Origin of the sequence: Vibrio sp. D401a (assembly GCF_030248515.1) — a bacterium.
GTDB lineage: Bacteria > Pseudomonadota > Gammaproteobacteria > Enterobacterales > Vibrionaceae > Vibrio > Vibrio rotiferianus.
In genome coordinates this window covers 57,672-115,342 of sequence record NZ_JAHGAI010000006.1, presented here as the reverse complement: position 1 = coordinate 115,342, position 57,671 = coordinate 57,672, and the positions used below count along the sequence as shown (strand labels likewise).

At 46.0% G+C, this 57,671-nt stretch carries 55 protein-coding genes (1 of these 55 only partly in view); 35 read left to right on the top strand and 20 right to left on the bottom strand.

Going from position 1 to position 57,671, the window contains the following annotated elements:
* Positions 1–121: 121 nt before the first annotated feature.
* From KIV41_RS03630 to KIV41_RS03620, 3 genes are all read left to right on the top strand, one after another.
* A complete protein-coding gene (locus KIV41_RS03630) occupies positions 122–2,113 on the top strand; it encodes a peptidase U32 family protein (RefSeq protein WP_285335699.1) in 1,992 nt (663 codons plus the stop codon).
* 42 nt (positions 2,114–2,155) lie between these two features.
* A complete protein-coding gene (locus KIV41_RS03625) occupies positions 2,156–2,542 on the top strand; it encodes a hypothetical protein (RefSeq protein ID WP_045390563.1) in 387 nt (128 codons plus the stop codon).
* A gap of 119 nt (positions 2,543–2,661) precedes the next feature.
* Entirely contained in the window at positions 2,662–2,907 is a 246-nt protein-coding gene (locus tag KIV41_RS03620) for a DUF3297 family protein (protein ID WP_010453814.1), read from the top strand.
* A gap of 68 nt (positions 2,908–2,975) precedes the next feature.
* Here KIV41_RS03620 and amrA read toward each other — a convergent pair whose 3' ends face one another.
* Positions 2,976–3,581 (bottom strand): AmmeMemoRadiSam system protein A, encoded by a 606-nt coding sequence (gene amrA, locus KIV41_RS03615; RefSeq protein ID WP_045390559.1) that lies wholly within the window; start codon positions 3,579–3,581, stop codon positions 2,976–2,978.
* On the bottom strand, positions 3,550–4,344 hold the full coding sequence (gene amrB / locus KIV41_RS03610) for an AmmeMemoRadiSam system protein B (RefSeq protein WP_285335698.1): 795 nt from the start codon (positions 4,342–4,344) through the stop codon (positions 3,550–3,552). Before amrB ends, amrA begins: the two co-directional genes overlap by 32 nt.
* Before the next feature lie 86 nt (positions 4,345–4,430).
* On the opposite strand from amrB, the gene amrS reads away from it, so the two are divergent.
* The 6 genes from amrS to KIV41_RS03580 all read left to right on the top strand — a co-directional run bounded on the left by amrS (position 4,431) and on the right by KIV41_RS03580 (position 11,198).
* On the top strand, positions 4,431–5,522 hold the full coding sequence (gene amrS / locus KIV41_RS03605; protein WP_285335697.1) for an AmmeMemoRadiSam system radical SAM enzyme: 1,092 nt from the start codon (positions 4,431–4,433) through the stop codon (positions 5,520–5,522).
* 102 nt (positions 5,523–5,624) lie between these two features.
* Positions 5,625–6,347: an ABC transporter ATP-binding protein gene (locus tag KIV41_RS03600; protein WP_285335696.1), complete on the top strand. Its 723-nt coding sequence runs from the start codon at positions 5,625–5,627 to the stop codon at positions 6,345–6,347.
* A complete protein-coding gene (locus KIV41_RS03595) occupies positions 6,334–8,844 on the top strand; it encodes an ABC transporter permease (RefSeq protein ID WP_285335694.1) in 2,511 nt (836 codons plus the stop codon). The genes KIV41_RS03600 and KIV41_RS03595 overlap by 14 nt, the downstream gene beginning before the upstream one ends.
* Entirely contained in the window at positions 8,844–9,968 is a 1,125-nt protein-coding gene (locus KIV41_RS03590; protein ID WP_285335693.1) for a lipocalin-like domain-containing protein, read from the top strand. The genes KIV41_RS03595 and KIV41_RS03590 overlap by 1 nt, the downstream gene beginning before the upstream one ends.
* 73 nt (positions 9,969–10,041) lie before the next feature.
* The gene (locus KIV41_RS03585; protein WP_285335692.1) at positions 10,042–10,857 is read left to right on the top strand and encodes a DUF4037 domain-containing protein; all 816 of its coding nucleotides are present in this window, start codon (positions 10,042–10,044) and stop codon (positions 10,855–10,857) included.
* 74 nt (positions 10,858–10,931) lie between these two features.
* Positions 10,932–11,198 carry a DUF2999 family protein gene (locus KIV41_RS03580; protein ID WP_010453805.1) on the top strand — a complete coding sequence of 89 codons (267 nt, stop codon included), beginning with the start codon at positions 10,932–10,934 and terminating at the stop codon, positions 11,196–11,198.
* Positions 11,199–11,292: 94 nt separating this feature from the next.
* Here KIV41_RS03580 and KIV41_RS03575 read toward each other — a convergent pair whose 3' ends face one another.
* Positions 11,293–11,880, bottom strand: coding sequence for a GNAT family N-acetyltransferase (locus tag KIV41_RS03575; RefSeq protein WP_285335690.1), 588 nt, complete (start codon positions 11,878–11,880; stop codon positions 11,293–11,295).
* Positions 11,881–11,971: 91 nt separating this feature from the next.
* On the bottom strand, positions 11,972–12,841 hold the full coding sequence (locus KIV41_RS03570) for an AraC family transcriptional regulator (protein WP_285335689.1): 870 nt from the start codon (positions 12,839–12,841) through the stop codon (positions 11,972–11,974).
* A gap of 184 nt (positions 12,842–13,025) precedes the next feature.
* Between KIV41_RS03570 and KIV41_RS03565 the strand changes: the two genes are divergently transcribed.
* Entirely contained in the window at positions 13,026–13,925 is a 900-nt protein-coding gene (locus KIV41_RS03565; protein ID WP_010453802.1) for a GyrI-like domain-containing protein, read from the top strand.
* Between the two features lie 56 nt (positions 13,926–13,981).
* On the opposite strand, the gene KIV41_RS03560 is transcribed toward KIV41_RS03565, so the two are convergent.
* Positions 13,982–14,404, bottom strand: a complete 423-nt coding sequence (locus KIV41_RS03560) for an organic hydroperoxide resistance protein (RefSeq protein ID WP_005374640.1) — start codon at positions 14,402–14,404, stop codon at positions 13,982–13,984.
* A 137-nt stretch (positions 14,405–14,541) separates the two neighbouring features.
* Between KIV41_RS03560 and KIV41_RS03555 the strand changes: the two genes are divergently transcribed.
* The 3 genes from KIV41_RS03555 (at position 14,542) to ahpF (ending at position 17,767) form a co-directional block, all read left to right on the top strand.
* On the top strand, positions 14,542–15,000 hold the full coding sequence (locus tag KIV41_RS03555; protein WP_252043244.1) for a MarR family winged helix-turn-helix transcriptional regulator: 459 nt from the start codon (positions 14,542–14,544) through the stop codon (positions 14,998–15,000).
* A gap of 305 nt (positions 15,001–15,305) precedes the next feature.
* Positions 15,306–15,863 (top strand): alkyl hydroperoxide reductase subunit C, encoded by a 558-nt coding sequence (gene ahpC, locus KIV41_RS03550; protein WP_005374632.1) that lies wholly within the window; start codon positions 15,306–15,308, stop codon positions 15,861–15,863.
* Positions 15,864–16,198: 335 nt separating this feature from the next.
* Entirely contained in the window at positions 16,199–17,767 is a 1,569-nt protein-coding gene (gene ahpF, locus KIV41_RS03545) for an alkyl hydroperoxide reductase subunit F (protein ID WP_252043245.1), read from the top strand.
* Between the two features lie 928 nt (positions 17,768–18,695).
* Here the strand turns inward: ahpF and KIV41_RS03540 are convergent.
* A complete protein-coding gene (locus KIV41_RS03540) occupies positions 18,696–19,235 on the bottom strand; it encodes a CAP domain-containing protein (RefSeq protein ID WP_285335688.1) in 540 nt (179 codons plus the stop codon).
* Between the two features lie 476 nt (positions 19,236–19,711).
* Here KIV41_RS03540 and KIV41_RS03535 point away from each other — a divergent pair, with 476 nt between their 5' ends.
* Positions 19,712–20,407: a VC0807 family protein gene (locus tag KIV41_RS03535; RefSeq protein ID WP_010453787.1), complete on the top strand. Its 696-nt coding sequence runs from the start codon at positions 19,712–19,714 to the stop codon at positions 20,405–20,407.
* 97 nt (positions 20,408–20,504) lie between these two features.
* Here the strand turns inward: KIV41_RS03535 and KIV41_RS03530 are convergent, their stop codons facing one another.
* A complete protein-coding gene (locus KIV41_RS03530; RefSeq protein WP_285335687.1) occupies positions 20,505–22,538 on the bottom strand; it encodes a TonB-dependent siderophore receptor in 2,034 nt (677 codons plus the stop codon).
* Between the two features lie 439 nt (positions 22,539–22,977).
* Between KIV41_RS03530 and KIV41_RS03525 the strand changes: the two genes are divergently transcribed.
* Complete coding sequence (locus KIV41_RS03525) at positions 22,978–24,063, top strand: methyl-accepting chemotaxis protein (RefSeq protein WP_285335686.1); 1,086 nt, start codon at positions 22,978–22,980, stop codon at positions 24,061–24,063.
* Between the two features lie 105 nt (positions 24,064–24,168).
* Here KIV41_RS03525 and KIV41_RS03520 read toward each other — a convergent pair whose 3' ends face one another.
* Both KIV41_RS03520 and KIV41_RS03515 read right to left on the bottom strand, forming a co-directional pair.
* Complete coding sequence (locus tag KIV41_RS03520) at positions 24,169–25,179, bottom strand: zinc-dependent alcohol dehydrogenase family protein (protein WP_285335685.1); 1,011 nt, start codon at positions 25,177–25,179, stop codon at positions 24,169–24,171.
* 95 nt (positions 25,180–25,274) lie between these two features.
* The gene (locus KIV41_RS03515; RefSeq protein ID WP_285335684.1) at positions 25,275–25,874 is read right to left on the bottom strand and encodes a LysE family translocator; all 600 of its coding nucleotides are present in this window, start codon (positions 25,872–25,874) and stop codon (positions 25,275–25,277) included.
* A 121-nt stretch (positions 25,875–25,995) separates the two neighbouring features.
* Between KIV41_RS03515 and KIV41_RS03510 the strand changes: the two genes are divergently transcribed.
* Complete coding sequence (locus KIV41_RS03510) at positions 25,996–26,475, top strand: Lrp/AsnC family transcriptional regulator (RefSeq protein ID WP_069687944.1); 480 nt, start codon at positions 25,996–25,998, stop codon at positions 26,473–26,475.
* Between the two features lie 44 nt (positions 26,476–26,519).
* Here the strand turns inward: KIV41_RS03510 and KIV41_RS03505 are convergent, their stop codons facing one another.
* Positions 26,520–27,335: a helix-turn-helix transcriptional regulator gene (locus tag KIV41_RS03505; RefSeq protein WP_269984954.1), complete on the bottom strand. Its 816-nt coding sequence runs from the start codon at positions 27,333–27,335 to the stop codon at positions 26,520–26,522.
* An 84-nt stretch (positions 27,336–27,419) separates the two neighbouring features.
* On the opposite strand from KIV41_RS03505, the gene KIV41_RS03500 reads away from it, so the two are divergent.
* From KIV41_RS03500 to ompV, 5 genes are all read left to right on the top strand, one after another.
* The gene (locus KIV41_RS03500; protein WP_005429049.1) at positions 27,420–27,662 is read left to right on the top strand and encodes a hypothetical protein; all 243 of its coding nucleotides are present in this window, start codon (positions 27,420–27,422) and stop codon (positions 27,660–27,662) included.
* Positions 27,663–27,716: 54 nt separating this feature from the next.
* Entirely contained in the window at positions 27,717–28,409 is a 693-nt protein-coding gene (locus tag KIV41_RS03495) for an MOSC domain-containing protein (RefSeq protein WP_285335683.1), read from the top strand.
* A gap of 200 nt (positions 28,410–28,609) precedes the next feature.
* Entirely contained in the window at positions 28,610–29,116 is a 507-nt protein-coding gene (locus KIV41_RS03490) for a GNAT family N-acetyltransferase (protein ID WP_285335732.1), read from the top strand.
* A 119-nt stretch (positions 29,117–29,235) separates the two neighbouring features.
* The gene (locus KIV41_RS03485) at positions 29,236–29,445 is read left to right on the top strand and encodes a hypothetical protein (RefSeq protein ID WP_050904149.1); all 210 of its coding nucleotides are present in this window, start codon (positions 29,236–29,238) and stop codon (positions 29,443–29,445) included.
* Between the two features lie 200 nt (positions 29,446–29,645).
* Positions 29,646–30,422 (top strand): outer membrane protein OmpV, encoded by a 777-nt coding sequence (ompV, locus tag KIV41_RS03480; RefSeq protein ID WP_009695852.1) that lies wholly within the window; start codon positions 29,646–29,648, stop codon positions 30,420–30,422.
* Between the two features lie 78 nt (positions 30,423–30,500).
* On the opposite strand, the gene KIV41_RS03475 is transcribed toward ompV, so the two are convergent.
* The 7 genes from KIV41_RS03475 to KIV41_RS03445 form a co-directional block, all read right to left on the bottom strand.
* Entirely contained in the window at positions 30,501–31,739 is a 1,239-nt protein-coding gene (locus KIV41_RS03475) for a DEAD/DEAH box helicase (protein ID WP_285335681.1), read from the bottom strand.
* 488 nt (positions 31,740–32,227) lie between these two features.
* Positions 32,228–32,788, bottom strand: a complete 561-nt coding sequence (sigZ, locus tag KIV41_RS03470; protein ID WP_122069030.1) for an RNA polymerase sigma factor SigZ — start codon at positions 32,786–32,788, stop codon at positions 32,228–32,230.
* 76 nt (positions 32,789–32,864) lie between these two features.
* Positions 32,865–33,263, bottom strand: a complete 399-nt coding sequence (locus KIV41_RS03465; RefSeq protein ID WP_285335680.1) for a rhodanese-like domain-containing protein — start codon at positions 33,261–33,263, stop codon at positions 32,865–32,867.
* A 24-nt stretch (positions 33,264–33,287) separates the two neighbouring features.
* Positions 33,288–34,463: a MalY/PatB family protein gene (locus KIV41_RS03460; RefSeq protein ID WP_285335679.1), complete on the bottom strand. Its 1,176-nt coding sequence runs from the start codon at positions 34,461–34,463 to the stop codon at positions 33,288–33,290.
* A 190-nt stretch (positions 34,464–34,653) separates the two neighbouring features.
* Positions 34,654–35,841 (bottom strand): mannonate dehydratase, encoded by a 1,188-nt coding sequence (uxuA, locus tag KIV41_RS03455; protein WP_039987703.1) that lies wholly within the window; start codon positions 35,839–35,841, stop codon positions 34,654–34,656.
* A gap of 129 nt (positions 35,842–35,970) precedes the next feature.
* The gene (locus tag KIV41_RS03450; protein ID WP_009706637.1) at positions 35,971–36,762 is read right to left on the bottom strand and encodes an FCD domain-containing protein; all 792 of its coding nucleotides are present in this window, start codon (positions 36,760–36,762) and stop codon (positions 35,971–35,973) included.
* 107 nt (positions 36,763–36,869) lie between these two features.
* Entirely contained in the window at positions 36,870–37,853 is a 984-nt protein-coding gene (locus KIV41_RS03445; RefSeq protein WP_045385795.1) for a TRAP transporter substrate-binding protein, read from the bottom strand.
* A gap of 322 nt (positions 37,854–38,175) precedes the next feature.
* On the opposite strand from KIV41_RS03445, the gene KIV41_RS03440 reads away from it, so the two are divergent.
* From KIV41_RS03440 to KIV41_RS03410, 7 genes are all read left to right on the top strand, one after another.
* Positions 38,176–38,688 (top strand): TRAP transporter small permease, encoded by a 513-nt coding sequence (locus tag KIV41_RS03440; RefSeq protein WP_042605111.1) that lies wholly within the window; start codon positions 38,176–38,178, stop codon positions 38,686–38,688.
* Between the two features lie 14 nt (positions 38,689–38,702).
* The gene (locus tag KIV41_RS03435) at positions 38,703–40,004 is read left to right on the top strand and encodes a TRAP transporter large permease (protein ID WP_285335676.1); all 1,302 of its coding nucleotides are present in this window, start codon (positions 38,703–38,705) and stop codon (positions 40,002–40,004) included.
* Positions 40,005–40,085: 81 nt separating this feature from the next.
* Complete coding sequence (locus KIV41_RS03430) at positions 40,086–41,549, top strand: fructuronate reductase (RefSeq protein ID WP_285335675.1); 1,464 nt, start codon at positions 40,086–40,088, stop codon at positions 41,547–41,549.
* A gap of 12 nt (positions 41,550–41,561) precedes the next feature.
* The gene (gene uxaC / locus KIV41_RS03425) at positions 41,562–42,974 is read left to right on the top strand and encodes a glucuronate isomerase (protein WP_047476748.1); all 1,413 of its coding nucleotides are present in this window, start codon (positions 41,562–41,564) and stop codon (positions 42,972–42,974) included.
* Positions 42,975–42,977: 3 nt separating this feature from the next.
* Complete coding sequence (locus KIV41_RS03420; RefSeq protein ID WP_285335673.1) at positions 42,978–43,955, top strand: sugar kinase; 978 nt, start codon at positions 42,978–42,980, stop codon at positions 43,953–43,955.
* A 9-nt stretch (positions 43,956–43,964) separates the two neighbouring features.
* The gene (locus KIV41_RS03415; RefSeq protein WP_005429019.1) at positions 43,965–44,594 is read left to right on the top strand and encodes a bifunctional 4-hydroxy-2-oxoglutarate aldolase/2-dehydro-3-deoxy-phosphogluconate aldolase; all 630 of its coding nucleotides are present in this window, start codon (positions 43,965–43,967) and stop codon (positions 44,592–44,594) included.
* Between the two features lie 332 nt (positions 44,595–44,926).
* On the top strand, positions 44,927–45,451 hold the full coding sequence (locus tag KIV41_RS03410) for a YgjV family protein (RefSeq protein ID WP_212582918.1): 525 nt from the start codon (positions 44,927–44,929) through the stop codon (positions 45,449–45,451).
* Between the two features lie 107 nt (positions 45,452–45,558).
* On the opposite strand, the gene KIV41_RS03405 is transcribed toward KIV41_RS03410, so the two are convergent.
* Together KIV41_RS03405 and KIV41_RS03400 are read right to left on the bottom strand one after the other, a co-directional pair.
* Positions 45,559–46,188, bottom strand: coding sequence for a putative adhesin (locus tag KIV41_RS03405; protein ID WP_005449940.1), 630 nt, complete (start codon positions 46,186–46,188; stop codon positions 45,559–45,561).
* Between the two features lie 636 nt (positions 46,189–46,824).
* Positions 46,825–47,826 carry an arginine deiminase-related protein gene (locus KIV41_RS03400; RefSeq protein WP_285335672.1) on the bottom strand — a complete coding sequence of 334 codons (1,002 nt, stop codon included), beginning with the start codon at positions 47,824–47,826 and terminating at the stop codon, positions 46,825–46,827.
* Positions 47,827–48,231: 405 nt separating this feature from the next.
* On the opposite strand from KIV41_RS03400, the gene KIV41_RS03395 reads away from it, so the two are divergent.
* The gene (locus KIV41_RS03395) at positions 48,232–50,073 is read left to right on the top strand and encodes an ABC transporter ATP-binding protein (protein WP_285335671.1); all 1,842 of its coding nucleotides are present in this window, start codon (positions 48,232–48,234) and stop codon (positions 50,071–50,073) included.
* A gap of 277 nt (positions 50,074–50,350) precedes the next feature.
* Positions 50,351–50,803: a YrhA family protein gene (locus tag KIV41_RS03390; RefSeq protein WP_285335670.1), complete on the top strand. Its 453-nt coding sequence runs from the start codon at positions 50,351–50,353 to the stop codon at positions 50,801–50,803.
* Between the two features lie 197 nt (positions 50,804–51,000).
* Here the strand turns inward: KIV41_RS03390 and pdxH are convergent, their stop codons facing one another.
* Positions 51,001–51,636 (bottom strand): pyridoxamine 5'-phosphate oxidase, encoded by a 636-nt coding sequence (pdxH, locus tag KIV41_RS03385; protein ID WP_010453734.1) that lies wholly within the window; start codon positions 51,634–51,636, stop codon positions 51,001–51,003.
* Between the two features lie 180 nt (positions 51,637–51,816).
* Between pdxH and KIV41_RS03380 the strand changes: the two genes are divergently transcribed.
* The 5 genes from KIV41_RS03380 to KIV41_RS03360 all read left to right on the top strand — a co-directional run.
* Positions 51,817–53,694, top strand: coding sequence for a cache domain-containing protein (locus tag KIV41_RS03380; RefSeq protein ID WP_171357342.1), 1,878 nt, complete (start codon positions 51,817–51,819; stop codon positions 53,692–53,694).
* The gene (locus tag KIV41_RS03375) at positions 53,687–54,910 is read left to right on the top strand and encodes a sigma-54 dependent transcriptional regulator (RefSeq protein WP_171357341.1); all 1,224 of its coding nucleotides are present in this window, start codon (positions 53,687–53,689) and stop codon (positions 54,908–54,910) included. The genes KIV41_RS03380 and KIV41_RS03375 overlap by 8 nt, the downstream gene beginning before the upstream one ends.
* A gap of 99 nt (positions 54,911–55,009) precedes the next feature.
* The gene (locus KIV41_RS03370; RefSeq protein ID WP_045385780.1) at positions 55,010–56,401 is read left to right on the top strand and encodes an HlyD family type I secretion periplasmic adaptor subunit; all 1,392 of its coding nucleotides are present in this window, start codon (positions 55,010–55,012) and stop codon (positions 56,399–56,401) included.
* 93 nt (positions 56,402–56,494) lie between these two features.
* Positions 56,495–57,178, top strand: a complete 684-nt coding sequence (locus KIV41_RS03365; protein WP_171357340.1) for a transglutaminase-like cysteine peptidase — start codon at positions 56,495–56,497, stop codon at positions 57,176–57,178.
* Between the two features lie 5 nt (positions 57,179–57,183).
* A protein-coding gene (locus tag KIV41_RS03360) for a LapD/MoxY N-terminal periplasmic domain-containing protein (RefSeq protein ID WP_285335669.1) crosses the window boundary here: on the top strand, positions 57,184–57,671 show its 5' end (the start). The gene runs 1,426 nt beyond the window's last position; the window shows 488 of its 1,914 coding nt (coding positions 1–488); the start codon lies at positions 57,184–57,186; its stop codon lies off the right edge, out of view.

Genomic DNA, 57,671 nt, shown 5'->3' with positions numbered 1-57,671 from the left:
ACTTCTGACAATCTAGTAATAATAAATTGATTCAGATTAATAAAGCGTTAACTAGCGCTAGATCACACTTTTGAACCCCGTAGAATACGTGCTGAATTTCTAGCTGAATAAGAGTGAAAGAGTGACACGCGATCAATTTGAGTTATTAGCGCCAGGTGGCGACCTGGATTCCATCAAAGCGGCTATTGCTGCAGGTGCCGATGCCATTTACTGCGGACTAGACCGCTTTAATGCGCGCAACCGAGCAACCAACCTCACCTTAGATAACTTGAATGGCGTGTTGCAGCTTGCGCATCAGCACAAATGTAAGATCTTCCTGACTCTCAACGTGTTAATTCTGGAAAGTGAAATCCCTGCTATCGTGCGTTTGCTCAGCCAGTTAAACACCACAGCGATTGATGGCGTGATAGTGCAAGATCTTGGTTTGGCATACATTCTCAAGAACCATTTCCCAGATTTAGACGTACACGCTTCAACCCAACTCAACACGCACAACGAAGGACAAATCCTGTTCCTGAATCAGTTAACGGCAAGCCGTGTGAACATCTCTCGTGAACTGAACATCAATGAGATCAAGCATCTGGCTCAGTTTGGTCGTGAGCATGATGTGATGATGGAAGTGTTTGTGCACGGCTCTTACTGCATCGGTTTCTCTGGCATTTGTTACATCAGTTCTGCGCGTAACGGCGCTTCGGGCAACCGTGGGCGTTGCAGCCAGCCTTGCCGTGAGCAATACGAAACCACCAAAACAGGCAACAGCTACCCACTCAACATGAAGGACAACTCGGCATTTGGCGATTTAGAAGCACTCGCTGATGCAGGCGTGTATTCGTTGAAAGTGGAAGGCCGCATTAAGAAATCCCACTACGTGTACACCGTGGTCGATAACTGGCGTAAACAGATTGATCGTCTGTGTGATGGCGTCGAGCTGTCGAACGACACCACAGAATTGTACACCGTCTTTAACCGCGATTTCTCCAACGCGTTTTTGCAAGGTGATTTCGGTAAAGCGATGTACATCGACAACCCTCGCGATCACGCCGTAAAACACTTCTCAAAGATCTACAAATGCGAATCCGCCGATGATGTGCAAGGCGTGAAGAAGAAACTCTACGACGACAAAACCGCAATTATTGAGAAGGTAGCAGAGAAGACTCAAGATTTTGATGTAACTGCAACGCAAGCCTCTAGCAGCAGCCTAAAAGGCGCGATTGATGTACCGACTTTGCCGACACTGCCTCAACCACAATTGCGCGAAGGCGCACCTAAGCTATCTGTATTGATTTCATCAGCAGAAGATAGCGCACTGTGCGAAGACAGCAATGTCGATGTGTATTTCCAGCTACCAATGGGATTGGCGGGTGAACAGAATGCGATGATTGAGCTGTTCCAAGCAAACCCAAGATTGAAACCTTGGTTCCCTGCGATTTTGATTGGTGACGATTACCAAGCCGCACGTGCATTCTTAGAAGTAGTGAAGCCAGAATTGTCGATCACCAATAACTCTGGCGTGGGCATTTTGGCTCAAGAGCTAGGATTAGGTTGGGTTGCGGGCCCGCAGATGAACACAGTGAACTCCTACTCGTTCAAATGTTTACAAGAAGAGTTCGCCGCAAGCGGTGCGTTTATCTCCAATGAGCTGAACATGAAGCAGATGCGCCACATTAAGCGACCACACAACATGCGCAGCTACTACAGCATTTACCACCCGAACACACTGCTGACCAGTCGCCAGTGTTTGTTCCAACAAACCGAAGGTTGCCGCAAAATTAAGGTTAACAAAGGCTGTTTGAAACGTTGTGACAAACGCACATCCATCATCAACCTAAAAGACAACCCGTACGTGGTGCAAAAGCAAAAAGGCAGTCACAACTCTATCTACAGCGAACATAACGTGTTGAACCTACAATTGCTGCAAGATTTGCCGCAGCTGTTAACTGACGTGTTAATCGACTTGCGCGATATCCAGACAGAAACCAAAGTCACGATGACCAAGCCTGAGTTGATTGATGCCTTTACAGCCCTGCTTAATGAACACAATCAGCAGAATACTAAAGCACTTAATGCTGCGGTTCACCCGACGGCTAACGCTCAATACTTAAAAGGCTTGTAAACGAATCTCATCAGGTTCAACTGCAAAATGTATGGAAGACTTATGCACCCTATGAAGCAAGAAACACTGAGCTACTTTGATGATTTGAACTACAGCGTAGTGACACAATCAGAAGCAGTTTACGAGCTCAAACAAAACCGTACGGGTTTAACCGTTGAGCTTAACTTTTCAGTGCTTGGTAAAGGCGAATTACCCACAGAAAGCGAGCAAAAAACCGATAAGAAGCTGTATTTCATCGATCTTGACGACATTGAAAACATCGGCTTTGAAGCACTCGAACCGTTCGTTGTTGGACTTGGTGAACATTGCTCCATGGTGGTGTATGAGGAAGAGTTCTTTGAGCAAAGCATGAAAGAGATATGGATGTTCCTCTCGAACGACCCGCGCGATCGTGACGTGTTCAACGACAGTAAATTTTATCGGGCTTAAGACCGCATCTTGGGTTGGTAAATGTTAATCGCCTCAAACTACGACTTAGACATCTTGAACACTCGCCTTGCACTGACTACAATGGCGCACTTTTTTTACGGACTTCAAGGTCACACAAAATGACAGATACAGCTAAACCAGCTCTACCAGATCACCTATCTGGCAACCCACGCAGCCCATTCTTTGTAAAAGAGTGCTTCGATCACCAAATCGGTATTCGCTTCAAGGGCCAAGAGCGCACTGACGTTGAAGAGTACTGTGTTAGCGAAGGTTGGGTAAAAATTGCTTCTCCTAAAGCAAAAGACCGCTTCGGTAACCCAATGCTTATCAAGCTTAAAGGCGAAGTTGAAGCGTACTACGTTTAAGCTAGCCAATGATTACAAAGCCTGAGAAATACTCTCAGGCTTTTTTATTTGTTCCCAATAAAACTGCTTTAAGAGAGTGTACTCTCCACATTGAACGGCCCTTCAATACTATCCACCACAAACGTTTTCACTTCCATCTCGTCATCCCAAAACGACTCTGACCAACCAGCTTTGTGTTTTAAATGACGAAGAAAATCAATCGGGTTTGGCAACTGCTCCCATACTTGAGGTAGAAACAGAGCTCGACGCTGCCGACACGATAAAATAAGCCCAACTTTATGTGTCGCTAAATAGCCAAGCAATGCTTGCTCTGATGCAACAACCAATACCTCAGGTAATGACAACACCGACACCTCCACAGAAAGTGACGATAATTGTTTTTTACTTAGAGGGGTAAATCTTGGGTCTTGAAACGCACTCGCTAATGCTTTGTCATGCACATCGAGCGCAAGAGGCTGATGAGCGACAATAGTGCCAATGCAACCTTGCAGCTCTCCATGTACTTTTAAGGTCACAAAACTCGCCCCAGCTTCCCTTAATCTTGGTAGGCACTCACCAAGGCTTGGTGGCGTGGCTGGTTGACCAGCGAATCGGCAACGAATAGCATCACAAGCAATGTTGAACAACTGCGTGAGTTCTGGTTCATTCAGGATCTGAGACGATATAACTGGCATAACCCACCACGCGTTGTTGGTCCCCGTATTCGGTATCACCGGAGTTGATTAACATTGCCCTAGAGAGTTGATAACCTCTCCCTTTAGCCAACAGCAATAGCGCGTTAATCGCCGTTGAACCACAAGCCTGCTCTGGTTTCAGTGTCGCTTGGTAAGCTTCAATTTGCTCACACGTCTGCTGATCGAGCCTCTGGGCTTGCCGGTAAGAGTTGTAATGGCTTAAATCACTGCTCACAACCAGCAAACTTTCTTCATCGAGCCAAACTGGATCAAGTAACTCCGCCATACGAGCTGGCGAAATTCGACTGGTTAATATAGGCAAGATACGAAATGCCCCGAGGTAGGTTTGCAACAACGGTAACTGTACTTCAAGACAGTGCTCTGGGGCATGCGCGTCATCAGACACCACCACATCCTGCTGCTGAGCCAATATTGCACGCCATTCACGGTCGACCTCGATATTACCTAAAGGGGTCGAAAACCAATCTACACTCGGCAACGCACAGCCCAAAAAAGAGAAGTGATGGCTTGGGCCAAGCAAAATCACCCGATGAATTCTATTGGCTTGCGACTTTAAAAACTGGCACACACCTGCTGCTACTTCACCAGAGTAGATATAACCAGCATGAGGCACCACCATAGCTCTAATCACTGGTAGGAAACGACACGCACTCGGCCTCTCCCAACTTTCGATCATTGAGCTTAATTGTTGCGGCGAATGTGGATAAAAGCGACCCGCCACCGCTGGAGGACGAACATGCATACCGAGCCCCTTATCGTGCTCACAAAAGTCGGTGAAGTGCCATACTTAACATTAAGTATAGAAGCAGATTTCGTTGGGAGTTCACCATGCCATCCGTTCCTGCATCCCCTCCTGAATTTTTTCCAACCTTATATTGGCATCGATTGGATGACGGTCGCGTCATTTGTGATTTGTGCCCAAGGCAATGTCGCTTAAGAGAGGGGAAACGAGGGGCATGCTTTGTGCGCCAAGCTCACAACGGTGAAATATCCCTGACCAGCTATGGGCGTTCGAGCGGGTTTTGCATTGACCCTATAGAAAAGAAACCACTTAACCACTTTTTTCCGGGTAGCTCCGTGCTCTCATTTGGTACCGCTGGGTGCAACCTAGGTTGTAAGTTTTGCCAAAATTGGCATATCAGTAAGTCGCGACAAATCGATACACTTGGTGCGCCTGCCATGCCCGAGCAGATAGCTCAAGCAGCCAAGCAACATGGCTGTAAAAGCATCGCATTTACCTACAACGACCCTGTCATTTTTATGGAATACGCTGTAGACACTGCTCAAGCTTGCCATGAACTCGACATATCAAGTGTCGCAGTCACCGCAGGCTATATTTGCGATAGGCCTAGAGTTGAGTTTTTCCGCCATATGGATGCCACCAATGTAGACTTAAAAGCATTTACAGAGCGCTTTTACCATAAGCTCTGTAGCGGCCACCTTGCTCCAGTATTGGACACGCTGCTCTACTTACACCACGAAACGGATGTATGGTTTGAGATCACCACATTGCTAATCCCCGGTGAGAATGACAGCACTGCTGAGCTAGAAGCGATGACTCGGTGGATTTATGACAACTTAGGCAGCGACATTCCAATTCATTTCAGTGCCTTTCATCCAGATTTTAAAATGCTGACTACAGAGAAAACGCCGCTCAGCACAATCCAAAAAGCCCGACAAATCGCACTCAACAACGGCCTTAACTACGTATATGTGGGTAACGTAAGTGACGAAGATGGCGACAGCACGTATTGCCCCAAATGCCATCAGAAAGTCTTAGCTCGGAACTGGTATCAACTCGGAGAGTGCCATCTAACAAATGATGGTCAGTGTGAATACTGCGGTTTTCAGCTTGCGGGCCGATTTGGAGCACTCAGCCACCCATTTGGCAGAAAACGGATTCCCGTCGTGATCCGCTAGTCATAAGTCATACTTTGCGTGGTAAATGAGCTTTATCAACGCTAAGTTAAACCGCAAAGAATGAAAACTCGTAAGCATTAAAAAATGGCATAAGGATATGGCATGAATGGGCCGCTAATAAAACTCCGTCACGCTTCAAAAGACTTCATCGATGGCAAACAAACACATTGCGTTCTCCAAAGTGTCGACTTCACGCTAGCCACAGGCGAAAGCGTAGCTTTGACGGGGGCGAGTGGCAGTGGCAAAAGCACCTTACTCAATGTTATTGCTGGCTTTGAGCCACTTTCAGGTGGCGAATTATGGTTAGATGACGATAACACTGCAGCTTGGAAAGATCCGCAATGGAGCCGCTTTCGTCATCAAAAACTCGGCGTCATCTTTCAACAATTTAATTTGTTAACGCCCCTAAACGTAAAGCAAAATATCGCCTTTCCTCTGCACTTGAACCAACAGAAATGGAACAACTGGTGCGATTATTTGGTCGAGACACTAGGCATCAGCCAACTGCTCGATAGACACGTTTCTGCCCTTTCCGGCGGCCAACAACAACGGGTCGCCATCGCCAGAGCATTAGCTCACAAACCTAAACTTCTACTTGCTGATGAACCCACAGGTAACCTTGACCAAAAAGCCGGTTTAGAAGTGATGAAACTGTTAAGTGAAATCACCACCCAAGGCAACACTGCAGTGCTCTTAGTGACTCACAGCCCCGAATGTGCTGAGTTTATGCAGACTCGCTTACGTCTAAAAAACGGTGCTTTGCAAAACGGTACCTCCACTGTTCCAGAGCAGAATACACGCGAGCGTCGCCATGAAGCAGGTTAAACGCTCGAACGCAGGGCTCACACACACCAAACTCGCACTGAACCTGTTTGCGGCGCATTACCGACAAGCTCCTCTTCAGGCCGCAGCCATTCTAATTGGCATTGTACTGGCGGTGACCCTTTTCGTTGCAGTGCAAGCCATCAACCTCAATGCTAAACGCAGCTACGCCGAATCCACCGAGCAACTCAGTGCTCAAGCGCAGAACCTTATTATTCCACCAGCTGGGCAAAACTATCTGCCCGAATCACTCTACTTCACTCTCAGACAAAACGGTCTCAGTGCAACCTTGCCTGTAATCGAAGGACGAGTGAGAGACGAACAAGGTCGTCGCTGGTCAGTGCAAGGTAGCGAGTTGATTGCCGCCATTTCGTCACGCTATCGCTATTCATCAGACAGACAACAAAACGTGTCTTTGTTCGACAGCGCATTACCGCTGCCTGAGCTTTTAGTTGGGAAGCCGATTGTAATGATGAGCCAATCGCAACATCAGAACTTAGGCGAAGTAGAAACACTGACTCTGGACGACATCCCAACTCAAGTGGTGGTATTGCCTGACGAATGGCAATTAGGCAGCCGAATGTTGATGGACATTGGCTTTGCCCAGCAGCTGCTCAATAAGCAAGGCCAGCTCAGTTACATTGCTGTGTTCCATACTCGCGATAAACTGGGTAGGGACAAGCAAGCTAAATGGCAGAACCTCATCGGCGAGCAAGGGCAATGGGTCACCAATAATCAAAGCACTGATCTTGGTTCTCTGACCGACAGCTTTCACCTCAATCTCACGGCAATGAGCTTACTCGCCTTTTTAGTTGGGCTGTTCATTGCTTACAACGGCGTGAAATACAGCTTGCTCAAACGTAATAGGTTGCTAGTACAAATCCAACAAGCAGGTATTGCACCGAGGCTCGTGTTTACGGCACTGCTCATTGAGCTAACTATATTGGTCACCATTGGCGCTTCAGTTGGTTTTGTATTGGGCATGCAGCTTAGTCATTGGCTGCATCCCACCGTTGCACTGACTTTAGAGCAGCTTTATGGTGCGACCCTCCTTCCCGGGACTTGGCAGTGGCAATGGTGGATGCAAGCTCTGCTGTTAACCTTAGCTGCAACACTACTTGCGTGTTGGCAGCACTTTAAGCAACGAGTACGCCAGCCGCTTTCATCTCATGGCGGATTTTATCAAGCACCTGAAGCCTCTAACGAAAACCAATTATTCGTGATAGGTGCTGCTTTGACGGCTCTCGCGCTCGCAGGATTATGGCTGAGTGAGCATCACCGCTTCACTATGGCGTGGCTCGGCGTGCTTGTGGTGTCGATTCCTTTATATCTACCCAAAACACTCAGCGTCTTAGCCAATTGGTGTGAGAAGCGCACCACTTCCGGTTTGATGCAGTATCTGTTTGCTGAACTGCGCGAGCTGATTTCTCCGCTGTCTCTCGCCATGATGGCGCTGCTACTCGCCGTTACGGCCAATATGGGGATGAATACCTTGGTTGGCAGCTTCGAGTCGACGTTAAAACAGTGGCTAGAACAGAGGCTACATGCCGACATTTACGTTAGCCCCGCACAGGGTGAAATCGCTAATGTAGAGCGTGCTTTGCAACAGTTCGACAAGGTCGAAACCGTCTACAAGCAATACTACGTCGACGATAACCTGCAAGGCTTACCCATTTTACTCGGCACCAAAGACAAAGATACTTTAGAACAAACCATGGTGTTCAAATCGCATTTGGAGAACTTCTGGCAGCGCTTTTACCAAGGTGAATTGGTCGCCATCAGTGAACCTACTGCGGTCAAACTGGGTTTATCTCTGGGAAGCAAACTCACGCTTGATGCCGTTCCAAATAAGAACCTGCTTGTGGGTGCGGTATTCCATGATTACGGCTCACCCAACGGTGAAGTCTTATTATCACCAAAGTTATGGCAAGAGAGCGGATTTACCGACTTGCCGACAAGCCTTGGCACTAAAGTCTCGGGTGACCCACAAGTCGTCTACGAGCAACTGCGCGAGCAATTGAATCTGCATCCAAGTCAGCTCTACGATCAGGCGCAAATCAAATCCATCGCGTTAGATATTTTCTCGCAGACCTTCGCCATTACGCGCGCACTCAACGGCGTGACTTTGATGGTGGCGGTGATTGGTTTGTTCAGTGCTTGTTTCATGTTACTCGACGCGCGCAAAGCCGCCATTGCAAGGCTGTATGCCCTTGGCGTCAGCCGTCGTAAATTAATGACCATGGTGGTTGGACAGATCGTCGCTTTGGTCAGCTTTACTTTGGTTATCGCTCTACCTTTAGGAGCCATGGTGGGATATGTGCTGACAGACATCGTCACCTTACGCGCTTTTGGTTGGAGCTTAAATTATCTGTGGAATTGGAGTGATGCCCTCAGTATTGCGGCGATCACCATCTTGGTGGCGGTGATTGCAACCTTGATTCCGCTGTGGCGATTGGTCAGTAAGCCTGTCGTGTCCAGTTTGCAAAGCGAGGTGTTGTAATGAGTCAATCAGCAAGCAAACTTACTCTACTCATAAGCAGTTTATTCCTGTTCGGTTGTGAAGATGCCCAACAAAAAAATATGGGCACGCAAAATATGGGCACGTTGCTGGGCAATGTAGACACGCAAACCGAAAGTAATCCATTCACGCCTGTTCTGAAGGGCGTTGAACTCACCTTTCCTACCGACCATCAAGCGCACCCGAATTTTCGTCATGAATGGTGGTACTTAACCGCTAACTTAATTGATGAAGAAGGTAATCCTCTCGGAATACAGTGGACTCAATTTCGCTTCGCTGCTGCGCCGCCAACAGGCGAAAATGAAGTGAAGAAAACCGAGTGGCAAACTCAGCAAATCTACATGGCGCATAGCGCGGTTACAACGCAAGACAAACATTATGCTGATGAAAAGTGGTCTCGTGACCAAGCAGCACTGGCGGGCGTCGACGCATCACCATTTCGAGTCTATCTCGATGATTGGCAGTGGACCTCTTCAACCGACGATCTCTTCCCCGCCACGCTAAATGCCAATTCAGAGCAGTTTGGTTACTCACTCAAACTGACCAGCTCCGCACCTTATCAAAAACAAGGTGAACAAGGTTACAGCACCAAAAGTGCCGATGGTCAGGTGGCTTCGTATTACTACAGCCAACCGTTTATTGATGTCACCGGTCAAGTCACGATCGACGGCAAAACCCATCAAGTATCAGGCAAAGGTTGGATAGACCGAGAGTGGAGCTCGCAGTTCTTACTCGACTCACAACAAGGCTGGGATTGGTTCGCACTGAGGTTAAGCGAAGAAACCAGCTTGGTGGTATTCCAACTGCGTGACACCAAAACGGGAAAAGCGAGTTTTTCCAGCGCAAAACTGATGCAGCAAGATGGTTATAGCATAGCCATCCCACAAAAAGACATTCAGTTAGAGGCGGCCAAGCAAACCGAAATCCAAGGCCACAATTATCCAACTGAGTGGCAAGTATCGATTCCTAACCAGCAAATTGAACTTACCGTTTCTGCACTCAACCCGAACGCAAAAATGCCGCTTTCTGTGCCTTATTGGGAAGGTCCAGTGCGTATTGATGGATCTCATTCTGGAACGGGATATATGGAGCTGACGGGGTATTGAGAATTGTGACATCTCACCCATTAGGGGGAATTGATAGCGATTATGTTGTTGCATATTACATGGAGAACCAAACATGAAAGATGCACTGCTAAGCGCTTTAATTACTGAGTTTGCCAAGCTAGAACAGGTAGAAGCCATTGCCCTAGCCGGATCCAATAGTACTCAAACCAACGACTCACTCTCTGATTATGATGTTTATATCTACACAACACGCGATATTTCGGTTGCCACCAGAAAGGCCATCACATCCCAATACTGCAGCCATATGGAGTTAAACAACCAATTCTGGGAAACGGAAGATAATGGACAGTTAAACAACGGAACAGAAATAGAGCTGATATATCGAAATATTGACTGGCTTGCACAAGAACTCCAGCGCGTGGTGATTGATCATCAAGTGAATGTTGGCTATAGCACCTGCTTTTGGGCAAATTTAATCCACTCAAAAATCCTATTTGACCGACATGAGAAGCTTTCGTCTCTTCAAGAAAGATATCGTATTGATTACAGCAAAGCGCTTTCAGCAGCCGTGATCACCAAAAACTTACCGCTTCTTCACCACGCCGCACCTGCCTATCCCAAACAAATTGCCAAAGCCATTAAACGGGATGATTACATCAGTGTCCAACACCGCTTAAGTGCCTATTTAGCCAGCTACTTTGATGTGTTGTTTGCTATCAACTTTATTCCTCACCCTGGCGAAAAGCGTTTAGTTCAGCTCGCTAAGAAATGGTGCAAAGTTCTACCTATTGGTTTTGAGGACTCAATGAAAAACTTAACTTGTTTAGACGGGATGAAATATGACCAGCTCTCATCTGAGCTCGATTTAGCGACTCGAAACTTAATCACGGCGATTAAAGAATCGGGTTTCACGGAAAATATTGGTTGAGAGTAGAGTTCAACCAAGCTCAGCCAAATGATAAACTCGGGTTCTATTTCATTCTGTGATTAAAAGGAAATGCGATGAACCCGATTATTGCGCTGCTGAAAGAGAACAATATCAGCGACGAACAAATCAATGAGATTTTTCAGACTCTGACGCAAAACCCTCTAGCGGCAATGGCAACAATCAGCCAACTAGGTTTGCCACAAGACAAGCTACAAATGCTGATGGCGCAAGTGATGCAAAACCCTGCGCTAATCAAAGAAGCCGTAAACGAGTTGGGATTGGATTTCTCAAAGGTTGAAGAAGCAAAAGAGAAGCTTCAAAGCCAAAATCAAGGCAACTAAGTCTTAGCCATTTAGTGCTGAATATAGAAAAGGCCGTTAACCCGAAGATTTGGGTTAACGGCCTTTTTGTTGGCTACTTATTGTTGGCTAATTATTAGCGATTCAAAGACGTGAACTGTTCTGCGGTCATGCCGTAGTAAAGCTTATCGTCAAAGCCTTGCTCTAGTTTGTAGTAGTCTTTCTGACGGCCTTCTTGAGTAAAACCATTTTTCTCTAACGTCTTGTAAGACCCAACATTAGAAGCGTAGCAATCCGCACTGACTTTATGGGCGTTTAGCTCAATAAAGCCAATTTCGGTCATCATTTGGCAAGCGCGAGTCGCAACGCCTTTGCCCCATGCACAAGTTGGTAACTGATAACCCACTTCGTAGCTGCCAGTTAAGAACATCACTGCGGTCACTGCACACATTCCCATGTACTGACCTTGCTGGTCGCGAATCACGAACGTTGGGCTGCCTGGCCAAATACCGTCTTTGATCGCTTGTGCCGTATTTTCAATAATAGGGCCAAAGAAACCCTCATACAGGCTGTTGTCAGCAGGTGCGAAGAACAGATACTGATTGACCTTATCGTCGTTCAACATCTCGATAATATCTTGTAGATCAGAGCTTTGAATCAGTTGGATAGTCAACGATTCGTTAAATGGGATGGCTTCGCCTTGTTTTAGTTTTTGATATGACATGTGTTACCTCGTTATCTGCTGAAAATAGTAGCTCAGCGGATAAGAGAAAAATTGGATTTTTGCGACAGCTTTCGGGCTGATTAGCAATATATTACGACTCAAAATCACCGTAGATATCGATGGTTAAGTCACGTTTTTTCAAGTACTTGCTCGGCGTTTTTCTTAGCTGCTGTTTGAGGGTACGAATCAAATGCGATTGGTCACTGAAACCAAATTGTTGTGAGAAACTCGCCCAATCAATCGCTTCTTGCTGCTTGTAGAGGGTCAAAATCATCTGCTCTAGACGTGCCATTTGTTGATACTGCTTAACGCTCAACCCCACCACTTGCTTGAAACTGCGCTCAAGCGTTCTGCGAGAACAGGCGCACTGCTTGGCTATCTCATCAATATCCATCGCCAACTCAGGTGAGCGTAGTGCTTGAACGTCCATCACGGACACCGCTTTTTGCGACGCCAAAAACGGTTTGGTACAACAGGGTTCAATATCTAATGCATCTAAATGTTGCTTGATATAGTCCAGCAAACATTGTGGTGAATCTTGCAATCCTAACTCTAACTGCCATAAGCCTTGTTGAAAGCGCTCATCGAACGCTGCGTTGAGCCAATCAAACCATTCGCAGCGGTTAATTGCTACAACGTGGGATGCATCACTAAACCGTGATTCAATGGCATACAAACCCTCAGGACGAAAGGTGATACCAATACGCTTGATGGGAGCCGCATCTTCCAACAACAGCAAATGTTCGTTAGCCGTTAATAAGTGACAACCTTTGCCAGCAAGCTTAGTGTCTCCCGTGTCATAGCTGTAGCCTTGCTCTGGTGGCGTAAAGAGCAAATGAGCACGCGGGTTCGGAATAAGGTGCGGCTTGGGATCAATGACTTCACCCTCTGGCACTTCCAAATACCAAACTTGATGAATGAGCCATTCGTACTCTGGCAGAGACTGTTTCCAAGCAATCATGATTGTCCTAGCGGTTAGTAAAGATAATGAGCGCACCGTTTTTACTTAAACATCTGCTCGTTGAGTGTGACTGATTGACGCTCATCTCGCCACGCATTTCTCACCTCGCGCCCTTGCAAGCCTGTTGTATTGCGGTAGGCTTTGAGCAGAGAAAACAAGCTGAACAGAACAAGGAAAGAGCACGATGCGCGTCGACTACCACCAACGACTGGTTCCTGTGATTCGTTATTTAGAACAACACTTTAATGAACCGCTCAACCTGCCAGAAGTGGCCGCGCTGGCGAACCTTTCCCCTTATCACTTTCATCGTACCTTCAAAGCCGTGCAAGGCGAGACACTAGCGGATTTCATTCGACGCTTGCGCTTAGAAGCGGCTGCGGACGAATTATTCAAATCCAAGCAACCGGTATTAAACATTGCCCTAGAGTACGGATTTTCTAGCTCGCAGAGCTTAGCCAAAGCCTTCAAGCAACATTATGGCGTTACACCTACGGCCTTTCGCGACTGCGAAAACTACCAGCAATTTTCTGAGCTAGCGCGAAACAGCAAGATTGGACACGCACTGCGCAAGAATGGAAACGAACGAACCCGAAGCGATTCATATACTGGCTCTGAACTCACAACATGGAGCAACAATATGGAAACGCAAAACTTTGATAAAGCAAAATTGGCTTACGTTCGCGTAAATGGCCCTTATGGCCAAGGTTATGAAGAACCATCAGGTCGTTTGTATCAATGGGCTGGAATGAAAGGTTTGGCGGGCAATACCTGTATCTTCATTTATCACGACAACCCAGAAATCACGCCAGACGAGAAGTGTCGTACTGATATCTGCTTGATGGTGCCAGAAGATACCGAAGTACCAAAAGGCATTGAGCTACAAGACTTCCCTGGCGGTCAATACGCGGTGATACGTCAGCAAATTACCGAATTCAGCCAATACCCTAAAGCATGGGATGATTTGATGAGCAAAGTGGTTGAATCTGGTATTGAAAACGACTGTCGACCTTGCTTCGAACTTTATCATAGCTACGATCCACAAACGCATCATGCAGACGTCAGCTTCTGTACAGCCATCAAATAAACCAAAAGCCTGCGTCAATGCAGGCTTTCTTGTCTTTGTGCAGTGGTTATAACCGCTTAAATTGCTTCGCCGTTTACCGTTACTGCCACATCAATGTTGCCACGAACCGCGTTTGAGTATGGGCAAACTTGGTGTGCGATGCGCGTTAGCTCTAGCGCTTGCTCTTGTGGCATGTCTAGCTCTACCGCTAGGCTCACTGTTAATGCAAAGCCGCCGTTATCGTTCGGACCAATGCCCACTTCTGCCGTTACAGGTGCACTTTTCAGGTTTACTTTACCTTCACGTGCTACGTGAAGAATCGCGTTAGAAAAACATGCTGAATAGCCCGCTGCGAACAGCTGTTCTGGGTTAGTTGCTGCGCCTGTGCCGCCCATTTCCTTCGGGTATGACAGCTCTAGATCGAGAAGACCATCATCTGTTTTTACTTGACCATTACGACCAGCCAAAGCGGTAGCTTGAGTTTTGTATAGAGTAGTCATGCGAGTTTCCTTTTCAATTTAAGTTGCGCACAATTTAATTGCTCGCAATCTTATATCGAAGTAAAGATCGTTTGCAACTATATTGTGCACAATTTATTTTAATACTCTCTTTCTCTGTGAGCAGGTAGGCAACGCCAATGAGCCAGTGTTACACCGACAACACCATGACCGACGACGATAAACTCTTACTCGAAAACCAAGTTTGCTTCCCGCTCTACAGCGCAGCAAATGCAGTGATCCGAGCTTACCGCCCGTTGCTGGACAAGCTTGATCTGACTTATTCACAATACTTAGTGATGATGGTGCTGTGGGAGAAAGACGGTGCCAGCGTAAAAGAATTGGGGTCACAACTGCATTTGGACTCAGGCACACTCACACCACTGCTTAAACGTTTAGAAGCAAAAGGCTATGTAGAGCGTGGTCGTAGTGAAACCGATGAGCGCGTTCGCGTACTCAACCTAACCGAGCAAGGTCGTGACCTTAAAGAACAAGCCAAGTCGGTGCCAAACGCCATGATGTGTAAAATCACATTAGAGCTGGATGAAATGATCATGCTGAAGAAGTTGTGCGGCAAAGTACTCGACAAGCTGGGCTAACCAAATAGAAGCATCAGCTTCCCCACTTCCTATTAGAAAGAGCCTGCCGAGATGCAGGCTCTTTCGATCTTATTCAGACGATCCACTTAAGGTCATCATCAGTATTCTCTATTACCACTCTGCATTCATCTTCAATAAAACCTATCAAAGCAAACCCTCTTACATCGGATTTCCCTATCAAGTGAAATAGGAAATGGCTATCAATAGGATAGTTACAAGCGATTTTCCTTAAACACACTCCGATGAGAATATACTTTCCGAAAGCAACAACAGCTCAGCTTAAAACATTCAAAGGAAAGTAAATTATGATTAATACTCAAATCAAACCATTTGCAGCTACAGCGTACAAAAACGGCGAATTCGTAGAAGTTACAGAGCAAGACGTTCTAGGTAAATGGGCAGTATTCTTCTTCTACCCAGCAGACTTTACGTTTGTATGTCCAACAGAACTGGGCGACCTAGCAGACCACTACGAAGAGCTACAAAAACGTGGCGTAGAAGTTTACTCAGTATCAACTGACACACACTTCACTCACAAAGCATGGCACGACAGCTCAGACACAATCGGTAAGATTCAGTACTACATGCTTGGCGACCAAACAGGCAACATCACAAACAACTTCGGTGTGATGCGTGAAGGTCAAGGTCTTGCAGACCGTGCAACGTTCCTAATCGACCCAGAAGGTACTATCCAAGCAATGGAAATCACTGCTGAAGGTATCGGTCGTGACGCAGAAGACCTACTACGCAAAGTGAAAGCAGCTCAATACGTAGCAGCGCACCCAGGCGAAGTTTGCCCAGCTAAATGGAAAGAAGGTGAAGAGACACTAGCTCCATCACTAGACCTAGTTGGCAAAATCTAAACCACTGAAATTTAAGTTCTAATCAGTTCCCGATTTCCTTTTTCTGATTAGAACTGAATTAGAGAGCACTTCAGGTTAGATACCTTGACGACCTTCTGCCTGATTTGCTCTCTCCCCCTCAGGTTTTATCTACAGTAACCACTTTTTATTACCTATCTGAATAAGTAGGTGTGCAGTAATTGCGTAGAAAAAATCGTTTAGAACCAGGCATAGATTTTCGATAGCTAGTTCCCCTAACTACAAAATCTATAACGCAGTTATCAACGATTTTAGCTAGCAAGAATGAACAAATACTTGTTTTGATTGGTAACTATTTAATTAAGGTAGTAACAACTATGTTAGACCAAGCGATCCAACAACAACTCAAACAATATCTGGCTAATGTAAAAGAAGAAGTTCGTTTAGTGGTTAGTCTAGATGAAAGCAAAGCATCGAATGACATTTTCTCTCTAGCGAACCAAATCGCAGAGATGAGCGACCTAATCACCGTTGAACGTGACGACAACGCAAGCGCACGTAAACCAGTGATGGCGGTAACTAACCCAGCAAAAGGCACAGCACTACGCTTTGCAGGCTTGCCAATGGGTCACGAATTTACCTCTCTAGTATTGGCACTGCTTCACTCTGGCGGCCACCCAATCAAACTAGAACCAGAAGTGATTGAGCAAATCGCAGCACTAGACAAAGATCTAGACGTAGAAATCTTCATTTCACTGTCGTGTCAAAACTGTCCGGACGTAGTTCAAGCGTTCAACATGATGGCGGCGATCAACCCGAAAGTAAAAGCAACTATGATCGACGGTGGGTTGTTCCAAGATGAAGTGAAACAACGCGACATCATGGCTGTACCAAGCGTATTTGTGAACGGTGAGCTATTCGGTCAAGGTCGTATGTCTCTGACTGAAATCCTAAACAAAGTGGATGACGGCGCAAGCGAGAAAGCGGCGAAAGCACTGAGCGAAAAAGACCCATACGACGTGCTTGTTGTCGGCGGTGGTCCTGGTGGTAGCGCAGCTGCTCTTTATGCTGCTCGTAAAGGTATTCGCACTGGTGTGGTTGCTAAACGCTTTGGTGGTCAGGTTATGGACACCATGGCAATCGAGAACTTCATTTCGGTAAAACGCACTGAAGGTCCAAAACTGGCAACAGACCTAGCAGAACACCTAAAAGAATACGACGTAGACGTCGTGACTGAGCAACAAGCTGAGAAGCTAATGGGCGCAGCACACACAGAAGATGGTTTGATTCACATCCAACTTGAAAGCGGCGCAACGCTGAAGAGTAAGAGTGTCATCCTAAGCCCTGGTGCACGCTGGCGTGAAATGAACGTTCCGGGTGAGCAAGAGTACCGCAACAAAGGCGTCGCGTACTGCCCACACTGTGACGGTCCACTGTTCAAAGGCAAGAAAACTGCGGTTATCGGTGGTGGTAACTCAGGCATCGAAGCAGCTATCGACCTTGCTGGTATCGTAGAACACGTAACGGTTCTTGAATTTGCAGACGTACTTCGCGCAGACCAAGTGCTTATCGACAAAGCGAACTCACTACCAAACGTAGACATCATCACGATGGCGCAAACTACTGAAGTTGTGGGCGACGGTACTCGCGTAACAAGCTTGAAGTACAAAGACCGCAACACAGATGAAATCAAAGAGATTGAACTGTCAGGTATCTTTGTTCAAATCGGTCTGGTACCAAACACAGAATGGCTAAAAGATTCAGAAGTAGCCCTATCTGAGCGCGGCGAAATTGAAGTCGGCAGCCGTGGCGATACTAGTCTAGAAGGTGTGTTCGCAGCCGGTGACGCAACAACCGTTCCTTACAAACAGATCATCATTGCGATGGGTGAAGGTGCAAAAGCAAGCTTAGGCGCATTTGACTACCTAATCCGTAAGCAAGGTTAATCTCCAATTTCTTGAACACAAAGCGCACGGTGCTGTGTTTTCTTCCCCGGAAAACCAATCAGGGCACCGTGACAGCGATGAGTAACAAGAAATAAAATCAAAAAACCTAGAAGCCCAAAGACTTTGCCAGCAGGTATTAACTGCTGGCTTTTTTGGTTTTTGGGGGAAAACACTGAGCTCACAGCAGAAAAGAATTCCCTCCCCCTTGATAACCACATCCAAATGCTTGGCAGACCATGTCGAGAAAAGGGGGAGTTGGAGGGGGTTGCAAGCACATAACCCAGCATTCAACCTCAAACCACCAACCCCACCTAACCTCCCCTTGTATCAAACTCCGAAGCTCTCAATACTCCGACCTCAAAGGGGAGGGACTGGTTCTGCATTCATGGATAATTCAATTCACAATGCCAGCATCACAACGCGCTGAAAATAGATTCTGAATACTCGCTTAGGCTCCTTCAGAATGACGATGGGAAAGCACTGAGCCCACAGCAGCAAAGAATAACCCTCCCCCTTGATAACCACATCCAAATGCTTGGCAAACCATGTCGAGAAAAGGGGGAGTTGGAGGGGTTGCAAGCACCTTACCTAGCATTCAGCATCAAACCAGCAACCCCACCTAACCTCCTCTTGTATCAAACTCCGAAGCTCTCAACACATCGAGCTCAATAGGGAGGAACGGGTCCTGTATTCGCGGATTATTCAATTCACACGGTAAGCATAGCAACGCGCTGGAAGTAGATTCTGAATACTCAATTAGGTTCTTTCAGAATGACTCTGTTCGTTTCACGCTCTCTCTCCGTCATTCCCGCGAACCTAGGTGAGACAGGGAATCTACTCACAATAAATTCGATCGAAAATGATTCGCAAGAACACGAACAAACAAAAGGTGGAAGAAGGTTGCAAGCACCTAACCTAGCGTTAAGCCTCAACGCTGCTTAGCAAACACTTGAGTCCAATAGTAGCGATAGCTTGCTGACTGGTTTTCAACCATGGATGCACCCATTTTGTCGAAGTTGGCATTCATGATATTGAGACAGTGGCCTTCACTTGATAGCCAAGAGTTCATCACGGCATTAATTGAGCTTTGCCCAGCAGCCACGTTCTCACCAAGTCGACTCCAAGCGTAACCCGTCGCGTTGACTCGGCTTGAAAGCGTGCTGCCATCCGACCCTGTGTGGCTCATAAAATCACTGTTTGCCATATCACTGGAGTGCCCATAAGCGGCGCTTTCTAGATCGTAACTCCAAGTCAGTGCGCCAACCGGTGGCATTGTTTTAGAGCCACATTGCTGAGTTTTAGAACGAGCATCGTTTACGGCGGCCAGCATCTGCTCGGAAAAAGTGGTTTCTGTCGGTGGTGTATCTGGGGATTGTGAGCCGCTGTCTGCAGGTGATGACGAGTCTCCATCGCCGCCACATGCGCTGAGAAGTAGCGCCAATGCTGGCACTAAGAACTTTGTTGGCATTGTCTGTCCTTATATTCATAACGAAAGGCAAAATACGCTTTCGATAACCAAGAGCGATAACCTAACAAAAATTCATTTGAGCGCCATATGGTGCAGAGTGTTTTGACCAAATACTCACGTGGCGTTTTCAATAGCCGAATTTGCGCACAGCTCAAACCTATTTCACTTGCACTGAAAAGGAAAAACTTACCTGCTCAAAGAGGTACTTCTTTCCTACCAATAGTTAATTGCAACCTTGTTTACCTAAACTTTGAATATTTATATTTTTCAATTATTTATATTATTTAATCATCACATTTATAATTGTGTATGTTCCCTATCAATCCTTTAACACGATACACTTAAATGAATTAGATTTACGTTCATTTCATAAGTCGTTACACAACTCGGGGCTTTAGGGCTTTACATCTGGCGCTAGGAGTAGAACACTTCCCCCAAAGTAAAATCGAAGCCGACATAGTAGAGTCAGTAAAATTATGAGTAACACCACGGCGAAAAAGTCGAATCCATTAGTCGAGATCCTGTTTAACGTCATCATCCCTTCATTCATTTTGATGAAGTTCAGTGGTGAAGAGCACCTAGGAACAGCCATGGCATTAGTTGTCGCCTTGCTATTCCCGGTGGTTTACGGCGGTATGGATCTAATCCGTAATAAAAAATTCAACTTCATTTCTGCGCTTGGTTTTATCAGCGTGCTTTTGACTGGCGGTATTGGTCTATTAGAACTAGACACTCGTTGGTTGGCGTTGAAAGAGGCCTTGATCCCGGGCTTAATTGGTATTGCAGTATTGGGGTCCACCTTTACGCGCTACCCGTTAATGCAGAAGATGCTATTGAACGACACGGTTTTAAACCTACCGCTGATTAACGAGCGCTTGGAGCAAAATGGTAAAACTCAAGCATTTGAGCGCTGCTTAATGTCTTCTAACTACCTGTTCGCTAGCACATTCGCGTTCTCATCAGCGATGAACTACTTCCTAGCAACTTGGATTGTGACTAGCCCAGCGGGCACAGCGGCATTCAATGAAGAGTTGGGCAAGCTAACCCTTTATAGCTACCCGATGATCGCTATCCCAAGTATGTTGATGATGTTTGGTATTTTCTACTACATCTGGCGCCAAGTTCGCGCAATGACGTCGCTAGAGACCGAGCAGATTTTTCATACAAAGTAATCCTTGCTCAGCAGCCTTCATCAGCAAAAGTCAGATAAAAAGAACCCCGATAATTGAGAGCCAATTATCGGGGTTTTGTTTTGTGGAAGGTTATTGATTAGAAGCTGTAAGCCACTGATGCTTTGAAGTTACGACCTGCTTCGTAGCTGGTGTACTTATCTGAACCCCAAGAAATACCAAAGCCTGTGTGCTCTGCGTATTGCTTGTTGAATAGGTTGTCTACCGCTAGGTTAAGCGACAAGTCTTTTGCAAAATCTGGTACGTAAGCGGCCCACAAGTTGTGCGTTGCGAAACCTGCACGTTCAATCTTGTCGCCATCTTCGTCTTTATAGTCGTTACCCGGAACGAAACGTGAATCCCAACCAAACACAAATTCATTGGTTAGATCGTACTTGAAGCCAGCCTTGATGTTATGGATACGCGTTTTGTTCATTTGGCTCTTCTTGCCATTCTTCAGGTTTGTTTGGTCACCATCAGAGTATGAGTGGTTTGCGTAAAGCGCGAAATCTTCAATGCTGTAAGTAAACACGGTCTCTACACCCCAAACTTCAACATCGTATTGGTTTGCCAAGGTTGTGTTGTTCTTGGTTGGGTGCATTTGGTTGTCTAGGTCATACTGGTAAGCAGTGAAGCCAAGAATCGCATCATCCGCCATCAGCAAACCAGACATATCGTAGTCAAAGCCTGCTTCGTAGTTGTTACCCGTCATCGCTTTGGTATCAGACTGTTTAACATCGCTCGCCGCTTTCATGGTTAGCGTTTCTGGCAGTGAAGCGCCTTTGAATAGACGACCGTAACCAATACGCAGTCTTAGATTCTCAGTCGTTTGGTATTCACCTTGGAATTTAGGCGATAGTTGATCGTATTTACCCGTAAACACACCACCTAGCTTATGCACATCGTAGCGAAGACCAGTGACAAAACGGAAGTCATTAATCTCGAATGCGTCTTGAGCGTAAACACCGTAAGCCGTTACAGTGCCGCCATCCATATCGTAGTTCTTCGTCTCACCTAGTTTCGAACCAGACGTGTAATGACCGAGGCCAGAATCAATCCACTGCTCTGCTTTGTAGCCCTCGAAACCGTAAGTCAGCTCGTGATCACCAACCCAAGAGATGTTGCGGATGTCACCACCGATGGTCGTCACATTGTACTCGCGATCAGGAATAGATAGGTCACCATCTTTGGTGAATTCCCAAGCGCCGTTCACTTTATTCCATTCACCGTACTCTTCAGTTAATGCGTCACGCTCCATGTATTGACGGTTGTAGTACAGGTTGGTTTTTAGGTTCACTAAGTCGCTACCGTTATCGAAACGGTGTACAAACGTCACGGTATCACGGTTAAGTGAGTTATAGTTGTGTTCATCATCAGCGTAAAGCGCACCTGCTTTTTCACCCGATAGCTGACGTTTTCCGCCATCTTGGTAAGTGTCGAAAGTCAGTTTGAACTCGTTAGCATCGTTTGGAACGAAGACGAGCTTCACTAAACCAGATTTCAGTTCACCCTGCTTTGAAGTCACGTCATCTTTACCAGGAACGTAAAGGTCGCCGTCTTCTGAGTAGTTAAGAATACCCATCAACTGAAGTTCATCATTCAGCTTCGCGTAAACCGCAACGTTCGTCGTGAAGCGTTCATAAGCCGTTTGATACCCCGCTTTAACACGAGCACCGATGCTTTCGTCTTCCGCGAGAAGGTCGCTGGGATCTTTTGTTTCGTAGCTGAATGAGCCGTTAATTGCACCAGCACCAGACAATACAGAGTTACCGCCTAGCGTGATTTCAGCTGACTTAAGCATCGCTGGATCGAACGTTTGGTCACCCGAGTGGTGGAATAACTGGCCTTCTTGGCGCGCACCATCAATGGTCACGACAGAGTATTTATCTTCCATACCACGAATGTAAACTTTACGAGAGTAACGTGCGTTACCGTCAACCGTAACACTCGGCATGGTATTCAATACGTCTTTAATATCCGACGCTTGTTTGAGCTCTAACGTTTCAGCGTTAATCTCAGTTTGAACAAGTTGATCAAGGGCAGAACCGACAACAACGATATTTTCATCGGAAGCGTGAGCAGCAAAAGAGGCAATGGCAACGGTGATAGCTGCTGGTAGTGACTTCAGTTTCATAATACTACTTATATTTTATAAACAACAACGTGGTGCGAAGCATAATACACAACATTAATGATAATTAATCTCATTTACATTCTTTACGTTAATGAGTGATTTATTTTTATTCAGGATGAGCAATGTATCGCCATAAAATGGTGCAACAGAAAAGAGCAAGAAAGCACGAGGAAAGAGCATTGTGCGGTCATGATTGCGGTGCTTGACGATACCTGTGGTAACTACATCCAACTGATGCAAGAGCTTTAAAAACAGCTCATGAGCGGATAGAAAGAGCAGAGGTTATCAGGTAAGCATCAAAATCTGAGACCTCTTGTTTGTATAAAGCCCTACCGAAAAAGTGTGATTACACCAAGCAAAGATATGAAAGTGATCGTGTATTCGATATCCAACTCGATTAGCATGGATTTTTTAACATCCTGTCACATTTATAAAAGCTATGTTTGGATTAAAACGAATCAAATCAGAAAATGAGGCGCTAAAGCAAGAGTTAGCAGATCTCAAACAGAAGTACCAAACTGACGTTGCCGCTCTGGAAAATCAGCTCCAAGAGGCTCAACAGCTTGTTCGCTCCGCTCAACAGGAACACCGCAATAGTGATGAGTTGATGTCGAGCAGTTTGAAAGGTGGAGATATGCTCCAAACCATTCGAACAGAGATGGTGGAGAGTGCGCAATCTATGGCGCATGAAAACCAAGAGCTGCAACAACTGGATGAGATGTTTAAGCAAACCCATCAAGCACTTGCTCGCCTTGATAACCGAGCAGTGAAGATCAGCACGCAAGCGTCTCAAAGTATTGAATCTGTACAAATATTAGATAACACCGCCACTTCTATTTCCCACCTTGTATCTACTATTCAAGAGATTTCTGACCAAACCAACTTGCTTGCTCTAAATGCCGCTATTGAAGCCGCACGAGCTGGTGAAGCTGGACGTGGATTTGCTGTGGTCGCCGACGAGGTCAGAGGCCTTGCCGGTAAAGCCAGCGAAGCTAGTGAGCAGATTGATTCTTTGGTGAACCAAGTACTAACGCAAGTGAACGCGATTAAAACCTCGATTGATGAAAACCAAACTTGTGCAGAGGAAGTGTCTGCCTCTTCTGCGCAGATTGGTTCTATTGTCAACGAAGTGGTCGTGAAATCGGAACACATGCAACAGGTGATCCATATTGCTTCCACACGCGCTTTCTTGGATACGGTCAAACTCGACCACGCCATTTGGAAGAACAATATCTATCGTCTCCTACAAAAAGGCGCGTTTGGTGAAACCGTTAATAGCCACTCTGAGTGTCGCTTGGGTCAGTGGTACTACCGTGGCGATGGCAAGGCTTACAGCCACTTAAGAAGCTATGCATTGCTTGAAGAACCACACAAAGGCGTGCATGACGGTGGACGTGAAGCAATGAGCCAAGCCAAATCTGGCAACATGGCAGGCATGGTGACTGCAATTAACGCCATGGAAGACGCGAGCGAACAAGTCGTAGTACAAATCGATCGCCTAATGGATGAAATCATCACGAGTTAAAGGCACCTCAATTGCTCTTGGCTAGAACACAAAAGGGATGGTGAATGCCATCCCTTTTTTATTCTTCAATTTACCCAACAACCTCAAGGAGCTTGAATACTGTTACTACATGGTCAGAATGATTTTGCCTTGCAGCGTGACTGCCTCATCTTCTATCAGCTCAAAAGCATGCTGGAACTGTTCCAACGGAAGGCAGCGATCTACATCGAGTTGTATCTGGTCCTCCATAAAGTGTTCTAGCATCTCGGCAAAGACTTGTTTGCGAACGGTCTTACCAACTGACTCTTCCCAATAGCGCAAAAAGAACGTACTGAAGTCGATATTGTTTTGCTTCATACAAGCGAAGAAAGCTGGCTTATAAGGGGTGAGTGAAAGCGTTCCGTAATTGATGTATGTTCCCGAATTACGCAAAACTTGGATGAGTTCTGTTCCCACTTTGCCGCCAATAGCATCGAACGCGACATTCGGTTGAGGTAACTCTCGGGCATCAATTTGAGATTGCAGATCTTGCTTGCTATTTAGCACTGCAATGGAGTCGTATGGATAACGCTCTGGAGCGGAGCTTATCGCAATCAAAGTAAATCCAAGTGAGTGCGACAACTGAGCGAAGATCTTACCAATCGCAGAATTGCCCGCGTTGATGATCACCACATCCTCTTTGCTCAGCTTGGCAACGTGAGTGGTGATCACCCAAGCCGTCAGGGCATTGATATACAACTGGCAAGCGTAGCCATTCTCAAGCTCTTCCGGCACTGCAAAGACATTCTCCGCAAGCGCATCGGCATAGCTTTGCCAAGCCCCACTCTGTGCCACCAGCACCTTTTGCCCAATGTGAAATTCGGTTTGATGCGGATCGTTTATCTCAACCACTCGCCCAACCGCTTCAAACCCAGGCACTCGCGGCGGTACATGGGTGCGACGATACTGCCCTACTCCCTGAATCGACAATCGGTCACTTGGGTTAATGTTTGTGGCTTCGATTTGCACCCGCACTTTGCCCAAAGCGAGTGGCTCTAGCTCAACATGCTCCAACACCAATGACACACTTGGCGAGCCAAAGCTCAGTTGATTAACGCGAGTGTTTGTCTTATGCGAGTTGGTCTTGGTTAAGCTCATTTGGATACCACGGGACTGCTAGAGGAAGTATGACGCGCCATAGCGAAACGGGTATATAACGTTTTCTCGGCGCGCGCGTCAAATTGGATAAGAGCTTAAACGGGCTGACTCAGCATAAACACTACCACTAAAGCGAGACTGCTGCCCATGCATCGGTTCACCCATACCACCTTTTGTGGTGACTGAATAAAGCGATTCAATACTGTGCCAAAGTACGCCCACGCAAACATCCCCAACACACCAGTTCCCACCATCACACTTATGATGATCACCACTTGAGTCAGGTAATCATTGTTTGGCGAGATAAATTGTGAGAACACCGTCAGCGACGCAACCCAACTTTTCGGATTAAGAATTTGCACCCAAACGCCAGATAAAAAGCCGGACTTTTTCGTATTCGAATCATTGTCGAGTTCCATCGTAGCAATCGACCATGCGAGATACAGCAGGTACGCCGCACCAATCCACTTTAATGCCGTGTACAAATTAGGGTAAAGGGTAAACAAACTGACAAGCCCCACACTTGCACCAACCAACATGATGATCACCCCGACTGCATTGCCCAATACAAACGGCACGGTCGCAGAAAACCCATATCGGCTTGAAATACCTAACAGCGCGACGTTACCTGCTCCCGGCGTTAAAGAAATAGAAACGGCAAACAACAAAAATGCCGCTAGCAATTGAGCACTCATGCACTCTCTCCCAAAAAGTAATCAACGAATATGGGAAACAGTTTAACGATTTGGGTAGAAAGAAAATTGCTATCTGCGCTACGATAAAAGCCAATTTGAGCAGACTATTTCCAGAGTGACCATGAAAAAGAAAGAATCCACCAACTTTGAATTAGATAGTACTGATTTCGCCATCCTTGACCATATTCAGAAAGATGGTCGCATGAGCAATTCTAAGCTTGCCGAGACCGTCAACCTGAGTGAAACACCCTGCTGGCGACGCTGGAAGAAAATGGAAGAGGAAGGTTACATTGAGGGTTACGCTGCAAAGCTGAACCGTAAAAAACTCGGTTTCCAAGTTTCTGGTTTTACTCTGGTTACCCTCGGCAGTCATGAGGTAGAAAACACCACGCCTTTTGAAGACTTTGTCGCAGAAACCGATTGGATCTTAATGTGTCACTGCATTGCAGGCAGCGCGGATTATATGGTGCAAGTGGTGGCTCGAGACTTAGACGAATACTTTGACCGCATCAGTGCTATTCGCCGCGTGAAAGGCATCAGCGCCATTCAATCCAACGTCTCCGTTAAGGAAATTAAGAGTACTTTCCAGTTGCCACTATAGTAGTGTGATGGTGGAGGTTGATATTGTGGACGAGATTACACTCGCTATCCCCGTCGACCATTCACACGGAACTGTTGTGGGGTGACATCAAAATAGGCTTTAAACGCTTTGATGTAAGAAGAGTCATTTTGATACCCCACTTGATCGGCAATGCTTTGGATCGAGAGCTCTTCGTCCAGCAAAGAGAGCGAATAAATCAGCCGAATTTGTTGCCGCCAAAGTTGAAACGAGGTGTTGAATTCTTTGGAGAACAAGCGCGACAACGTTCGCTCGGATGCGCCTACTGTCTCTCCCCACTGTTTGAGTGACCAATCCAATGCTGGCGTGTCGGTCAGCGCTTCGAATATCAGCTTTAAGCGCCTGTCTTCTGGCAGCAGTAACTGAAAGGTCTGCACGTTATCTTTCATGATTTGATCGTGCAGCACGCCTAGCAATCGTGAGACTTCCTCATCACTAACGAACCCTTCGCATTGGCGGCGTATTTCCTGTAACAACTCATTCAGAAACGGAGTAAGTGTGATGGTTCGAACTTGATGCTCGTATTCAATGCCAAACTCAGGGTTCAGGTAGATACCGACAAATGTCGTATGGCTTAGCGCGATGGATTCATGTTGAATACCCGCAGGCACAAACAGCGCAGAGGTATGAGGCACAAGGTGTTGGTAGTGATCGGTTTTGGTTTGTAATAACCCTTTGATCGGGAAGATGACTTGATGCCATGTGTGTTGGTGCATCGCATCAATGTAACCTTTGGGCATGTCGATGGTCTTAACCAAAGCTGGTGAATGAGGATTGGCAGCCATCATCTCATTGGAGGTCATGACACCGGAGTGAGAATCGATTTGGCGGGTTGGCATTATTAACTGTCCTTACATCCCTACTCTGACACAAGTTCACTAGGCTATCATGCTCGGCAAAGTGAATGAAGCCGTGAGGTGCGACGTATGCGATATCAAGTTGAAATATCCAAAGAAAACCAACTCTTATTCAAAGTCGATATTGATAACATCAACCAAGACAAGTGCGAAGCATCGCTTGAAACCGTGTTAACCAAGTTTCCTAAAGCGGAAGGTTATCAACGTCATGTGTTGGTTTCAGATAGCGAAACGCGTTACTTAAAAAGCACAGAAAAGCGCATTGAAGTACTGGCAGCGATTCCGGTATTCAAATCATTGGGTGAGCGATAACGTGATTTTGTCTCACGCCGTTTGGCAAATCAGTTTTAGCGATAAGGAAAGAATATGAAGAAGTTAGGCGTAGTTAACAGCGTATTAGCAGGTAAAACCGTTGCCTTTGCACATGGTGCGAAAAGTGCGATTAACAAACAGGTTCTACCTCAGCGTCAGCACGCAACAGAACTGGGTTTTCCCAACGACGAACAAGGCGATCCGCGCTTTCATGGTGGGATTCAAAAAGCCCTTCATATTTACCCAAGTGAGCACTATTCCGTTTGGCAACAAGAGTTAGGCGACAAAGCGATTTTCCAATCAGCTGGGGCATTCGGCGAGAACTTAAGCTCAAGCGGCGTAACAGAAGCGTCCATTTGCCTGAAAGATAAAATCCGAATCGGCACAACCTTATTGGAAGTGTCACAAGGGCGTATGCCTTGTTGGAAACTCAACGTCCGCTTCGAGCAAAACGACATGGCGAGAAGACTGCAAGATACGCTTCGAACAGGCTGGTACTTCAGAGTGTTGCAAGAAGGCGATATCGGTGCAGGTGACGAGATTATTCTGTGCGAAAGACCTTACCCAGACTGGTCATTGGCTCGCATCATGGGCGCTGTGTTTACTGGTTGCCTAGATAAAACAGAGCTAAGCCAGCTAGCGGAACTTCCATTGGTTGAATCTTGGAGCAAGCTTGTTGAACGCCGCTTAGAAACTGGTGAAGTCGAAGATTGGGAAATGCGTTTGGTTGGTCCGACTGCGGGTTAATTCCCGTTTTGACTCCCCGAGAGAACAAAGCGTATCCCTTCCGATATCCGCCCCACAACCAATTCAGTGGGGCTTTTGCTTTTTAGCCGTTCAAAACAGCAAATCTGTATTTAAGCTGGAACTTAGCAATTAACAAAGGTTAATGAATCCCGTACAAATACTCTTTATGTTGTACCCAAAATAATACAAGGGGAAGCATGATGCTCGAATGGAGAATTAAGAAATTCGCAGCTCTGTCTGTTCAAGAGCTTTACGATTTTTTGCAGCAAAGAGTCAATATTTTCATCGTAGACATGAACACGCCATACAGCGATTTGGATGGTAAAGATAACCATCCCGACACCTACCACGTGATGGGATATGATAACGAACGTCTGGTGGCTTATAGTCGTATTATGCCTCCGAAACTCGGATACCCCGTTGACGTTTTACCCTTGCTGAACTCTGATGCCAATGACGTGTGTATCGGTCGCGTTATCGTCGCAGAAGATTACAGAGGGAAAAACATCGGCAACCAATTGATGCAAGTGAGCTTCGATGCCACAAGGAAGATCTACCCGAACGACAGCATTTTTATATCCGCACAAGCGCACTTGAAAGACTACTACGGCAAGTTCGGCTTCGATGTTGTCACCGATAGCTACTTGGAAGACGGATGCACTATGTTGGGTCTTAGGCACATTCCGAAAGTTATCTGCTCAGCCTAAAAAACCATTCATCATCCTATACGTTCACTTAGAACGCTATTAGGCGTTTTATCTCAAAGCCAAAACCGTCATCACTTTGCTCTGTATCGTATATTGAAACAAAGCAAAGGAGAAAGGCAATGAGCGGACAGTTAGTAAGATTGGTTTTAAGATGGATGCATATATTGTGTGCGCTGTTGGTGGGTGCAGCGCTTTATTCACCGCTGAAGGCAAATGAAATGTTCATGACGTTAACGTTATTCGTACTTGTTCCCATTGTTGCTATCACAGGCGTTATGATGTGGAAGCAAGGGAAAGTCATGAAGTACCTTCACCGCAAACCCAGTTAAACCATCTCAGCGGCGATAGAGATGATCTATACCAATGTCTCAACCATGCCTTCACAGCAGGCATGGTTCTACTTCCTAGCGTTTTTTAGGCGAAACCATACATTTCTGAAAGTCATCATTACACTTCCATACGCTCTGCTGATAGAGGGTTACAATTTTATTTTGTACAGTGTTCAAAACCAAACAACTGGGACAGAACAATGAACAAAACAATTATTGCATTATTAACGTTGACGGCTGCAGGCACGGCAACAGCGGGTGATACTTACATTCGTAACGGTAACATCTACAACAACGAAGGTGGCTGGATGGTCGAAGCTGGTGTAGTACAAGCGAGCGATCTTTTCAAAGACCAAAAACACAACACTGCGCCAGTTCTAAACGGTGGCTACCATGGTGAAGACTTCAACGCTGATTTAGGCGGTATTAACTACCGTTTCCTAGGTGACAACGATGAACTACTTAACATGAGTGCTTACGTGGTAGGTAGCGGTGTACCTCGTGATAGCGATGTAGCGAAAAGCCTAAAAGGTACGAAACGACGTGATATTGCGATCGATCTAGGTTTGAACGCAGATTTCAGACTTGATCCAAACAACGTGATCTCAACTTACCTACAACATGATGTATCAGGCGCTTACAAAGGCTTCCAAGGTGGTGCTACTTACTTCCATATCATGAATATCGGTAATGTTGATTTCGTACCATTTGCGAGCGTGTCTTACCAAAGCAAAGATTACGTTGATTACTACTTCGGTGTAACAGACAAAGAAGCACGTGCAAACCGCAAAGCATACAAAGGCGATGCAACCGTAAACTACGGTTTAGGTTACAAACTGGTAGTGCCAATCACTGAGCACTGGCAAATCAGCCAAGTATCACAATACACTCGTCTAGGTAGTGGCATCAGCGATTCTTCTATCGTAGACAGTGCAAACCAATGGGCAGTAGGCGCGACAGTTTCTTACAACTTCTAAGCACTACCCCTATTTAGACACACACTCCATTTAATTAAAAAGCCACCATTACGATGGCTTTTTTTTATTTGGTTTTGCTCATTTAGCTTTAGGCGCTTGACGTTTCGGCTTACCTTGAAACTGCTTAATGCTCTTTTTGGCATTGGTTCGGCGATTGGCTTTTTTATCACGTGGGGCGCGCTTGCTTTCGCCTGTTGATGGCTTATCCGTTACAGGGAAACCTTCAAGGTCTTGCGTTGGCAATTCACGTTGCGTCAAGTTACGAATCGCGGTAAGCGCTTCGGCTTCGCCATGGCAGACCAGTGACATTGCAACACCTTGCTCGCCTGCACGGGCTGTACGCCCAACTCGGTGAACGTAAGTCTCTGCGTGCATTGGCAACTCAAAGTTAATCACTACTGGTAGTTGCTCGATGTGAATACCGCGCGCCAATAGATCAGTAGCGATCAACACCTGTGTTTGCCCAGATTTAAACTGCGCCAGCGCGTCTTCTCGCTCTGCTTGGCTCTTATTACCGTGCAGCGCATTGGTTGTGATACCAGCTTTGTTCAACTTCTTCGCCAAACCATCAGCGTTCTCTTTCGCGCCAATAAATACCAGTACCTGTGTCCACGTACTTTGCTTGATCAGTTCAATCAACGCTTTGGTTTTGCTGCCTTTGTTGACGAGATATAGCGTCTCAGAAATATCTTGATTGGTGCTGTTTTCTTGATGCGCGGCTACCTGTTTTGGTGCGTGCATCAGCTGCTTGGCTTTGCCCTTCAACTCATCAGAAAACGTTGCTGAGAACATCGCGGTTTGGCGCTGGTTTGAAACCTGCCCCGCAATATTTTGCACGTCAGGCCAAAAGCCCATATCCAATAAGCGATCCGCTTCATCCAACACTAGGTAATGGATATTACTCAGGTCCAAACCGTTGTTCGCCAGATCAACTAAACGACCTGTTGTCGCCACAAGAACGTGGGGATTTGATGCAAGTGCTTGTAGTTGTGCCTCTTTATCAACGCCACCACACAAACACACTGCGTTGAGACCAATAGATTGACCAACTTGGTTAATCGCCTCGCTCACTTGTGTCGCTAGTTCGCGTGTAGGTACTAGAATCAGTGCTTTTTGCTCTGGATTTACACTTAGCTTTTCCAACAAAGGCAAACCATAAGCAAGGGTTTTGCCACTGCCTGTATTTGCTAATGCCAATACGTCTTTACCACTGAGTAATTCGGGAATTGCCAAAGCCTGAATATCGGTTGGCTTCTTGAAGTCTTTTGGCAGTGCGTGAATCAGCTCAGAACTCAAAGAGAGAGTAGAAAATGGCATTAGCTTAACCTTGTGCTTTTGGTTGAAGAGGCAGTAAAACAATATAGATGCAGTAAATCGCAGGCGCGGACTTTACCACAATCCATTAGACGAACAATCCCATTTTAGAAGAGGAAGTCTCCAAACGTCGTTGGTTTTTAATGCCTCAAACAAAAACAGCGATTAGATTACCGCTTGGTAGGTACCACGAATAGAGTAATCATTTTCTGGGTTGCGGATAAACGTCAAGCGACATTCTCTCAAGGCGTACCCAGTTCGATAGTATCGCCACTTCACGTCGCTTGAGATAAAACGGGCGCGACACAGGTTGGAGTGGAGAGCATTGCTGCCCTCACATGCCGCGCCCTAATCAAGAGACCGGACTTATCATCGAATGTATTCGTTACCTCGTTCGAATTAATACGTTCAATAACCGTAACTTTTAAAAATGTGAACGCAGAGCCAAAACTCTGCGCTTTTACATTGTAAATCGAACGGATATCTTGGCTTTATGCCACTTCAGCACTGTGCATTTGAGCCATGTGAAGACACTGCGGTTCTGGCGAGAAATCAACGATACCTCCTCGACCTGCTTCAACATTGCAGTACTCAACTAACAAGGCTTTGAGCTTAACTCGACCGCGCTGAATTCGGCTTTTCGTCGCAGAAAGCGAAAGCCCCAACTGATCCGCGACTGTTTGTTGAGGCAAACCGTCGAGTTCAGACAGAATCATGGCTTGGCGATATTTCTCTGGCAGGCACTCAAACATTGGGCGCAAACAATGCCCCATGGTTTGGAGATTCTCCAGCTCAATCGGCATTTCCTCTTCAACCTGATTGTCTATCAGCTCTTCATAACTTTGGTGCGTACGATAGTGATCCATGATCGCGTTGTGCGTGATGCGATATAACCAACTTTTGATTTTGCTTCGCGCTTCTAACTGGTCGATCTTTTGACTCGCCTTGATGTACACCTCTTGCAAAATGTCATCGGCTAAATCTGGATCACTGGTCTGTTTGACAATGTAGTTTTTGAGCTGCTCTTTGTGTGCCAACCACTCTGCTAACATGTGACGGTCTCTATACATAAAACAATAATTCGATATTAATCGAAATATAAACCGTATGGCAAGTATGACCTATACATTATGACTCAGACTCAACCGCGCCATCTGCTTTCACCCATTCAGCAAAACCACCAGCAAGGTTGAGCACAGGCCCAAGCCCCATGTCAGCAGCTTGTTTTGCCGCATAGAGGGAACGAAGTCCATGCGCGCAGTAAAAGACGTACGTTTTATCTTGAGCAAAGACTGGGTTATGCACTGGGCATTGTGGATCAATCAAAAACTCCAACATGCCTCTTGGACAGGTAAATGCCCCCGGGATCACACCAAGTTTGCGCCTTTCATCGGCTTCTCGTACATCCACGAATACGTAACCTTCCTCTGCAAACAGCGCTTTGGCATCCTCAATAGAGAGATCTGCGACACTCAAGCGCGCTTCTTCTGCTAGGGCTTTGATGCCTTTAGTGATAGTTTGTGTCATCGTTTTATTCTCCTACCACTTCACTTATTTGCGTTTATCGACAGCGGCTTTAAGCAACTCAAACGAGGTTTGAATTTGCGCTAAAGAACAAGCGAAGTTCATGCGGTAGTAGTTTTCATTGGGTTCACCAAACCAAGTACCTGGCGTCAGCGCCATTTTGGCTTCTTCTGTCAGCAAGGTTTTTAGCTGAGAAGATTCCAATTCTAAACCAGAAAAATCCAACCAAATTTGATTGGTTCCTTGTGGCAGGAATGCTTTCACCTGTGGCAAGTTGTGCTCAATAAACTCAATAATCCAGTTACGATTGTTTTGCGTGTAAGCATGAAAACCTTCAAACCACTCTTTGCCCTGTTGGTAAGCCGCAATCGTCGCGTAGGTAGTAAACGCATTGCCATGATCGATAGAAAGTGAAGCGGATGTCGCTTTGATCTTCTCGAAAAGAGCTTGGTTATCGCTATAAATGTAGCCGTTAGAGATGCTGTTCAAACCAAAATTTTTCGCCGGAGAACCAATGATCGTCAGGCTGTTTTCATAACCTAATGAAGTCATACTGGTAAAGGTTGAACCTTCAAATACGATGTCGGCATGCACTTCATCGCTGATGATCATCACCTTGTATTTCTCAGCTAATGCCACCATGCGCTCTAGTTCAGCTTTGGTCCAAACTCGTCCCACTGGGTTATGAGGGTTGCACAGCAAAATCATTTGCACTTCACCACTTTTCAACTGATTTTCAAGCAACTCAAAGTCCATCACGTAGTGGTCATTTTCAATTTTCATTGTGCTGCCCACAACGGTTCGGCCAGCTGACTCAATCAAACGTCGGAACTGATGATAAACCGGTGTCTGGATCAGAACGCCCTCACCTTCTTTGGTGAACTCGCGGATAAGCAACGCAATCGCACTCAGTACGCCCGGCACTTGAACAAAGTTATCAGTGCTAAGTTCAAGACCATGCAAATCCTTATTCCAATCAGCAATGGACTGAAAAACCGTCTTGCTATCAAACTCGTATGAGAAGGTTTCGCGGCTGACAAGTTGCTGCATCGCTTGCGAAATTGGCGATGCAATAGGAAAGTCCATATCAGCAATCCAATACGGTACAACTTGGTCTGTTCCGTACACTTGGTTGAGCATTTGGCTATCATGCTTTATGAATTTGTCTTTAATATCTGAGCGCGTTGGCTGTGACTTGAACATGGCATTCTCCGGTCGAAATCGTTTTTACACAGATAAGACGACTGTGGTTAGAAAAAGACGCAAAATTTTTTCAGGTATTCATCTGACAGAGCATTGCAGATACTTTTTATGGATAATATTCAAGAAATTAAGAACGAAAAACGCAGAACCTAGACTCTGCGTTTTGTTAGATGGTTTTGCTGGTTTTTACTTACTTGGTGTAGAAAGCACGTTTTAGTGCCATTTCTAGACCACGCACTTCCGCAAGGCCTTTCAAGCGACCGATGGCTGAGTAGCCTGGGTTGGTCTTCTTCTTCAAATCATCCAGCATTTGGTGACCATGGTCAGGACGCATTGGGATCAAACGGTGATCGCCTACTTCTGCGCGGCGTTGTTCTTCATCCAGAATCGCCATCACCACGTTGTACATATCCACATCACCATCTAGGTGAGCTGCTTCGTGGAACGTCATCGGGTTGCTTTCTTCACGCTTGGTTGAACGCAAATGAGTGAAGTAAACACGATCGCCATGCTTTTTGATCATCTTAACTAGGTCGTTATCACCACGCACACCGTAAGAGCCGGTACACATGGTCAAGCCGTTCATCTTGCTTGGTACTTTTTCGGTTAACCAGTCGATGTCTTCGATGGTCGAAACGATGCGCGGCAAACCAAGAATTGGACGCGGTGGATCATCTGGGTGCACCGCCAATTTTAAGCCATGCGCTTCACACACTGGCATTAACTCCGCTAAGAAATACGCCATGTGCTCACGCAGTTTGTCTTTACTGATACCAGCGTAGCGGTCCAATTGTGCTTGGAACTCTTCTAACGTGTAACCTTCTTCAGCACCCGGCAAACCAGCAATGATGTTGCTTGTCAGTTGTTGGATTTGCTCCGCCGTCATGTTGTTGAAGTACTCAAGCGCTTGAGCTTGCTCAGATTCGGTGTAATCCGCTTCTGCGCCCGGGCGTTTAAGAATGTGCAGCTCAAATGCCGCAAATGCGATTTGGTCAAAGCGTAACGCTCGAGAACCATCTGGCATTTCAAATTCAAGGTCAGTACGTGTCCAGTCTAGTACTGGCATAAAGTTGTAGCAGACCGTATCTACGCCGCACTCTGCAAGATTACGCAGCGTTTGTTTGTAGTTGTCGATCCATTGTTGGAAGTTGCCCGTCTGAGTTTTGATTTCTTCGTGAACAGGAACACTTTCAACCACCGACCACGTTAAGCCTTTCTCTTCGATGATGGCTTTACGTTTTAAAATCTCTTCTTTCGACCACACTTCACCATTTGGAATGTGGTGTAAGGCATTCACGATGCCTGTTGCGCCAGCTTGACGAATATCGTCTAGCGACACTGGGTCATTCGGACCGTACCAACGCCAAGTTTGTTCCATGACACTCACCTTTTTTAAGACGCACTCAGCCCGCTCGAATTATTCAAGCTAAGTGCACAACGACTTCTTAATATGCAGCCGCGATAATGCAGCTGCGCTGACTAGAGCCGACCGGAGCCGGCAATGTGGTTAACCGTTTTCAGCGCCCTGCAGAACAACAGGGTTGGAACTGAATAAGTAACCATCAAAATTTGGGTCATCGATGTCAGACAGCTCCAACAAGCGCTGTTTAACGTTTTCAAGGTGTTGCCACATGGCATTTTTTGCAGCGATAGGATCTTTACGCTGCAATGCGGCGAGGATTTTGGCGTGATCGTCTAACCACTCTTCACGGTAGTCTTGACCAGCAATGTGAGAATGAAGTTTCTTCCACATTGGGCTGCTCTCGCGTCGCTCCCAAGATTGCTTCAGCATGTCCACCAGCACAGAGTTTTGAGTTGCCTCTGCAATGCACATGTGAAACTTCTCATCACCGTTACAATCTGCGGTGCCACTGGCGAGTTCTTCTCGTTCTAACTCAAGGGCTGCGCGCATTTTCACGATATCGCCAGGCGTTACTTGCATAGCTGCAAATTCCGCAATGTTACTTTCAAGCAACTGGCGAGCTTGGAGCATTTCAAACGGACCGGCATCATCGCTGATCACGTTCTCACGGGAGTTCGGTTGAGATGGAATATTGATGACATACACCCCAGAACCTTTCTTCACTTCGACAAGGTTTTCCAGCTCAAGCATGATGATCGCTTCACGCACGACTGTGCGGCTAACGTCGAGACGTTCTGCGATATCGCGCTCAGGCGGCAGCCTATCACCAACCTTGTACAGGCCGTTGATTAACTCTTGTCTTAGGACTAGACCGGTTTCTTGATACGGTCTTTTCGGTTCAAAAGGCATCATGATGATATTATCACTATATTCCATCTAACTTCTCACGCCATCATAACGACCAATAACAATTGGTCAACCTCTATGTACCAGAATGTGGTAACACCTTGTTTTCGATTGTTTCTTACTAATTAAATTGTGAATTATTGAACGGCTTTAATTTTCTCAACCAATTCATTTAATTCAGGATTTGTCTTTTCTAGGTCCGCATACATTGGTTGAACCGCTTCAACAAATGCCGCTTTATTTGGCTCTACAAAAGTCACGCCCATCTTCTCTGCTTTCGCGCGCTCTTTCGCTTCTGACTCAGCCCATAGTTTCTTCATGTATTCCGAAGAGTCTGCAGCTGCTTTCATCAGTGCTTTTTGCTGCTCTGGCGTTAGCTTGTCGTAAGTCTTAGTTGAGATAACCAAAACGTCCGGAACCATAGTGTGCTCATCTAAGCTGAAGTACTTTGATACCTCACTGTGACGGCTCAAGCTGAACGATGGGATGTTGTTTTCCGCAGCATCCACCACGCCTTGTTGCAATGCTGTGTAGAGCTCACCGTATGCCAATGGTGTTGGGTTACCACCTAACGCTTTTACCATCGCAATCGCTGATGGGCTTGGCTGTACGCGCACTTTCAAACCTTTCAGATCTTCCGGCGTATTGATTGGTTTATTGGTGTAGAAGCTACGCGCACCCGCATCGTAGTAAGTCACACCAATAAAGCCGCTGTCCGCTGAAGAATTCAGGATTTCACGACCCACTTCCCCGTCTGTCACTTTGTAGTAATGGTCTTTATCGCGGAACAAGTAAGGCATGTTGAATGCTGCGTAAGCTGGGGAGAAAGCTTCCAATTCTGCCGCGTTGCTCTTCACCATATCTAGAGCGCCGTTTTGCATTAGCTCCATCGATTCACGCTGTGTACCTAGCTGTGCATCAGGGTAAATACGGATACGAACTTCACCGTCTGTCATTTCACGAACTTCTTTTGCCATAAAGTCCATTGCTTTATGCACGGCATGGTCACGAGGGTGGTTGTGACTCAGCTTCAAAGTGGTCGCAGCATAAGCAGAAGCGGTGGCGCCGAAGGTCATTGCAGCACCTACTACAGCGCTTAAAAGAGTCTTACGCGTCATCATTGTTCTATTCTCCTTGGATTGGTTGTCCAATATGTAGGGTAGTTTTAATTTTTTAACGGTATTTCTTGTTTCGAGGCCATTATTGGCGATCAAAAAACCTATCGTCAAAACAAAAATGCAAATTGATTGACCAAAATCACAATCACAACCCTTAAATTGGTCAACCAATCCAATTGTGAACCTGCTCACGTGACAACCAAATCGGCTAACTTATAATCCGACCAGAAAGATTAGCGTATGTTACTGCCCTACACAGAAACAACTTCTTACATTGGTTAACCAGTTGTTATGAGGTACGCGTATTTACTTAAAGGAAATAAAAATGAATAAATTGGTCAAATACATAAACAGGGGGCTGGCTGCCTTTACGGTCTCTCTCTCGACCTTCCTCGTCATTTGCGTAGTCTGGCAAGTGTTATCACGCTATGTGATTGGCAGACCAAGCACCGTTACTGACGAACTTGCTCGCTATCTCTTTATGTGGGTTGCGTTAATTGGCGCGGCATACACCACTGGTCTTAAACGCCACCTTGCTATCGACTTGCTAACAATGAAGCTGCAAGGCAAGCGCAAACTCATCAATGAAATCGTCATCCAAATTGCCATCGCGCTGTTCTCTTACGTGGTGTTGGTTCACGGCGGTACACAACTGGCACTGAAAACACTGGCAACTGGCCAGTTAACACCAGCGCTTGGCTTGGAAATGGGCTACATCTACTTCTGCCTACCAATCAGTGGCGCACTGATGATCTTCTACTCTGCGGTATTCGCTTTCGACCGTGTAAAACAATTGACGTCTGGTGAAGCCCTACTCACCGACACACAACTTGATTAATCGAGGGTTCCACAATGGAATGGCAATTAATTCTCACCCTATTCGGTAGCTTCGCGGTTTTATTGACGATTGGCGTACCAGTTTCTTTCGCTATCGGTTTGTCATCGCTAGCTACTATTTTAATGAGCTTACCGCTAGAGCCTGCGATCGCTGTTGTCGCGCAGCGTATGGCGGCAGGCCTTGATAACTTTGCTCTACTAGCAATCCCGTTCTTTATTTTGGCGGGTAACATCATGAACCAAGGCGGTATCGCGCTGCGTCTTATCAACTTTGCAAAAGTACTCGGTGGCCGCCTTCCTGGTTCACTTGCACACGTGAACGTCATGGCGAACATGATGTTTGGTTCGATTTCTGGCTCTGCGGTAGCGTCTGCAGCAGCGGTTGGCGGCACCATGTCTCCTCTGCAAAAGAAAGATGGCTACGATGAAAACTTCTCTGCGGCAGTGAACATCACTTCTTGCCCATCTGGTTTGTTGATTCCGCCAAGTAACACACTGATCGTGTTCTCATTGGTATCAGGTGGTACGTCTATCGCGGCACTGTTCCTAGCGGGTTACATTCCTGGCACCTTGATGGGGCTAAGCATCATGGTGGTAGCAGGTATCATTGCAAAACGCCGTGGCTACCCAGTGGCAGCACGCCCTTCTCTGGCTATGGTTTGGAATACCTTCTTGAAAGCAGCCCCATCTTTGGCACTGATTGTGATCATCATGGGTGGCATCATTGGCGGTATCTTTACCGCGACAGAAGCATCAGCTATCGCGGTGGTTTATACCTTTGTGCTAGCGGTGTTGATTTACCGCGAAGTGAAATGGCGTGACATTCCAAAGATCATCCTAGAGTCTGCGGTGACCACTTCTATCGTATTGCTACTGGTTGGCGCATCAATGGGCATGTCTTGGGCGATGGCAAACGCCGATATTCCTTACATGATTGCAGATGCTCTACTTGCTATCTCTGACAACCCAATGATGATTCTCTTGATCATCAACGTCATTCTGCTGATTGTCGGTATCTTCATGGACATGACACCAGCGGTACTGATCTTTACGCCTATCTTCCTGCCAATCGCACTAGATATGGGAATTGACCCTGTGCACTTCGGCATCATGATGACCTTCAACTTGGCTATCGGTATCTGTACCCCACCAGTAGGTAGCGCGTTGTTCATCGGTTGTTCTGTGGCGAACGTTGCCATCGACAAAGTAATTAAACCTCTACTTCCATTCTACGTTGCACTGATTGCAGCACTAATGGCCGTGACCTTTATTCCTCAGCTAAGCCTGTTCTTACCTAACCTTGTTCTTGGCTACTAAGCGCTTGGTTATAAGTTATAGATTACAAATTATTAAAATACACCATCCCGTAGGTTCGCCTGCGGGAAAAGGGATACCAAAATGAAGACTATTTCGAACTCCACTCTGAATGACCACGTTCTGCTTCCGGACTACGACCGCTCAACGCTTAAAAGCCGTATTGTTCACCTTGGTTTCGGTGCTTTCCACCGAGCGCACCAAGCTCTATTCACCAATGAAATGCTGAGCAAAACAGGCTCTGACTGGGGCATTTGCGAAATCAACCTATTTGGTGGTGAAGACTTAATTCAATCGCTGCGCGCCCAAGAGCACCTCTACACGGTGGCAGAGAAAGGTGCAGAATCGACTGAGGTAAAAGTGATTGGCTCAGTGACTGAATCACTCCACCCAAGCCTCGACAGCATTCAAACGGTGTTAAAAAAAATGGCCGAGCCACAAGTGGCGATCGTTTCAATGACGATTACCGAGAAAGGTTACTGCGCCGACCCAGCGACAGGCACACTTGATAAAAACAACCCGCTAGTCATTGCTGATCTTGCCAACCCAACGGAGCCAAAATCAGCATTGGGCTACATCGTACAAGCACTGAAGATGCGCCGTGAACGCGGTCTGACGCCATTTACCGTGATGTCTTGCGATAACGTGCAAGAGAACGGTCACGTAGCAAAAGCAGCGGTACTTGAGTTCGCTCAACTGCTCGACCCAGAATTGCGCGACTGGATTGAAACCAACGTTACCTTCCCTTGCACCATGGTTGACCGCATCGTGCCAGCAGCAACCGAAGAGACACTGACCGAAATCACTGAGCTACTTGGCTGTGAAGACCCATGTGGCATCGCTTGTGAACCTTTCCGCCAATGGGTTATCGAGGATAACTTCGTGGCTGGTCGCCCGGATTGGAACGTGGCTGGCGCAGAATTTGTTGCCGACGTTGTGCCTTACGAAGAAATGAAGCTGCGCATGCTAAATGGTAGCCACTCGTTCTTGGCCTACCTAGGTTACCTTGGTGGTTACGCGCACATCTCTGACACCATGACAGATGAAGGCTACCGCAAAGCGGCATTCGATATGATGATGCAAGCGCAAGCTCCTTCGCTGACCATGCCAGAAGGCACCGATTTAGAAGGCTACGCCAAGCTGCTTATCGAGCGCTTCACTAACCCAAGCTTAAAACACAAAACATGGCAAATCGCGATGGATGGCAGCCAGAAGATCCCACAACGCATGGGCGGCAGCTTACGATTCCATCTTGCTCAAGGTTCTAACTTCTCATGGTTGGCCACAGCGATTGCAGGTTGGATGCGCTACGTCTCGGGTGTGGACGAGCAAAGCAACGACATTGATGTTCGCGATCCAATGGCAGAGACACTACGTCAGATCTGCGACCAACACGGCTTGAACGTTTCTGTTGTGCCTGCGTTGCTCGCGGTTGAAGCCATCTTCCCTGCAGAGCTTGGTCAAAACCCACAAGTGATTGATGCGGTGAGCAGTGCTTACCAATCGCTAATCGATAACGGTGCTCGTGCCACTGTCGCTGCGTTGTAATAGGAGTTAACGATGAAGAATTTCCTGTGTGAAGACTTTTTACTCTCAAACGAAACTGCACGTCGCTTGTACCATGAGCATGCGTTCCACCAGCCAATTTATGATTACCACTGCCACCTAAACCCAGCGGAAGTGGCGCAAAATCGTCAGTTCGATAACTTGGGTCAAATCTGGCTTGAAGGCGATCACTATAAATGGCGTGGCATGCGCTCGGCAGGCATTGAAGAGCGTTTGATTACGGGTGATGCGAGCGATTACGACAAATACATGGCGTGGGCGAAGACGGTTCCTCAAACCTTGGGCAACCCACTTTACCACTGGACGCACTTAGAACTGCGTCGCCCATTCGGCATTACCAATACGCTGTTTAGCCCAGACACCGCTGACCAAATTTGGCACCAATGTAATGAGTTACTGGCGACACCTGAGTTCACAGCTCGCGGCATCATGCAGCAAATGAACGTCGTAATGGCGGGCACAACCGATGATCCTATCGATTCACTGGAACACCACAAAGCGATCGCAGAAGACGACACCTTTAACGTTAAAGTGCTGCCGAGTTGGCGTCCGGATAAAGCGTTCAAGATTGAATTGGACGTGTTTGCGGATTACATGCACAAACTGGGCGAAGTAGCAGACATTGAAATCCGCCGCTTTGATGATTTATTGAGTGCGCTTGATAAACGTTTGGCACACTTCGATGCACATGGCTGTCGTGCGGCAGACCACGGTATTGAGATCGTCCGTTACGCGCCAATTCCAAGCGAAGCTGATTTAGATGCGTTGCTGACCCGTCGTTTGAATGGCGAAGTACTGTCAGAGCTTGAATGTGCGCAGTTCTCTACCGCAGTTCAAGTTTGGCTCGGCAAACGCTACGCGCAGTTGGGCTGGGTCATGCAGCTTCATATTGGCGCGCAGCGCAACAACAGCACACGCATGTTCCAACTGTTAGGTGCCGACGCTGGCTTTGACTCGATTGGCGATCGCCCATTTGCCTTTGAACTGGCACATCTACTGGATGAAATGGACCAAACCAACGAGCTGCCTCGCACCATTCTTTACTGTTTGAACCCTCGTGATAATGAAATGATGGCGACCATGATTGGTAACTTCCAAGGTGGCGGCATCGCGGGCAAAGTGCAGTTTGGCTCAGGTTGGTGGTTCAACGATCAGAAAGATGGCATGCAACGCCAAATGGAACAGCTTTCTCAACTTGGTTTGCTCAGCCAATTCGTCGGCATGTTAACGGACTCGCGCAGCTTCTTGTCTTACACTCGTCACGAATACTTCCGCCGCATCTTGTGTGACATGATTGGTCGTTGGGCAGAGAACGGCGAAGTTCCAAATGACCTATCGTTGCTTGGTCCTATGGTCGAAGACATCTGTTTTGGTAACGCGAAGCGCTACTTTGAAGAGAGGGCGTAACCAATGAAGCACATCGCCATTATTGGTGAATGTATGATTGAGCTGAATGGCAAACCGTTCGGCTCAATGCATCAAACATTTGGTGGGGATACGCTCAACGCTGCGGTTTATTTGAGCCGCGGCTGCGAAGCCAATAACAAACCTAATGAAGTCAAAGTCTCTTACGTTACGGCGCTTGGTAATGACCCGATCAGCACAGGCATGCTGACTCGCTGGGAAGACGAAGGCGTCTCAACAGACTTAGTGCTGCGCGATGAGATTCGCACGCCGGGTTTGTACCTGATTCAGCTTGATGACCAAGGCGAGCGTACGTTCCTATATTGGCGCAACCAATCAGCAGCACGTTACCTACTTCAACATCCAAACTTTGGACTGGTTAAGCAAGCATTAACTCAAGTAGATGCGGTTTTTCTCAGCGGTATCTCTTTAGCCATCTTGCCAGAAGAAGACCGAATTTCACTGCTCAACTTATTGGTCGAACTTAAAGCCCAAGGCGTTGAAATCGCATTTGATAGTAACTTCCGCCCAGCACTATGGCCTCAAGACGATAATCAAACCGTCAAGAACGTTTACCAAGCCATGTATCAACTGACGGACGTTGCCTTAGTGACTTTTGATGATGAGCAATTGATCTGGGGTGACGAAACACCAGAGCAAACCATTGAACGCCTTACCTCTCTTGGTGTGGGCAAATGCATCGTCAAGCTCGGCGCGGATGGCTGCTTAGTTCAAGACTCAACAAATCAGGGTTCGAGCGCGGCTCTCGCTCCACAAGCCGTGCCAACCCAACCTGTCGCTCAAGTGGTGGACACCACATCGGCGGGCGACTCGTTCAATGGTGGCTTTTTATCGGCTTACCTTGTTGGCGCCGATCTCGCGACCTCATGTCAAAGAGGCAACGCCCTAGCAGGTGCTGTGATTCAACATCGTGGAGCCATCATTCCCAAAGCATTCACACAACCGGCGCTTGGCGTCGTTTAAGGAACACTCATGTCTAGCATTAAAGAACAATTGAAAGCTCTGAAAGTCATCCCAGTTATCGCCATTGATAAAGCAGAAGACATTATCCCACTGGGTAAAGTACTGGCAGAAAACGGATTACCAGCGGCTGAAATCACCTTCCGTTCAGCAGCGGCTGCAGAAGCGATTCGTCTACTGCGTGAAACCCAGCCAGACATGCTGATAGGCGCAGGTACGGTGCTGAACCGCGAGCAAGCAATTGCTGCAAAAGAAGCAGGCGCAACTTTTATCGTATCGCCTGGCTTTAACCCAAATACCGTTAAAGCGTGCCAAGAAATCGGGATTGATATCGTACCGGGGGTGAACAACCCAAGCACAGTTGAAGCCGCACTGGAAATGGGATTAACCACCTTGAAGTTCTTCCCTGCCGAAGCTTCTGGCGGCATCAACATGGTGAAATCACTGCTCGCGCCATACACCGACATTGAACTGATGCCTACTGGTGGCATTAACCCTGCGAACATCAAAGATTACTTAGCTATCCCGCGCGTATTGGCATGTGGTGGTACGTGGATGGTAGACAAGAAACTGATCGAAGCGGGCAACTGGGAAGAACTTGCTCGCCTAACTCGCGAAGCAGTAGCACTTGTGAATGAATAATGATTGGTAAGTAATCTCAAGGCTCTTGGGTAACCCCTTAGCGATTTAGATAAAGTGCCCAGCCCTCCCTTTGTGGAGGGCTGATTTGTTCAAAGCATGGCTCAATTGATTGGGTTGTCGCGGTAAGTAGATTCCTGATCTCGCCTAGGCTCGTCGGAATGACGATATGACAAATATCTCCCTATTCGTCATCCTGAAAAGCGAGGCACGAGCCTGATTCAAGATCTACTTACAGAGTGAATCAAACTCTAAAATGACAGCTACTTTGAAGGGTGTTCAGGGCTTACTCACTTAATGGAAATAACTCAAAGAACAACACTCTAGGGAAATAAATGGAAAACTGGTTAGCACAAGGCATTGGTGGCATCGCGTTTATGGTTGGCGTGATGGCATTCTGGCAAAAAGACGACATGCGCTTTCGCTATCAGATGATGGCGTTTTGTTTCATCATGGGTATTCACTTTACCCTGATGGGCGCAACCGTCGCCGCCATTGGTGTGATCATTAATGGCATTCGCAGTTTCGCCTCAATCAAAACTCAATCACGCAAAGTGATGTGGTTCTTCATTGCTCTTATGTGGCTGATGACCCTACCAAACATCACCCACTTTTTTGAGCTACTCACGGTAATCGGCTCATCCGTCGCCACTTGGGCACTCTTTTCCAAACAAGGCATCACTCTACGCAGCTTAATTTTGTTTAATTCCTTCTGCTGGGTCAGCCACAATATTTGGCTTGGCTCGATCGGTGGTTCATTGGTCGAGAGTACTTTTATCATCACCAATTTACTGACCATATATCGCTTGTATCTATCGAGTAAAAATAATAACCAGACACAAACTTTAAATCAGGGCTAATGTATTTAGCCCTTTTTCTCACCCGGTAATAATTTTGGAGTAAACGATAACAACCAAAAAGGTCAGCTCTACAGCTGACCTTACATTTATCAAAACCTTGTTTGGCTCTAATCAAAGATCGACTTACCCAAAGGAACAGGGTTTTGCTGCCCAAAATTGGTTCCGTTTTGTAATCCACGACAAAACGAGCAATGGATGGTGCTGTATTTGATGTCGTTGTCTTGGAGCAATTTGAGAGCTTCAAATAAGGTTGGTGGAGTGCCGCAGCTACGGTTACGAATGGTCAATACATCCATTTGAACGGTGCCTTTGTGCTGCATCAGAAATTGTTCAACGACCTCATCGTTCAGCTTTAACACGTCACGATAATACGATTCAAGGTCATGCATGCCTTGCGCAATGTAAGCGTAAGTTTCCGCCTCGTCCGCACTTTGATACTTGGTCAGGTCATAATCTTTATCCAGATCAGTGCTGGTAATAATTTGCCTTGGCTTCACATAACCCGAAGCGAGCCTGCGAATATCCATGCTGCCGCCTTGCGTGTATCCATGTTCACAGTAGAACTGGAGATTCTCATTGGCGGCTAATTTGATTGGGCTCTTACTAGAGGTGCGTCCATGGGCACTAATGATCAAATGTTCCGAGGTTGGCTTTCCCTTCTCTTTTGACCATAAGTAAAGGTGATTACCAATACCGTGTTTCTTAAATGTCGCGTTTTTAGGTACCTTCATTGGCATATTATTATCTCCATATTCACTAGTTCAATCAACGGATTGAAGCTTAAGTATAAGCAGCGAAAATAACCCAACTGGTTGGTTCAGAACGAGGATAATTATGTTTGTGATATGGCTTCTAAAAGTCACTGCAAAAATAGAGCGGCATACAGCCAAGCATCAAGTATATAAGCATAGTTCAAATTGCCTTTTCTCTTTTTAAATCAGAATCCTGGTCAAAAAATGAAAATTTACCTTACGCAGCACTCTGTCAGAGTGCTGTCATGGCAGCGAATACTCTCTTATCCGCACACAAAACCTTCACACCACGGTCATAATCTAGGGTCTAAAATTACTCTTGTACTCGTGTCTACGGACAAAATTTTCAATCGTTAGTTGTGTGAGGTTGCTATGGAAAAGTACTGTCCAATATGCCAAACGGAGCTTATTGGCCGAAGCCAATATTCGGTATGCCCAAGAAATAATATTGGTGAATGCGCTTATGATGGCTATGAGGATCTACACGCTCATTGTTGTCATGAAAAAACAGATAGCGCGCGGGAACGTGAAGCTCATTCTTTAGACTAGGTACGACGAGAATGACACAAAAAAGCACCACATCTTTCAGCGTGGTGCTTTTGAAGGAAATTTGCGGGTGTGTTAGAGCACGGCTTTTCGGTTTGGTAGGAACACTTCGCCTAACATACAGCGCACAGAGCCACCGCCAATCGATTCGATGGTAGAAACGTCGAATGGCAGCAATTTACCGTGAGTCGCCAGTTGATTTCTTTGTGCCAGTGAGAACGCATCGTAAGCCGATTGAGACATAGCAATAACCTTATCGCCACGTACCGTTTCCAGCTGAAGGATGTTGCCGCAGAACTGGTTCATCTGCTCAAGAGAAATCGAGATCACCTGCTTATCTTTCGCCAATGATTTAAGCACAAAGCGACGCTCAAACTCAGGGATCACTTCATCACAAATCACGCAGAACTGCTCACCTACCGCCATCATCACGTTAGTGTGGTAAATCGGCGCGCCAGAAGGCAAACGGGTTTGGAAAGAAATCACGCGATCGTAACCAATGCGCTTGGCATAATCTTCTAACACCAGACGATCACAACGCTGTGAAAGCGCGGCATAAACGGCTTTGTTGAAGTGGTCGAACACCATCACGCCTGTGCTTTCTAGGTAGGCTTCTTCTCCGAGGTATTCGGTTAATGAATCTTGTTGATGCACTTCTCGCCCTGCTTTTGCTAATGCAGAAACCAGCGCATCTGGGCGAACTTCATGCTGACGGTTTTCACACGCCATCGGGAACGTATACAAAGTACCTTCTGGAGTGGTGCTAAACCAGTTATTCGGGAACACCGCATCTGGCGTGGCAATGTCTGATTGAGGGTAATCAAACTCGACGACTTGCACGCCTTCTTTGCGCAAAGTTTCAACCATCGCGGAAAATTCAGCCATGGTGTTGCGTGAGACTTCTTCTTGAGTCAGAGAAACTTGATGTTGAAACTCATTGTCTTGCGCGGTTTCTTCGTTAAAACGAAACTCTTTCGGCGGCACCATCACAACGCAATTTGCGGTATGACGCAGAGCACTTTGCGTGCTTTCTTCTTTTCCATGTGCATTCTGAGGCACTGATTCGTGTAATAGCATCCAAACATTCCTTTTCACTAGAATGATGAGATTGTAAATTTATTGTTAACTTCAGTTTTGCTGTTTTTAATAATAAATTCATCATCCAAAGGTAAATATTTCTGACAAAAACTCTTTTTACCCGACTTTTTATTGTCACCGTGCTGATTTACGGTTTTGTGGCGTGTGAATGACAATCTCAAGAACAATGCACTAGTGAATTCTTTATAACCAACTAGTTACATTTAAAATGCAATCGGTTAGACTATTTTTTCGCCTCTCTCACGTAAGTAATTTGTCTGCTTTTCTGGCTAGCAGATCTCAATATGTCTTATCACCACGCTCAGTGTTTCGACCTCGTCCAAGGTAGAAAGAATTGATGAATTCACTCTCTGACGTGGCAATGTTTTAACTTTAGGATGAGTTATGTTTAAACGATTTGAAGGCTTTACTGAGCCGTTCCCCAAATCACAGCCTGACCAACCCCCAACTGGGATTTACGCCTTCTTACGCCATTACACGCGTGGCTTTGAGAAACCGCTGATCATCATGTCGATCATGTCTACGATTGTGGCAATCGTAGAAGTATCTCTGTTTGGTGCCATGGGTCAGTTGGTTGATTGGCTATCCACCAGCAACCCAGAAACCTTTTTGCAAGACAACAAAGCAGACCTTATTTTCTACGGCTCTTTATTGCTGGTTGTCATGCCAATTTTGGTGGTGGTTTATTCGCTGCTGATTCACCAAACTTTGCTGGGTAACTACCCGATGTCGGTGCGTTGGCTTGCACACCGTTACTTGCTTAATCAAAGTCTGAACTTCTATCAGGACGATTTTGCAGGGCGTGTCGCCACCAAGGTGATGCAAACCTCTTTGGCGGTGCGAGAAACCGTCATGAAGACGATGGATGTGTTTGTTTATGTCTTGGTTTACTTCACCAGTATTATCGTGATGCTGGCGGCAGCAGACTGGCGCTTGATGATCCCAATGTTGGTTTGGCTAATGGCGTACATCGCGATTCAGATCCACTTTGTTCCAAAACTAAAGGCCGTGGCGACTGAGCAAGCCGATGCACGCTCCACCATGACAGGGCGCATTGTCGACAGCTACACCAACATTCAAACCGTGAAGTTGTTCTCGCACAGTAAACGAGAAACCGAGTACGCCGAAGAAGGCATGAAAGGCTTCTTGAATACCGTATATCGCCAAATGCGCTTGGTGACCGGCTTCGACGTAGCGGTAGAGATCTCCAATTATCTATTGGTGTTCTCAGTGGCGGCGCTGTCGATTTACTTGTGGCTAGATAGCGCGATTAGCGTTGGTGCCATTGCGATTGCTGTCAGCTTAGCTCTGCGTATCAACGGTATGTCGATGTGGATCATGTGGGAAGTCGGTGCCCTATTTGAAAACTTGGGCACCGTCGTAGATGGCATGAAGACGCTGTCTAAACCTATCGACATCAAAGACAAAGCCGATGCGAAAGATCTGCAAGTTTCTCAAGGCGGCATCCACTTCGATAACGTTAGCTTCCATTATGGTGAGAAAAAGGGCGTGATTAACAACCTCGACCTAAATATCAAACCCGGTGAAAAAGTGGGTTTAGTTGGCCGCTCTGGAGCAGGTAAATCAACCTTAGTGAACCTATTGCTTCGTTTCCATGATGTTGAAGAAGGCAGTATTAAGATTGATGGCCAAGAAATTTCAAGTGTGACTCAGGACTCACTACGCTCAAAGATTGGTATGGTAACGCAGGATACCTCTCTGCTACACCGCTCTATCCGCGACAATATCTTGTATGGCAACCCTGATGCTACAGAAGAAGAGCTGCTAAAAGCAACCAAGCAGGCGCATGCACATGAGTTTATCGATACCCTAACCGACCCATTCGGCAACGTAGGTTACGACGCACAAGTAGGCGAGCGCGGTGTGAAATTGTCTGGTGGTCAGCGTCAACGTATCGCGATTTCTCGCGTATTACTAAAAGATGCACCATTGCTGGTACTTGATGAAGCGACTTCAGCTCTGGATTCAGAAGTTGAAGCCGCCATTCAGGAAAGCTTGAACGAGCTGATGCAAGGCAAAACCGTTATCGCCATCGCGCACCGTTTGTCGACTATTGCGCAAATGGACCGTTTGATTGTGCTTGATAAAGGCAACATCGTCGAGCAAGGTTCGCACAAAGAGCTTATCGCTAACAACGGTATTTATGCTCAACTTTGGGCTCACCAAACTGGGGGGTTCCTTGGTGAGGAGATAGAAGCAACCTAACTAGCTCATCAGTATAAATCTGTTAACTACACAAGGGCGGCAAAATGACTACGGTTGACCTAATTTCAAAGTTGTAGCCATTTTGTCGCCTTTACTTTGGGGAGCACCAGAACGACTTAAAAAAGGTGTAGAAAAAGTCAAAGCCTAACTTGTACACAATAAATCAGAGATCGATTTAAGAATACAGCCTGACAAACCTGTTATGGTTGAAAACGCCAAAAAGGGACGTTTTTGTGTATCTAATATGGCCCATACACCCTAGAAAATAGGACTAAGTATGTTAGACAAGTTACGAGCTCAAAACGAGAGAGAACATGAGGTCCTTGGAACTGGATTTTTCGTTTTACCTGCTAGCACAAACGACATTGATGAATGCAATAAGCAAGCAAATACACTTTTCAACTTATCTTTAAGTGAAGATTACATCTCTATTTTAAAAGCTACGGATGGTTTTTCATGTAACGGATTTAATCTTTACGGATGTAAACAAAAGCACGCCCCGTATTTTATAGATGGTATTCTGGATGCAAACTTGGAGTTTTGGGAAGAAGAATCATTGAGGAAGTACTTTGCATATAGTGAAGAATCAACTACTCGGATAGTTTTCAACATTGAAAGTCAAATGTACGAGATAGTAGATCGCGTATCTTGGGACGAGTTATATAGCTTTACGACATTTAAAGAAGCATTGGAGTTCAACTTGGAAGATAGTTGTATTTTTCTAGAGTAACTTTTCCGTAACGATTGCCGTCACTCCATCGCCAACAACTAGCCCCAAAATGTATCCAATTGATTATAATTAACTTGATATAACAAAATCAAACAGGTGGCCTTAGTGAGGAGATAGAAGATAAGCGAGCTTAAGCAATAAATGCCTCAAAACAAAACACCGCCTTTCGGCGGTGTTTTATTATCTGATGTTCAAAGCTATGGCGCTAAGCGATCAATATCCCACTCGCCATCATGCTGAGAGAACAAGAAGCGGTCATGCAGACGGTGTTCACCACCTTGCCAAAACTCAATACTCTTAGGCTTAACTCTAAACCCTCCCCAAAAGGTAGGTACAGGGATCTCGCCTTTAGCAAACTTCTGTTTCAGCTCTAGAAATTTTCCTTCTAGCACACCACGAGCAGAGATGCGGCTGCTTTGTTTGCTCGCAATGGCCGCTAGCTGACTCTCTTTCGGGCGCGAAGTGAAGTACTTCATGTTCTCCATTGGTGACAACTTCTCTGCGACACCAGTAATATGAATTTGTCGCTCAAGCGGGTGCCATGGGAAATGGAGGCTAATATTGCTGTTGTGCTCAAGATGCTGGGCTTTACGGCTGCCTAAGTTGGTATAAAAAACGAAGCCGTCTTTATCGACGTTCTTAAGCAAAACAATACGTTGAAATGGCATACCGTTTTCATCAACCGTTGCAACTGTCATTGCTGTTGGATCAGTCAAACCAGCTTGGATTGCTTGCTCCAACCATAAGTTAAATTGGTCGATTGGATCCGCTTTTAGGTCTTTACGGCGTAAGCCACCTTTTGTGTATTCACGGCGGATGTCGGAAAGTTCCATCTTCACTCCTTCACTATTTTTTCTCGATTGTGCGCTTGATGGTGGGGAATTACAAGGTCAGCCTTGTTAGCGCAAAGGTAATGGGCCTCACCCTACTCTTTGATACGCCGATATTCCTTGTTCAAACCCACAAAATTCAGATCTAATTCTCGTTGTGGTTGTGGCTCAATGTACCTTTAAATGCCTTTTGCTAACATGGCGTTAAAAACCAGTGAGCTCGCCGTGAACATACTCAACCCTAAAGCCATTCGGCATTTTGTTTTATTGATTAGCGCAGTTGGACTCGTCGGGTTACTGCTTACCCACTACTATGCGACTCAATATCAGCAACGCCAATGGCAATCACTTCTTGCAACATTAGCAAATCAAGTGTCACAAAAAATCGACGCTGAACTGGCGAAGTTTGAACAAATCCCCAACGTACTAAGCCATGATCCTCGCCTGTTGTCTGCACTTAAAAATCAAGAACCTTCATCATCACTTAATCAACTATTATCGGACTGGCTTAAACAAAGTCTTGCCGACACGATCTATGTTCATGACCGAACAGGAACCGTAATCGCATCAAGCAATTTTGAACAAGCAGACAGTTTCGTTGGTGCAGATTTTAGCTTTAGACCCTATTTCCAAAACGCAATGAAAGGGGAGAAAGCTCAATATGTTGCGCTTGGGGCTCGCTCAAATAAACGAGGGTATTTTTTTGCTTCCCCGCTAATCGCCGATGGAAACGTGCTTGGTGTTATCACGGTAAAAGTAAACCTCGAACAACTCGAACAAAGCCTTGCTCAAGAATCGACGGATATACTCGTGGTAGATGAACACAATATTGTGTTTATGAGCAATTTGCCCAACTGGCGATACAAAGCGCTGTTCCCCTTAACAGAGTCGCAAACAAGCTACCTCACACGCACACAACAATATGGTGACCAACTCCCTCAATACCGTGGCGATATAACCCAAGAAGGTGACTTCACGGATTTTGAACACTCTTCTTTGCTGCCATCAGAGCATTACCTTGCCTTTGCCGAGCCTTTGCATGCAAAAGGCTATCGAGTCATTGCTATCGTCACGAAAAATCAAATTCTGATGGCAGCATTACAAGCAGACATCATCTTTCTGATTCTCTACAGCTTAATGAGCTTAATCGCTCTGGCTTGGTTTCAGATGATGGTCAACAAAGCTCGTCTAGCGGAAATGAATGTCAGTTTGGAAGAAAAAGTAACACAACGCACCGTAGTACTAAGTCAGGCAAACCAACAGTTACAACAAACAATTAGTCAATATCAGCTGAGCCAAAAAGAGCTGAAACAAACCCAGCAAGAGCTCACGCAAGCCGCAAAGCTCGCTCTTTTAGGAGAGCTTTCAGCCAGCATTAACCATGAAATTAACCAACCTCTAGCCGCACTGAGAACATACACAGAAAACTCTCAGCGTTTGATGGCAATGGAACAATACCCTGTGGTCACGGCTAATCTTGCCAAGATGCTGAGCTTGAATGATACAATTTCAGAGGTGATTGCTCGCTTAAAAGTGTTTACTCGTAAATCAGATCAAAACACACGTAATGAAATCGCCAATTTGCATGACTCTGTTCACAACGCCACCAGCATACTGAGCAACAAACTGATCAAACAAGGCGTCACGCTGAAAGTCCCAACCATTCACCGCAACATAAGCTTAGCCATTCACAGTGTCGAGCTTGAGCAAGTGTTGATTAATCTTTTCCACAATGCGGCTCAAGCCATGGATGGACAACGTATTGATCCTCAGATATCGCTGGCTGTTCAATGTCACGATAATTTATGTGACATTTTAATCTCTGATAATGGCCCGGGAATGTCAGACTCTTCATTAGAAAAAGTGTTTGATCCATTCTTTACGACCAAACCAGAAGGTTTAGGGCTTGGCCTTACGATTTCTAAAAGGATTCTTGAGAGCTACGGCGGCAGTTTGACTGCATTTAATCACGCCAACAAAAGTACCCATGAGTTAGCTGGCATGACCTTCGTGATTACCGTCCCTCTTGTAACAGAACCTACGGAGCAACCTCATGAATGATCTAATCTATTTTGTCGATGATGAGCCCCACATTCGTGATGCTGTTTCCCAAGCAATAATGATTGAAGGACTAACCGTTACTTGCTTTCCAAATGCCATAGAAGCACTCAGGGAAATTGACGTGCAAACGCCAGCAGTAGTTATCACGGACATTCATATGCCCGTCATGGATGGGCTCGAATTCATGAAAACCCTACTAAGCAAAAATGCACACTTTCAAGTCATTGTCCTCACTGGCCATGGTGACGTTAAAACGGCTGTGGAAGCGATGAAAGCAGGCGCTTATGATTTCTTGGAAAAGCCCTTCTCGACTGAGCAACTAATGAAGTCACTGAACAATGCCAAAGACAAGCTGCTGCTCCTGCAAGAAAACGTATGGCTTAAAAAAGAGCTCGACATGCAAACTCATGTTGGTCCCAAAATGATCGGTCACAGCCAAGCAATGGTAACAATACGTCGAACCATCATTAGCAGCACACCAAATAAACCGATGATATTCTTAGGCAAAGAAGGAACTGGCCGCCGCTTAGCTGCCCAGTTTGCTCACGATATTCACGCGACGCCAGACAGCGAACTACTTATCGCTTCAGGGTACGATCTATCTGAACTTTCTGATGAAGCATTTACTAAAAGCATTGATTATCTTACGCAAGGCAAATCATCATCCAGTTTATACGTCCACAGTCTCGAATATCTCCCTGCCGATCGTTGGGATAAACTGGTGCAGCACCCTGGGTTGAAACGCGTTTTAGGTGCTGGCATCAGTGCGTGCTTTGATATTCAAAACACCGCTCTCGTTATTCACTTACCCACACTAGACGAACGCAAAGAAGATATCGCTCCATTGTATAAGCACTTTGTCCGCTACTCCGCGAGCCGATATCAGTTGCAGCCGCCACAAATTACATTGGAAGAAATAAACCAAGTAACCCAAATGTCGTGGCCTGAGAACATCAAACAACTACGACAGTTCGCCGAGCTACGAGCATTAAAACCAGCAGCATTTCCTATGAGTGAATGGAGTAACGAACGCAGCATTGAACTCCAAAGTATGACTCAGCGCACAGAACACTTTGAATACTGTCTGTTATTTGATGCTTTACAACGCCATAAAGGCAAGCTGAAAGAGGTTCAACTAGAATTAAACGTGTCACGCAAGACATTGTATGACAAGCTAAAAAAGCATCAGTTGGACAAAACACAGTTCAAGGCCTAGATAGAATTAATTTATTGATCCTGTCGCTATTACTTAACATGGTCAATAAATGAGAATAAAATCAAAAAGATATTTATTCTTTATAAAACAAGGAATGTAATGAGCCGAGATAACTACAACAAACTCAGCAACGAAGAGTTGGATTTTGTTGACGACAAGACCGCAGCATTGCTTCTCAACACACCAAGTAGTGCCCGTTTAATGCTTTGGGTAATGGTGCTTTTTTTCGCTGCTGCGATTGGCTGGGCATCTTGGGCAGAGATTGACAAAGTCACGGTTGGTCAGGGAAAAGTCATTCCTTCATCGCAAATACAAGTCGTGCAAAACTTAGAAGGTGGCTTAGTTAAAGAGATCCTTGTCAAAGAAGGCCAACAAGTCGAAAAGGGTCAGCAATTGCTTTTGATTGATGACACGCGTTTTCGCTCTGACTTTCGTGAACGAGAACAGCAAGTGGCTAACTTAACCGCGTCAGTTTTGCAGCTCTCCGCCTCTATTAGCAGTGTCGAAGTGAATCGAGAGTTTGATGAAAAGGATTGGGAGAAAAGCGTTCTGCTTGATTACGGAAAACTGACCTTCCCACCGACATTAGAAGAAAACCAGCCAAAACTGACTCAACGCCAAAAAGCGGAGTACCGTGAAGATCTAGACAACCTGCGCAACCAATTATCGGTCATTGATCAACAGGTAAAACAGAAACAGCAAGATCTAGTTGAGATCGAAGCTCGTGTGCGCAACTTGCGTCAGAGTTACTCATTTGCCAAGAAAGAGCTGGATATCACGAAACCTCTTGCTGATGAAGGCGTCGTTCCACGTATTGAGCTATTGAAACTACAGCGTCAAGTCAACGAATCTCGCCGTGAAATGACATCGAGCGAACTTAAGATCCCGGTGATCAAATCTTCGATCAAAGAGGCAATGTTGAACCGGATAGATGTGGCACTTAAGTTTCGTTCGGAGCAACAAGAGAAACTCAATAAAACTCAAGATCAGTTGTCTGCGTTGGTTGAATCTGCGGTTGGATTAGAAGACCGTGTTAACCGGACTATCGTCGTATCCCCTGTAACAGGCACGATCAAAACGTTAAACGTCAATACGGTTGGCGGGGTTATTCAACCCGGTATGGACATTGTAGAAATCGTTCCAACCGAAGATACTTTGTTGGTGGAAGCGAAAATCGCCCCTCAAGATATTGCATTCTTACGTCCAGATTTACACGCTATCGTTAAGTTCACCGCTTATGACTTCACTAAATATGGAGGCTTAGAAGGGGTACTCGAACACATCAGTGCAGACACTACTCAGGATGAAGAAGGTAATAGCTTTTATATCGTCCGCGTACGAACTGATAAAACCAATTTTGGTAAGGGTGCCGATCTGCCGATTATTCCAGGTATGACCGCTTCTGTTGATATCATCACAGGCAAGCGAACAGTATTGGAGTACCTATTGAAGCCAATTTTGAGCGCAAAAAATAACGCATTAAAGGAGTAAGCATCGAAGCAAAGATCCGATCAACGAGCTCAAATTAAGTAAGTTCTCAATGACGAACATTGATCGTAATAACAGTTGTGATGTATATCGATTATGCCACTGAATTTAAAGCGTAAAGTTAGCGTTCTGTTGGGTTTAAGTTTGCTCGCTCTTCCCGGAGGAGCCCAGAGCCCACTAGAGCAGAAATGGATAAACGCGGTCACCAACACCTACGGTGAAAGAGCGGGCTTACGTGTTAAAACATGGCGGGAAAACATTGAGTTATACCAACACCTTACTACTCAAGAAAAACTGACGGGAGTCAATGACTTTTTCAACCAAATGTATTTTGTCGATGATATAAAGCTTTGGGGGAAAAAGGACTACTGGGCAACACCTTTAGAGTTCTTAGGTAGTAGCGCCGGAGATTGTGAAGATTTTACTATCGCCAAGTATTTCTCATTGCTTGAATTGGGTGTTCCTGATTCAAAAATGCGCTTGGTGTACGTTAAAGCCATTGAACTGAATCAGTTCCATATGGTTCTCGCGTATTACCCAACACAAAGCTCAGAGCCTTTGATTTTGGACAATATAAATCCAGAAGTAGTCAAAGCCTCCAAACGTAGCGACTTGCTACCGATTTACAGTTTTAACGGTTCAAACCTTTGGTTGATGAAATCTGCAGGCAGTAACGGTGAACTCGCCGGGAAATCATCACGTTTGAGCCTTTGGAATGACTTACGTTCGCGCGAGCGTAAGTTGCACTTAAACAAACCTATTATTAACTATGACGAGTAAGAAACATGACCCTTTATAAGAAACTTGTAGTGGGAATGGTTACGGTCTTTATACTCTTGATGACATCAGTATTCGTAATCGAATTCAACACTACTCGTAACAGCTTAGAGCAACAGCAACGTTCAGAGGTCAACAATACCATTAATACGGTAGGTCTCGCTCTTGCGCCTTATCTACAGAACAAGGATAAGGTTGCCGTAGAGTCAGTAATCAACGCTTTGTTCGACGGCAGTACCTATTCGGTAGTGCGTTTAACAGCGCTAGATTCAGACTATCAAATCGTACGCTCGTACCCAGTAAAACCAACCTCAGTACCACAATGGTTTATCGATCTAAACCTCTTTAAAGCTATCCATGATAAACGTGTGGTAACCAGTGGCTGGATGCAGTTAGCCGAAGTTGAAATCATCAGCCACCCAGGTGCAGCTTACGAGCAGCTGTGGCAAGGGTTTATTCGTCTACTAAGCGCCTTTGGTTTGATTTTCCTAGCGGG

What these genes read in the sequence shown, in the direction of transcription:
- KIV41_RS03460 (WP_285335679.1), bottom strand. Translation starts at nt 34,463, where the DNA reads ATGTTCAAGTCACAGCCAACGCGCTCAGATATTAAAGACAAATTCATA.
- KIV41_RS03625 (WP_045390563.1), top strand. Translation starts at nt 2,156, where the DNA reads ATGCACCCTATGAAGCAAGAAACACTGAGCTACTTTGATGATTTGAAC.
- KIV41_RS03520 (WP_285335685.1), bottom strand. Translation starts at nt 25,179, where the DNA reads ATGAGCTTAACCAAGACCAACTCGCATAAGACAAACACTCGCGTTAAT.
- KIV41_RS03465 (WP_285335680.1), bottom strand. Translation starts at nt 33,263, where the DNA reads ATGACACAAACTATCACTAAAGGCATCAAAGCCCTAGCAGAAGAAGCG.
- uxuA (WP_039987703.1), bottom strand. Translation starts at nt 35,841, where the DNA reads ATGGAACAAACTTGGCGTTGGTACGGTCCGAATGACCCAGTGTCGCTA.
- KIV41_RS03535 (WP_010453787.1), top strand. Translation starts at nt 19,712, where the DNA reads ATGAGTAACACCACGGCGAAAAAGTCGAATCCATTAGTCGAGATCCTG.
- KIV41_RS03585 (WP_285335692.1), top strand. Translation starts at nt 10,042, where the DNA reads ATGAAAGATGCACTGCTAAGCGCTTTAATTACTGAGTTTGCCAAGCTA.
- KIV41_RS03370 (WP_045385780.1), top strand. Translation starts at nt 55,010, where the DNA reads ATGAGCCGAGATAACTACAACAAACTCAGCAACGAAGAGTTGGATTTT.
- KIV41_RS03620 (WP_010453814.1), top strand. Translation starts at nt 2,662, where the DNA reads ATGACAGATACAGCTAAACCAGCTCTACCAGATCACCTATCTGGCAAC.
- KIV41_RS03555 (WP_252043244.1), top strand. Translation starts at nt 14,542, where the DNA reads ATGAGCCAGTGTTACACCGACAACACCATGACCGACGACGATAAACTC.
- pdxH (WP_010453734.1), bottom strand. Translation starts at nt 51,636, where the DNA reads ATGGAACTTTCCGACATCCGCCGTGAATACACAAAAGGTGGCTTACGC.
- KIV41_RS03560 (WP_005374640.1), bottom strand. Translation starts at nt 14,404, where the DNA reads ATGACTACTCTATACAAAACTCAAGCTACCGCTTTGGCTGGTCGTAAT.
- KIV41_RS03490 (WP_285335732.1), top strand. Translation starts at nt 28,610, where the DNA reads ATGCTCGAATGGAGAATTAAGAAATTCGCAGCTCTGTCTGTTCAAGAG.
- uxaC (WP_047476748.1), top strand. Translation starts at nt 41,562, where the DNA reads ATGAAGAATTTCCTGTGTGAAGACTTTTTACTCTCAAACGAAACTGCA.
- KIV41_RS03475 (WP_285335681.1), bottom strand. Translation starts at nt 31,739, where the DNA reads ATGCCATTTTCTACTCTCTCTTTGAGTTCTGAGCTGATTCACGCACTG.
- KIV41_RS03495 (WP_285335683.1), top strand. Translation starts at nt 27,717, where the DNA reads ATGAAGAAGTTAGGCGTAGTTAACAGCGTATTAGCAGGTAAAACCGTT.
- KIV41_RS03380 (WP_171357342.1), top strand. Translation starts at nt 51,817, where the DNA reads ATGCCTTTTGCTAACATGGCGTTAAAAACCAGTGAGCTCGCCGTGAAC.
- KIV41_RS03540 (WP_285335688.1), bottom strand. Translation starts at nt 19,235, where the DNA reads ATGCCAACAAAGTTCTTAGTGCCAGCATTGGCGCTACTTCTCAGCGCA.
- ahpF (WP_252043245.1), top strand. Translation starts at nt 16,199, where the DNA reads ATGTTAGACCAAGCGATCCAACAACAACTCAAACAATATCTGGCTAAT.
- KIV41_RS03565 (WP_010453802.1), top strand. Translation starts at nt 13,026, where the DNA reads ATGCGCGTCGACTACCACCAACGACTGGTTCCTGTGATTCGTTATTTA.
- KIV41_RS03405 (WP_005449940.1), bottom strand. Translation starts at nt 46,188, where the DNA reads ATGCCAATGAAGGTACCTAAAAACGCGACATTTAAGAAACACGGTATT.
- KIV41_RS03395 (WP_285335671.1), top strand. Translation starts at nt 48,232, where the DNA reads ATGTTTAAACGATTTGAAGGCTTTACTGAGCCGTTCCCCAAATCACAG.
- ahpC (WP_005374632.1), top strand. Translation starts at nt 15,306, where the DNA reads ATGATTAATACTCAAATCAAACCATTTGCAGCTACAGCGTACAAAAAC.
- KIV41_RS03420 (WP_285335673.1), top strand. Translation starts at nt 42,978, where the DNA reads ATGAAGCACATCGCCATTATTGGTGAATGTATGATTGAGCTGAATGGC.
- amrS (WP_285335697.1), top strand. Translation starts at nt 4,431, where the DNA reads ATGCCATCCGTTCCTGCATCCCCTCCTGAATTTTTTCCAACCTTATAT.
- amrA (WP_045390559.1), bottom strand. Translation starts at nt 3,581, where the DNA reads ATGCCAGTTATATCGTCTCAGATCCTGAATGAACCAGAACTCACGCAG.
- KIV41_RS03445 (WP_045385795.1), bottom strand. Translation starts at nt 37,853, where the DNA reads ATGATGACGCGTAAGACTCTTTTAAGCGCTGTAGTAGGTGCTGCAATG.
- ompV (WP_009695852.1), top strand. Translation starts at nt 29,646, where the DNA reads ATGAACAAAACAATTATTGCATTATTAACGTTGACGGCTGCAGGCACG.
- KIV41_RS03435 (WP_285335676.1), top strand. Translation starts at nt 38,703, where the DNA reads ATGGAATGGCAATTAATTCTCACCCTATTCGGTAGCTTCGCGGTTTTA.
- KIV41_RS03510 (WP_069687944.1), top strand. Translation starts at nt 25,996, where the DNA reads ATGAAAAAGAAAGAATCCACCAACTTTGAATTAGATAGTACTGATTTC.
- KIV41_RS03500 (WP_005429049.1), top strand. Translation starts at nt 27,420, where the DNA reads ATGCGATATCAAGTTGAAATATCCAAAGAAAACCAACTCTTATTCAAA.
- amrB (WP_285335698.1), bottom strand. Translation starts at nt 4,344, where the DNA reads ATGCATGTTCGTCCTCCAGCGGTGGCGGGTCGCTTTTATCCACATTCG.
- KIV41_RS03390 (WP_285335670.1), top strand. Translation starts at nt 50,351, where the DNA reads ATGTTAGACAAGTTACGAGCTCAAAACGAGAGAGAACATGAGGTCCTT.
- KIV41_RS03410 (WP_212582918.1), top strand. Translation starts at nt 44,927, where the DNA reads ATGGAAAACTGGTTAGCACAAGGCATTGGTGGCATCGCGTTTATGGTT.
- KIV41_RS03595 (WP_285335694.1), top strand. Translation starts at nt 6,334, where the DNA reads ATGAAGCAGGTTAAACGCTCGAACGCAGGGCTCACACACACCAAACTC.
- KIV41_RS03590 (WP_285335693.1), top strand. Translation starts at nt 8,844, where the DNA reads ATGAGTCAATCAGCAAGCAAACTTACTCTACTCATAAGCAGTTTATTC.
- KIV41_RS03575 (WP_285335690.1), bottom strand. Translation starts at nt 11,880, where the DNA reads ATGTCATATCAAAAACTAAAACAAGGCGAAGCCATCCCATTTAACGAA.
- KIV41_RS03570 (WP_285335689.1), bottom strand. Translation starts at nt 12,841, where the DNA reads ATGATTGCTTGGAAACAGTCTCTGCCAGAGTACGAATGGCTCATTCAT.
- KIV41_RS03600 (WP_285335696.1), top strand. Translation starts at nt 5,625, where the DNA reads ATGAATGGGCCGCTAATAAAACTCCGTCACGCTTCAAAAGACTTCATC.
- KIV41_RS03440 (WP_042605111.1), top strand. Translation starts at nt 38,176, where the DNA reads ATGAATAAATTGGTCAAATACATAAACAGGGGGCTGGCTGCCTTTACG.
- KIV41_RS03415 (WP_005429019.1), top strand. Translation starts at nt 43,965, where the DNA reads ATGTCTAGCATTAAAGAACAATTGAAAGCTCTGAAAGTCATCCCAGTT.
- KIV41_RS03485 (WP_050904149.1), top strand. Translation starts at nt 29,236, where the DNA reads ATGAGCGGACAGTTAGTAAGATTGGTTTTAAGATGGATGCATATATTG.
- KIV41_RS03450 (WP_009706637.1), bottom strand. Translation starts at nt 36,762, where the DNA reads ATGGAATATAGTGATAATATCATCATGATGCCTTTTGAACCGAAAAGA.
- KIV41_RS03430 (WP_285335675.1), top strand. Translation starts at nt 40,086, where the DNA reads ATGAAGACTATTTCGAACTCCACTCTGAATGACCACGTTCTGCTTCCG.
- KIV41_RS03515 (WP_285335684.1), bottom strand. Translation starts at nt 25,874, where the DNA reads ATGAGTGCTCAATTGCTAGCGGCATTTTTGTTGTTTGCCGTTTCTATT.
- KIV41_RS03580 (WP_010453805.1), top strand. Translation starts at nt 10,932, where the DNA reads ATGAACCCGATTATTGCGCTGCTGAAAGAGAACAATATCAGCGACGAA.
- KIV41_RS03530 (WP_285335687.1), bottom strand. Translation starts at nt 22,538, where the DNA reads ATGAAACTGAAGTCACTACCAGCAGCTATCACCGTTGCCATTGCCTCT.
- KIV41_RS03400 (WP_285335672.1), bottom strand. Translation starts at nt 47,826, where the DNA reads ATGCTATTACACGAATCAGTGCCTCAGAATGCACATGGAAAAGAAGAA.
- sigZ (WP_122069030.1), bottom strand. Translation starts at nt 32,788, where the DNA reads ATGTTAGCAGAGTGGTTGGCACACAAAGAGCAGCTCAAAAACTACATT.
- KIV41_RS03365 (WP_171357340.1), top strand. Translation starts at nt 56,495, where the DNA reads ATGCCACTGAATTTAAAGCGTAAAGTTAGCGTTCTGTTGGGTTTAAGT.
- KIV41_RS03375 (WP_171357341.1), top strand. Translation starts at nt 53,687, where the DNA reads ATGAATGATCTAATCTATTTTGTCGATGATGAGCCCCACATTCGTGAT.
- KIV41_RS03525 (WP_285335686.1), top strand. Translation starts at nt 22,978, where the DNA reads ATGTTTGGATTAAAACGAATCAAATCAGAAAATGAGGCGCTAAAGCAA.